The organism is Arsukibacterium sp. UBA5043, from assembly GCA_002415085.1.
Classification (GTDB): domain Bacteria; phylum Pseudomonadota; class Gammaproteobacteria; order Enterobacterales; family Alteromonadaceae; genus Alishewanella.
Map to the genome: position 1 here is coordinate 1 of DIBV01000017.1, position 57,671 is coordinate 57,671.

Sequence of the window (57,671 nt, forward strand, 5' to 3'; positions counted from 1 at the left end):
TACTTTTTATGGGTAAGAACAATTTCAAGGACGAATAGTGAAGCATTTAGTTTTAGTTTTTTTATTTCTGGTTATTAGCTGTACCAGTTTAAAAGATGTTGGTGAAAGCAGCCAAAATTCTGAAGCTACTGTTGGAATAGAAGATGGACAACTGATCTATAAAGGTGAAATAACTGAAACCTCAAATAATGTGATTTTTTCATTGTTTAGGGCGGCTGAACTCAAGCCAAACCGACTGCTTATTTCCAGCCAAGGCGGTGAGATTGGTGCGGGAATGGATTTGGGGCAGTGGGTCAAAGATAATGATTTGGATGTTGAAATCATAAGAGTATGCGCTTCTTCTTGTGCCAACTATGTATTACCAGCTGCCAATACTAAGTACTTAAGAAAAGACTCGGTTCTGATTTGGCATGGTAGCGCCTGGCAGACCAATTGGCATGTTGATAAAGAGCACCGCGTATCTTTCAATTCATACATTACTTTAATGCGTCAGAGAGAAACTGAATTTTACGCAGATATCACAGTCGACAACCTAATAACTACTTACGGCCAGTCTGAGTTTGATTTTTTGGACTTTGCCCTGAGCTTGTTAGGCAAAGGAACTGTTGGTTACGATTACTCTTTAGCCGATATGGAGAAGCTTGGGCTAGTGAATATCGTACTCATAGACGGTGAATGGAATTGGAGAACGCATAGGCCTGACAAAGCAAATTTGGTAAAACGTATAAAGCTCGACAATGATTTTAAGTTCGAGCTTCGTAGATTTGAAATATAACAAGAAAATTTTATTGCCAGTAATAGTCGCGAGCCGTAACGTCAACCCGCTGCGCGGCGTTTCATGCTAAAACGCTACGGCTTAGCCCTGCCCTATTCAGATCTTTAAAGGAGGAGACATGCTTAATGAATTAAAAAACTGGTGGAATTCTGTACCAAAAGCCCAGAAAACGGGGCTGATAGTGCTGGCGGCATTTTTTGTGGCAGTGCTTATCTTCAGCTTTGGGATAACTATTGGCTCATCCCTTGGCAAAGTTATCTGAAGTCGTTGTACTTTGGAACAATACATCGAAGCACGACGTAAGATATCCGGCTGACAAAAAAGTAGCCAGCATCAATACTGCCGGGCTTCTTTGGCTAAGCATCAGGTAAGAAATTATAATGCATGTTAAAAATATTGTAGAAAGAATAACCACTGATTTTGAAGGGGTAATACCAAAATCAAGCTGGGGTGAAACAGCCCTGTTTTATAATCGCGACAAGCTTTTACCCAATGGCGTTTATTTTTGCACTATAAAACAGAAAAACGGCGAGAATGATACCGCCTCTGCGCTGGATCGTGAGGACGTATATAGGCTTAGTATTGGCATTGGAGCGCAACGTTACGAACAACTATTCGGCAGCAAACCGAAAAGGCCAGCTAAAAGTGGAATAATTGCTACCGGGCACGATTTCACTGCTTTGGATGTACTAATGCCACATCCGGTTTATGGCTGGATGGCCTGGGTTCAGGTGCTAAACCCAAGTAAAGCAACATTTGAAAGCCTTGTACCACTAATAGCCGAAGCGCATTCAAATGCTGTCATCAAATTTAACAAGAAAAATGCAAAGATTTAGCTGCAGCCCATTTATCATTGCGTTGTCAAGGCTTGGCCCTCCCCCATCCCGTTTCAATTAGTTAAATCAATAACTTCCCTCTATGAACTTTCTAACTGCAAATTGCGCGGATTAAATCGCGCAATTTGCAGCAATAACATATCTAACAACAATAAAACGCTTGATATACATTAAGGTTAAATAATAAACTCAGGCAACAAAAAATTCAAAGGGAAATCTGGCAGCAACGTGCGGCTATTGATGATTTAAATAATTTTTTAAATGTTTCTCAAGGTGAATAGATATGACTAAAGGAATACTATCGCATGATAAATATCATCAAGGGAAGAAGTTAATTCGATTCACTCACACGCCGGTTCCTTGCTCATTATGACGACGCTAGGGTCGACGTTCACACTTAACTTTACACAGTTGGAATAACTATATGCTAAGGCTATCAATACTTATTTATCAGAGATCATACCTATACTGATTGCGCCACAAGTACAGCTAACGAAACAGTGACGTTCATTCAAGCTTGGGTTTTAGCGACAGCTTGTTATTTACAATTGGATTGTATTTAATGGCTTATAAGTTGCTCGGCTGTGTGGCGGGCGTTAAATTATCAAGCGACTGCGCGAGAAACGTTATTTTCAGGACTTTAAGGATTAATTTATGGGCTTTGGTGGGATAAGTATTTGGCATTTATTCATCGTTTTGGCACTACCGCTACTCCATGTAGTCATTTCGAGCCGGTCATACGGTGGTGCTAAGTTTGGTTGGTCGCTAGCGGTTGTATTTTTTCCATTACTTGGATACATCATTTTTTTGATAGTGACTCAGCCGGCAAAAAAGGTTGAACAGAGTTAATTGACTTAACTAGGGCTGTCAGCAATGCCCCCATTGGTTACTGAACCTCAATTTCAACCTCAATTTCAACCTCAATTTCGCTGCGCAGTTGTGTGGTCGCTGCGGTGTGTTTTACATGTCATCAGAGATTTTAGATTAATGTCAAACGTCTTAAAGGTGGTTAAGTTGCAGAACGCTAAATCGGAATTCAAAATGCTGGTTGTTTTGGTATTTTGTTTTGTTGCAATGTCATTTTTTGCAACAGGTTTTATGTATGCTCAAGCTTCAGAAATTAGCATTCTGATTAAGCTTCTGGCAATTGTGGGCGCGGTTAATATTGCTATGATGCTATACATACTTAAAAAATTCAGTGCTTTAGTAAAAACATAACAAGGCGATATTGTCGCCACTTTCGTGGCTGGAACCGATTACGCTGCACTCCAGCCGCCCCCAAGTTTCATTGTATGTAAGGGTACTTATGCGTAAATTTCTGGTTGTATTTTTTTTAATTGCTCCTTTTACTGGTGCGTCTCAAATTGATGCTTGTGACGAGGCCGATTCGGCGTTTATTCACGCTAACATCAAAAAAAGTCAAAACGCCATATCTTATGTGCCTTTTGAACTAGCTGAAAAATTTGAAGGTATTTGCGACATTAAAAACATAGAAATGATGGATGGGCTGGAATATCTTCTATACAAAAATACGGAAACAGGCTCTTATTTCATAGGGTTATACAACGGATTAGATGGTAGTAACCAATTGCATGGGCCTTTTATCAAATAAGCTGTATAAAACAGAAAAAGAAATCCGAAGGCTTGCCGCGCAACTGCTTTGCTTTTAATGGCCAGGAACAGGAGATCATCAACACTTGTTCAAGTGTTAAATAAGGAGAATGTTTTGAGTGATGACAATAAAAAAACTGGATTAACCAAACATAATCAATCTATGATTGGAGCTGGCATAGCAATAGGTGTTGCTGTAGGAGTGGCTATTGGTAATGCAATAGATAATTTAGGTGCAGGTATCGCAATCGGCATTGCTATTGGGGCTGCGATTGGTGCAGGATTACAGCAAAAGAAAACGCCTGACCAAGATAAAAATAAAGAAAAAGATAAGTCTGAGTAAAATCGCAACCAAACCCTGGAACAGCGAACAAGCAAGCCCCTGCAATACAAGGGCTTGCTTCAGTATTAACTTACCGCCAACAGCATTGACTGCGCTGCATCAATATAAGCATTAACATCATCGTTGCTACCTTTTACTTTCAGTCTGTGAGCATAAGCCAGTCGGGCACTCATAACAAACCAGAACAGCGCGCTGACAAAACCAACTATGCGCCATAATGTCGATTTTGCCCACTTTAAGGCAAACGTAATAGATAACACGTAAAGTACGAAACCAGCCAGTTTAGAAGAGGCCCAGCCGTTATAGAAGGGATATAACTGCAGTGGATTAATGCTTATCAGATAAATAGCCGTGGCAATGAACAGGGTATATAAGATATGCGGGCCAATTTTCAGCAGTTTGTTATTTACCTTATCAGAGCCTTTAATCGTTAAGGCAAAATTGATCAGAAAAAACACTAGCGTCAGCGCAATTAGGGTTAAGTGGGTATGCTTTATAATCATGTACATGGTGTGTTTCCCCTGAGGTTATTATTTTCACTTATTTTTACAGGGGCTAATATATCGTTTTTTATGCCCGGGCGACAGCCGCTTTGTATGGGTATCTGGCTGCTTTTTATATCATTAATGACAACACTACAGATATGAAACAGAGTACTTAAAGGTGGGAATATAGAAACCGCAGTGTGTTAACGTTGACTGATACAAAAAGGCCATCCGTCAGGATGGCCTTTGACTAACAACAGATGAATTTTAATAGCGGCCAGCCATCAGTGGCAAACCTGCTATTGCTGAACCAGGCATTAGCTACTAATCTACTAGCGCTTTGCAATAATGTAGACAGCGTGGATGATGCCCGGGATATACCCTAAAAGCGTTAGTAGGATGTTAATCCAGAATTGGGCCCCAATGCCAACTTGCAAAAACACACCAAGTGGCGGTAGCAATATCGCAATAATGATTCTAAGAATATCCATATTGTCTCCGTGTTAACGTAGCAGGAAAGTTGTGACCAGCGGCACAAAAATTTTGTACTGATCACTGGCAACGCTATCTGGAATAAATTTCTGAAGCGCCATCCAGACGAGCTTGCAGCGCTGATTCATTTCGAACGAAGGTATATTGATTGTTCCAGTCACCACGGGGCTTTTCGCCAACAATAATATGTTGCACATCAAGATCAGGCGCGTTGATGACTATTCTGTCTGATATACGAACGGTTTGCCCTTCCAGGGGTTCATTCGTGCTGTTGAGATGAGATACGACTATTAACCTGCGATCCTTAGCATACACCTTTTCAATATCCAGCTCTTGCATATTGCCTTTAATTTCAGCCTCTACGACAATTGATCGTTTGGACTTTTTGCCCTGCTCATCAGGCATGTTCAAATCCATATAAGGCACTTCGACTTCTTCTTCTTCCATTACTACTACCACTTTGGGCACGGTAATGGTTTCAGTTGTGGTGCCGATATCAACACTGGCCCAGTCTACATCGTATTCGGGTAACCGCCCGGAATCCGCACTAACGTCGACATCAACACTGGGTAACTCGCCAGACTGCGTTTTCTCCACTTCACAACCAGAAAGGGCTAATACCGCAACTGCTGCGGCAGCTAATTTGAATTTCATAACAACTCCTTTTTATCTGTCAGTTGATCAAAGATATTCCCAACATTCAGAATCCCATGCGAGGTTCATAAATGCCTTTGCTACAACAGGGAGCAAGAAATAAACCAACATTTATTTGATTTAACTTTCAATATGTTGAGCAATGATTGGAATAACTAATGTAGAGAAAAGATGAAATATTTTCACATGGTAATGAAGATTACACTAAGTAGCTGTATCGCGGGTTTGGCGGGCAGCGGATTTATCCGCTGCCCGGGATAGTAATTTACTATCGTTACTAATTCTGGTGTCCTAGCACGTTTTTTTCGCTTTTCTTAGTCGCTTTAGCCGCTTTCTTTTCTTTTGCGGTTAGCAACGGTTTCTTTTTTACGTCTTTTTTACTGTCCTGGCCTTTGCTCATTATAATCACCTGTATTTGAAATAAGCTGTATGTAAGGGCCCGCGGCGCCTTACATTTAGCAGTATGGCCCTTATTGCCCAAAGCGCAATAGCAGCCCTTGAATGCTGACAAACTTACCCTATGTTTAATAGATGAGCGTGTTAAAACAACCCGGAGGAGAACAGAAAATGAAGCCCTACCCCCTGAAAAATGTCGTGGTTATCTTATTGGCTACTCTGCTGTTTAGTTGTGCCACTAAAGAGAAATCAGGCACTGTCGTTGGCTCTACCACCGGCGCCGCAGCTGGTGCAATATTAGACGATGGCGGCGCTGGCGGCGTCTTGCTTGGCGCGGTGCTTGGTGGCCTTATTGGCCGTGACGCCGGTGAGGAACTGGACCAGCGCGACAGACGAAATATTAACCAGGCACTGGAATATAATCCGACCGGCCGCTCGTCGAGCTGGCAAAATCCGGATAACGGCAGAAATTACCAGCTGACGCCAACAGAAACCTTTCAGAGCAATAACCGGCCTTGTCGCGACTTCAGAATGGATATTGATGGCCAGCGGGACGATGTGCGCGGTACCGCCTGCCGACGTTCAGATGGCAGCTGGGAAATAATTGATCGCAGCTCCTATTAGAACGAGACTTCTAACAGCGCTCGTGCTGCAGCCCCGGCAATGCCGGGGCTGGTATTTCAGAAATAGCTGGGGATTTGGCTGCTCAGGACATTACTTTATTTCAATCAGCACCTCATTGCGGCGCAGCATGGGCAAGGTCATCGGTCCGTTGTAACCTGCCTCTATTGGTTCGCTAATAGCCGTGTAGCCGTTCGCATTAATCCAGTCTGTTAAAATATCGCGGTGTTTTGCAACGTTGCTTCTGCTAAGCGTGCCACTGAAAGTAATAGCGGCTACTTTGTAATTTTTCAGCTCGGAAACCTTAACATCCGGATCGGTTGGCCTGGGTGTGGTTTGCAGGGCAAACTCTTTGGGCATCACAAATGACATCATCGCCCCGCCCGCCCTGTTGTCCATAAAAACCGGCGCGGTCATGGCAATTTCAGTGCCTTGATTGTTATTTTCAGCCTGCTCTTTCTCACCCATAAATACCGGTGCGGTCATTGATATTTCAGTTGCACCTTCATTCTCACCGCTGATATAGCGGAATAATTTACGAAAGGCACTGTTGCGCCCCCCGCCAGACATTTCAGCTGACACCAGTACCATAGCGTCATAATTACGCACTTCAATTTTTTGTTCCGGCTCGGCTTTCAACAGCGTGTAAGGCGCAGTTTCAACATTACTCTGACCAAATACCGAGCAGCCTGCTAACAATAATGACGCAATAACAGAGAGTAAAAATTTCACGGTACATCCTTAACTTGGTCAATGATAAGGCTTATACGGGGAATATGGCTGGGTGGACTAACTTATTGCTGCTGGCTTATTGCTGCTAACAACTCATGGTTCGACATTAGCACTATGAAAAGATAGACTTTCGCCCTGTTATATTTCTAACGTAATACATATAAGAATGTCGCAAACTCAGACTTTAATATTGGCCATTGGCGTGTTTCAGGGCTTGCTGTTATTCACACTTTTAATAAGTGATAAGCGGGTTAACTACGCCAGTAAATTACTGGGTTTACAATGCCTGTTAATAGCAACCAGCTTTGTGTTACCGCTAATTGTTTCCGCCGGAGAAAGCCAATTTGCCTGGATGATTGGCTTGCTGGTATTTTTACCCGCCTGTTATGGCGCGCTTACTTACTTGTATTGCCGAACAGCAATCACCGGCTCGGCACTTAAACACCGCGATATGTTACATCTATTGCCATTGGTACTCTGCTATCTGCTCAATTATGACCTGCTATTTTCGGCTGAAAAGGCACTAAACTTTGTTACAACGGCTGAAACCACTCTTTTAAAACATAACCTGACAAAAGTTGTGTTCTACGGTCAGGCCATAGTTTATGCCGCATTATTAATTAGCATGGTCAGTCGCTACCAGGCTAAAGCTAAACAAACATTATCGTCTTATAACCCGGATATATTCAGCTGGCTATGGAGCCTGACTATCTTCATGGTGGCAATATGGGTTTTAAAGGTGTTGTTCTATTTTATCAGCCCGGCGCCTGTGATAAATATTGTGGCCGATTGTCTGCTGGTGATCTTGATTTATTTTGTTGCTATTGTGCAGTGGCGCAACCCTGGCCTGTTTCATATTCAGCAACTTGCAAAACAACGGCAGCAGCCGAAACTTAAACCGTCCTCTAATGGCTTATTAGAGCAAGATATGCGTTCAGACATTTTTCAAATGGTACAAGACCAGGTCAAACAACAGGCTTTGTATCGGGATAGTCAACTCACCTTGGTCGCCCTTGCACAACATGTTGGGGTCAGCGTCCATCATTTGTCGGAGACGTTAAATCAGTACGGTGGCAAGAACTTTAATCAATTTATTAACGAGTATCGGGTGGCAGAAGTGTGTGCGCAACTCGACCATAACAGTGAACGAACATTACTTGATCTGGCGCTGGATGCAGGTTTTGCTTCAAAAAGCAGTTTCAATGCCATCTTTAAAAAGCACACCGGGCAAAGCCCAAGCCAGTATCGAAGCCAGCCACCTGCCACTGCTGTTTCAACTAAGTTTTGAGTTAGTTTTAAACGCGTCCAGCTTGAAATATACCAGAATAGACGTCTAATCTTATAAATCCGGACGCCCCCGTCCCGCTTCCCTGTTTAAATTGAGCCATCGATAACAGATGGAACCTAACTATGTTAAAAACACTTTCGAAATGGCTTATTGGTCTGGTAATTTGCGCAGCAATTTTTGTCTCGGCATATCTGGTTTGGTTTAAACAGGGCGTCAATTTTATTTATGGCGCTCATACCGCCGAGGTCGATCATACCGTTTTTGCTACAGCGGTTGAGCTGACAGCAATTACCAATGTCAATGTCCTGTCGCCGGACGGGCAAGCGATGCTTGCTGGCAGGACAGTAGTGATAAATGACGGCAAGATTATTTCAGTTACTGTCGGTGGCACTGCACCTGCAGATGCCAAGGTTATTAATGGCCATGGTAAATATCTTATTCCCGGCCTGGTCGATTCACACGCCCATCTTCTGCAAAGCCCTAATGATCTGTTGCTTTACGTCGCCAACGGTGTCACCCATATACGTGATCTGGGGGGGCCGGCAGAACGATTGCAATTACGTGATGAAATTGAGCAAGGTCGCACCGGCCCACGGCTATTTGTTTCATCACCGGCGATAGATTCAATGGGCCTGCTAGAGGGCGCTTTTTGGGAATTAATCACCTTCCACAAAAACACCCACGATGCAGAGCACGCCAAAAGAATGGTTAAAAAGTTTGCAGAGCAAGGTTACGATGCCATTAAAATCTATCACCTTGATATGCCAAGCTACCGCGCTGTAAACGAACTGGCTGCCGAACTCGGTGTGCCGACAACCGGACATTTCCCGTTGGCATTTGAGCTATCAGAACTTGCCGTAACACAGCAAACAGAAGTTGGCCATCTTGAGGAAATTGTCCGGGTACTGATCCGTGAATTTGGCTCTATCAATGACCAAGGCCGCGATGCATTCTATGCCCACGTAACAGAGCGCAGCAATGACATTATCGATGATCTGCTGGCGAACGACATTACCGTCAACTCAGTACTGTGGTTTATGGAAAGTATCCATGACCAATTCAGTAATCTTGAACTGGCCTTATCGGAAGTGGCTATTGAATACGCCAACCCTGGTATTGTTGAAGGCACCAAAGACTCTGAAGAATTTAAAGTCGGCTGGTTACCCGGTTACAACCAATTCGAGGCCACCAGTACACCGTCAGAAGAAATCTATAATAAGAATGATATTTTCTGGCAAGCCCGGGAGAAAGCACATCACATTCTGTTAAAAGCAATGGTCAGCCGTGGCGTTAATATCGTCGCCGGCACAGACGCTGGCGCAAATTTAGTCGTACCCGGCTTTTCAATCCATGATGAACTAACATCACTTAATATGGCTGGCATGAGCCCAGCCCAAACACTCGCTACTGCCACTAAGAACCCGGCTGAGTTGATGAAGAGCAATGCCGGAATTATTGCAGTAGGTCGACGTGCCGATCTGGTTTTGCTCAGCAAGAACCCACTGAGCGATATCAACAACACCCGGGCAATCGACACCGTGATCCTGAATGGCCGGGTATATGGCCGCACGCAGCTTGATGCTATGCTGGAAGCTGTTAAGGACGCCAATGCGAGTAGTCGAAAGATCAGCATCGACCAGTATCTGTAGTCGATATTGCAAGCTCAGCGTGCCGCGATAGACTGACATTTCATTGCGGCACCTGCCAGCCCTGCTCCAGCTTCGCTTTGCACACCGGGTTGCCCTCTGCCACCAATGACTCGGCAAAAAACCATTCCTTAAATACTTGCCACTCGTCATTAATCGGGCTTAGGCAGCGGCCATTGGCCTGACTGGCAAACACCTCTTCTGTGCATTGCGGGGTATCAGGTAACTTGCCGCGGTAGGCATAAGCATACACCACCTGGCAGTGATTACTGACATAAGTACGAAACACCACCAACCAGCCTTGCTGATAACGCACCAGGCTAAAACTTGGGATCTGATGCTCAACTGCCGTGGCAATTATCTCAGGTGCCTCTGCCTGCTCCAGTAAAGCCAGCTCGCCGTCCACACGCTGGCGGATCTGGATTTTTTCACCGCGGCGCCAGGCAAAACCATCATATTCAGTGGTATCAGCCGCTGCTGTCAGTGCATTTAGGCCGTCCAGATCACGGCTGACTTGCTGACGGATAGTCCGCTCAATCTGCTGTGCTTCAGTTAACGTTTGCATATTATCGCAAGCGGTTAACAGCAACCCAGTTGTAGCAATCATTAATAATCTAAACACCATTTGCACCTTTGTCAGACGAATTGACCTTGTTTATCTTCTCGCCAAGCGTTAAGCCTGCCCAACAGGCAGCCAGCCAGAGTATCAGCGATACTGCAACATACGCGAATGCCTGCGCTGTCTGACCGGCCTGCAATAATTGCATAAACTCCAGACTGAACAGGGAAAAGGTAGTAAACCCCGCACAAACGCCACTTAGCATAAATTGTTTTTGCCAGGCAGATACCGGCCAGCGGCCATTTTCGCCGGTCAGGCTGACATAACAGCCAATCCAGAACGAGCCAACCATATTAACCAGCAAGGTGGTGACAGGCAGATCCGCGGCCTGGGTCAGCAGTAATAATGAGCAGCCAAACCGCAGCATGGCGCCCAGTGCACTGCCAAGGCCCACTGCTGCATATAAACCCGGTTTTACCATATCAGATTACCCAGCTTAAAACCGACCAATACCAGGCTTAAACACAAGCCAAATGATAAACCAATATTCAGCAGAACCTGACGGTAATGATGACTTTGCCACAAGATAAGGGTTTGCAGGCTGAATGACGATACCGTACTGTAACTGCCCAGCAAACCGCCAGCAATAACCTGCCCCCAGCCAGTATATGCAGGAAAGACCGCCAGCCAGGCGGCCAGCAACCCCATCATCAGCGCCGCACTGCTGTTTACCAGCAAGGTACCAAGCGGAAACTGCACGCCCCATCTTCTGGCAATGACATTGGCTATAGCAAAACGCAGCATGCCGCCGACTGCTGCGGCTAATGCCAGCGCGACTAATAATAATGCGGTATGGATTTGTAGGCTCAACAGTTCTGTTTAATCATATAAGATGGCCAATGCTGCTGACACTAGCGGCGTGACTTTCCACTGTCAAGCGATCTACGGTCTGGTAATTTGCGGTCAAGCAATTTACAGCCCAAAAGGCGCTGGCGGATTTTAATGTCACACTCTGTTTAGTCACTCTGAGTGTTCATTAGTAATAACAACTGGTTGCGTTGCCCCTCCTTATCCTGCGCATCAAATGGCAACACAATATCATCTTTACCGTTGCCGGTAAGATCAGCAACCATTACTTTGCGGGCATCACGAGGCAGCGGCAGTTTTACCCGCTCAGAGCGGCGACTGAATAACCGTTCGGGTTCAGGGCTGTAAAATCTCAGCTCGTCACCGCCCTCACCAACAATCAGGCTTTGCTGGTCGCTGCCGTCCAGATCAGCCAGCTCGAATAACGGCATATCGTAGCGCAGGTTGCTGATACTGACATCGATAACCGCATTCTGCTGAAAATCGGCTTTGCTGTTGTACTGGCGCTGGCCATTTAACAGGTAAAAGTCGATATCCAGGTTAGCACTGCCTCTGAGCAATACCCGCACTATCGTACCCACCCCAAAATGGGTGCTGGAAATATAAAAGTCTTTGCGGCCATCAGCGTTAAAATCGTCGATCATCACGGCAATTGGCGAGGTATCAGTCGTTATCTGAGTTTCGGGTTCAGCATTGAACTGCAAACCGGTGACAGATTGTTTGCCAAAATGCACCCGAAAGCTGTTGGTACGCTCCAGCGCATCGGCCAGTTGCTCGCGATTAACGACAATATCGGCAATACCATCGCCGTCAATATCAGTAATATCCCGCACACTGTCGATATTCTGACCGGTGTAGCTGCGTCCGGCGTCGTTACGCTGGTCAGCTTGCTGTTCAGTCGACAATGCCACCGGCCAGTTCTGAGTAACCGGCTCGGTGTTAAATGCGCCGTCCGCTAACTGATAAAACACCTGAAATTTGCCGCCGGCAATAAATACCAGATCACGCCGGCCGTCTAAATCAACATCAGCAATATAATAGCGCCTGGGTTCATAGCTCGGGCTGTCGCGCCAACTGGTCACCAGCGCATCAATGTTCAGTGAATATTGCTTAAAGCTACCATCGGCTTGCTGCCGGAATAAATGACTGTGATTAAAATCCGGTATCAAAAAATCGGCGCGCTCACTACCAAGTTGCAGCACAAACTCGCTGCTGCGCAAGCGGTTTTTATCTAAAACCCGGTACAGTGACGAACTGCTGATTAACGGCTCAGTCTGGCCAGCTTGCGGGTAATAGACGCTAATCCCATCCAGGGTTAAAAAAACCAGAGCCTGCCGGCTAACGGGCCCATTTTGCGCTCTGTCAGTTTCAATTAGCCTGGCCTGGCTGAAATACTGGGCATTGGCAGGAATAGCAACGGGTTGGACGTTAAAATCGCCGGCTAAATTTACCAGACTTAACCAGCGCTCAAACTGGCTGAAGCCCGACACCGCCAGTAGTTTTGCATCTTCCAGATGCACCATACTGCCATTGGCCGGATGGCCAAGCTCAATGGTAACTTTATCAAACTGCATGGCCATCGCCGAGCCGCTGATACAGGCTAATAATAAAAACCGATACATAAGTAACGCCATCCCTGAATAATGCGTATGAGTGGTTGTGGCCGCTATATTAGCGGAAAAGGTAAGGTAAGCAATATCATACAGGAAAAGTGAACGCCTGGATCAAGCCTTGGGGTAGCGTTTACAACACGGTTTGCTTTAAGCGATTAACTTCGCCCGACGCTAGCATTAACTGCCACTGCTGTTGTAACTGCAAGTACATAGCGTTATCGATTGATTTACGGCTAAAAGCGAAATAAACCGGGTTGTTATGAATCACAAAAAGTTTACGGTATGCGTGTTGTAAATCATTCTGCTCGAGTAGCTCGTCGACAGTAGCCTCGTCCTCCAGTGAGGCCATTACCCGGCCCGACACCAACATGGCCAGTTTTTGCTGGTTGCCGGCAGCAGCAAAAATCCGGGGTATTAACGCCGGGTTGTCTTGCAATAATTGCTGCCACAGTGGGCCATAATAAGCGCCATCAGCCACCGAGATTGCACCGTCTAACTCAACCAACTGTTGTAAGCTTTTGACAGAATCAGGCACCCGCTCTGAGGCAACCACAACCATTCGCTCAATATGGTGCGGGCCGACAAAATAGCTGTAACTGGCACGCTCGTCAGTCTCAGACATGCCTACCATAATATCCAGCTGGCCGTCCTCGAGCATTTTCATTGCCCTACCGGCAGGTAAATCAACAAGCTGCAAAGTACAATTTATTTTGCTCACCAGCGTGTTTAACAGCGCATAATACTGCTGCGAAACCTGCGTATTGTTAAACGAGCCCGCAGCAGCATGCTGCTGTTCAGATTCAACCCGAACTGTTAGCTTGCATAATGAAACTGGCTCAGCCAGGGTGACAGGGCTGATTAACAGCAGCACAGCGAATAATATTACAAATAACTTCATATGCGGAATTAACAACCCTTACCACGTCCGAATTGCCGACACTATATCCCTGCTGCTGTATCGCATCAAGCGACACTGCCGGAGATGCGGCAATTATTAGTCAATACCAGCAACCAATAGTTGATATTTTATCAGCCGGGCGATTTTCTGGCAGCAGCAAGCATACCTTTACATTTTGTCAGGCCGGCGCAGCGCGGTACCAAGCACCAATGCAAAGCAAGTCAGCACAAATACTTTGTTAACAAACCAGTTGGTCCGCCAGATGCTCCACTCGGGATCGGCCAGAAAACGGCCGAGCAGCGTGCAGATAATGGCAATTTCAATTACCGCCATGCCAATGGCCAGTGCCCGGGTATAGGGCGGGCGGGCCAACAGCGCCCAGCCCAGCCAGATATGGGCAAGTGGCCAGAAATCCCAGTAAACATAGCGCATCAAAGATTCGTCATACACCAGCGCATAGGCCATCGGAAACAGATATTTTATAAACAGCGTCCAGACGGCAAGGATAAATAGCAAATGGGCCAGAAAAACAAGCCAGCTACTGGAAGAATGTTGGTTAGGCTGACCCCGTGGCATAGTGATGTCCTGCAAGACACAGCATTTTAGTATTACACCGGACTGCTTGTGCATGTTAAACATCAAGCATAGGTAAAATGTTTGCGCTGTTCCAATACCTCGTAATAAAAAGGCCAGCGGGATGCTGGCCTTGATAACGCAGTTATTGCTTAGCGGGCATGATTTTAACGCGCGTTTGTGCTTTCAAAAATTTTATCGGCTGAGGCGGCAACAAAACCGCTGTAAAGCATGCCGCAGCTTAACGGGTAGCGGCGGGCAAATTCATAGAAGCAGCTGGGAATAGTGGCAACGGTGTCGCTGAACTGCACCGGATGCAGGTCAGCCAGGGTGGATGACTGCTCCAGGTACACCTCAGGCGTGCCTTTAATTTCGCCACCGGACGTATTCAGTAAAAAGCCGGCTTGTTTCAGCTCAGTATTTACCTGCTGTAAGCTGTCAAAGCTGGCCAGCTCGTTGACGCTGACGGTAAAATGGTTAGCCCGGTAACCCCAGGCGGCAACCCAGGCGGCGTATTCACTCTCAGCCAGCAGCTTTTCATAGGTAGCCTGGCTTACCTGCCAGTGAGCACCGCTGTATAAAAAGTTATCCGCCGTTACGGCCTCTTCTGGTATTTGCGCAACCAGTTCGGTAATGGTGTCACGTAAAAAGGCCGAGCATTTATCTAACAGTAATTCCGAGATAAACACTTTAGGCTGATTGCGATCCGGGTGCTCAAAATGTTTGGCGTACAGCTTTTTCGCTTCAAAGTGATACTCACCGCACTCTTCATAACCTAAGGCTAAAAAATGAGCCGCCAGTTTATTCAGGCTTACTTTATCAAGGTTAAAGGTACGCAGCGCTATATGGTCGTTTATTACATCATCCTGTTGTGATGAACCCAGCAGCTGGTGCACTTTTTTGGCCGACGGTGTTACCGCTACATAGTCTTGCCATAAGTTGGCGAACAGGGCATTTACATCAGTGTGCATATCTACTCCGGTTTAGGTCTGATCACAAAATTTTTTAAAGTTAAAGTTAAGGTTATTCAGTTTAATTATTGGCGCGCATTATATCAAAAAGGCGGCGACTCAGGCCTGATCCAAATTAATAAATCGTGCCATAGCGCCATCGCTTAGCTGCAGCACTGCTGCAAGCGCCGGGCTGATAATTAACGTCTGGCTTTGTTCATCAAAGCGCGCCGCTTTGCCGAAACTGGCCCTAAAATCCTGTACAGCGGTATTGGCAACGGCCAGGGTATATTCGCCGTGCGCCTGCTGCTCACTCTCTGCCACCTTCACCGGCACTTTGCGGCTGGCAGCCACCGATTTAATCTGACTAAGCGGCGCTTCAACGGTGGGGCCGGCATCAAATAAATCAATGTAACCTCGATGGCTGAAGCCTTCTTTTTCCAGCATCCGCAATGCAGGCTTAGTGTTTTCATGCACCTGACCAATAACCTGCTGGGCTGCTTCGGGCAATAAACCGACATAAATGGGATGGCGTGGCATCAGCTCAGCAATAAAGGCTTTTTTACCGACACCAATCAACTGGTCGGCCTTGGGGAAATCGATTGTTAAAAACAGCTTCTGCAGCCAGTTCCAAAACGGCGGCTGACCGTCTTTATCCGCAGCACCGCGCATTTCCGCAATAACTTTGCTGGCAAAGCGTTGTGGGTGCTCGGCCATAAATAAAAACCGCACCTTGGATAAAAACCGCCCGGCATGGTTGCGGCGGTAGCTTTCACGCAAAAACAAGGTGCAAATCTCTGAGCTGCCGGTGTAATCGTTACACAGAGTCAGGGTTGTCAGCTGATTCATTACGTTCAGCTCAGCACTGTGATGAATAACCGTGTTTTGCTGAAAATGATACAACGGGGTTTGCAGGCCTACGGCCGCTTCGATACCGGTAGTACCGACAATTTCACCGGTACTGGTGTCTTCGAGCACAAACAAGTATCCCTGATCACCAGGCGTTGTTACGTTAGCATTAAAACTTTTTTCAGCGTGCGCAATTTTTTGAGTCAAGCGGCCATCGTGCATCGGTAGTGACGTAAAGCCATGACCAGATTCAATAGCAATTTGTTTTAACGCCGTAAAATCAGCTGAAGTAATAGGCCTGATAACCAGCATAATTAAGCCTGCTTTGCTGGAGTTGCGGCTACAACCTGAGCAATCGCCTGCTCAAAGCGTGCCATGCCAGCAATAATATCGGCATCGGGAATAACGAGTGACGGCGCAAAACGTACCACATTCATCCCGGCCACCAGGGTCATTACCCCGTGCTCAGCACCGGCCAGCATAATATCGCGGGCTTTACCGGCATAATCAGCATTTAACACCGCACCAATTAATAAGCCCATGCCGCGAACTTCGCTAAACACCTGGTATTTTTCATTAATTCGCTGTAATTCCTGCTTAAACAGCTCTGCTTTGTGTTTAACGCCGCTAAGTACCGCCGGGGTATTAACGGTATCCACTGCCGCCAGTGCCACGGCACAGGCTAGTGGGTTGCCGCCATAGGTAGAACCATGAGTGCCCACCACTAAGTGTTTGGCTATTTCGGTGGTGGTTAACATGGCACCAATTGGAAAGCCGCCACCGAGCGCTTTCGCTGTAGTTAAGATATCCGGGGTAACGCCATAAGCCATATAAGCATAAAGCTCGCCGGTACGGCCAACGCCGGTTTGCACTTCATCAAAAATCAGCAAGGCATTGTGTTTATCACACAGTTCGCGCACGCCTTTAATAAACTCATTAGTGGCTGGCACGACACCGCCCTCGCCCTGCATCGGCTCGACCATTACCGCACAGGTATTGGCATTGATTAATGCTTTTAAGCTGTCCAGATCATTAAATTCAGCGTGGGCAATGCCCTCAGGCTTGGGACCGAAACCATCAGAATACGCTGGCTGACCACCGACGGTGACGGTAAAGAAGGTACGGCCGTGAAAGCCCTGCTTAAACGAGATGATCTGATCTTTATGCTCGCCATATTTGTCTTTAGCATAACGGCGGGCCAGCTTCAATGCCGCCTCATTCGCTTCGGCGCCAGAGTTGGCAAAGTAAACTTTTTCGGCAAAAGTATGCTCAACCAATGCTTTGGCCAGCAACAGCGCCGGCTCGTTGGTTAATACGTTTGATAAATGCCACAGTTTGTCGGCCTGATCTTTTAAGGCAGACACTAAGGCCGGATGACAATGGCCCAGACAATTAACCGCAATACCACCGGCAAAATCGATGTATTCTTTGCCAGCCTGATCCCAAAGCTTAGAACCCTGGCCTTTTACCGGGATTATTTGGGCCGGTGCATAATTAGGTACCATTACGTCATCAAACAAACTTCTGCTTACTACCATTTTTTTAACCTCTGTCAGTTAAGGCCCCGTTATTGTCATTCATTGGTTGGGGCTGAAACGATGCCACTATTATATTGGCGGGCTTAAGCAATGTGCAGTATCATTATTGACAATTTAGCAGGTAAATATTTCATTTTAACGGAGTGATTTAGCAAAATGTCAAACAGTAGCATTACCAGGGAAGATGAAAAACTGTTAGCTGTGCTTCAACACAACGCCCGGGCCAGTATTTCCGACCTGGCCCGCCAGCTTAGCTTGTCACGTTCTACGGTACAAACCCGCTTGCAAAAACTGGAATTAAGTGGGGTAATTAAGGGCTATACCGTTGAATATGGCGACGAATATCTGGCAACGTTGGTGGCAGCACATGTCAGCATTAAAGTGCGGCAAAAGCTGACTGCGCGCACCAATATTGAATTAAAACAACTGCCTCAGGTCGCCGCATTGTATGCTATCAGCGGTGAGTACGATTTAATTGCCATTGTGCAGGCACAAAATACTGAACAGCTAAGCCATATACTGGACGATATCGGCAATCTGGAAGGGGTGGAACGCACTACCTCGTCGGTGATCCTGGAAACCAAGTTTAAACGTTAAGGAAGCAAGATTATGGCACCGCGCCAACATCAGGTCAGCCTGCGAGAAGCTTTTTTTTACTGGCTGAAACTGGGTTTTATCAGCTTTGGCGGCCCGGCAGGCCAGCTGGGGATGATGCATCAGGAGTTAGTAGAGAAGCGACGCTGGATTTCAGAACAGCGCTTTTTGCATGCGTTAAATTACACCATGCTGCTCCCCGGACCCGAGGCACAGCAACTGGCGACCTATATTGGTTGGTTATTGCATGGTACACGTGGCGCCTTTATTGCGGGCATACTATTTATTTTGCCCTCGTTTTTTATGTTGTCTGCGCTTGGCTGGCTGTATCTGGCACATGGTGACATGGCAGTGGTGCAAGGCGTGTTGTATGGCATTAAACCGGCGGTTACTGCTATCGTTTTATTTGCGGCCTGGCGTCTGGCCAAAAAAACTCTGCATACGCCTGCGCTGCAAGCATTAGCGTTGTTAGCTTTGATCAGTATCGCCGGGCTTAACCTGGCCTTCCCGCTGATTATATTTGCTGCTGCACTGGCCGGTTTAGTTTTGATGAAGTGGTTTCCAATGCAGCTAAAGGTTCCGGTGGTACAAGCCACACCTTGTAGTGATAGCACGCCAGCAGCTGCGATAATAAATGATCAGAGTGCCGTATCTGCTGCGCAACGTTTTAGTTGGCGCAAGCTGCTAATTGCAGTGAGCATCGGCATAATTATCTGGTTAGCCGCAATTGGTTTGCTCGCCGCCTGTTATGGCTGGCACAGCACTCAGACCCAACTGGCCTGGTTTTTCAGCAAAGCCGCCCTGCTGACCTTTGGCGGTGCTTATGCGGTATTACCCTATGTTTATCAGGCGGCAGTAGAGCAATATCAGTGGTTAACAACACTACAAATGATAGATGGCCTGGCACTGGGTGAAAGTACGCCGGGGCCGCTGATTATGGTGGTCGCCTTTGTTGGTTTTGTGGCCGGCTGGAGTCAGCAACTGTTTGGCACCGACAATCTGTGGCAAGCTGGCATAATGGCTGCGGCTATTGTCACTTTTTTTACTTTTTTACCCTCTTTCCTGTTTATTATTGCTGGCGCACCACTTGTGGAAGCCAGCCGCAAGCACGCCACCTTTACCGGACCGTTGACAGCAGTAACCGCCGCCGTAGTAGGCGTAATTGTCAATTTAGCATTGTTTTTCGGCTATTACGTGTTGTGGCCAACTGGCTTTAGCGGTCAGTTTGACTTCATAGCATTGCTACTGACAGTGATAGCGGCAAGTGCACTGTTTAAATTTGGGCAAAGTATTCTGCGGGTGCTGGCCGGGTGTGCCATTGCGGGTATGCTGCTTAGCGTGCTCTAAGCAACATGCCCAATTTGAGTCGTCTCTGTTAGCACGGCCGTTTTACTGTCGTAGTAACGTAACCGTTGGCGGCCGCTGCTGTTGCCACAGCACCGGTGTGGCTTTCAGGTAGTTTATCATCGCCAGAGCTGCCACTTTGCAATCATTGCCCGGTATTTTACACGGCAAGCCCGCAGTATTTTGATAATGCGGCATAAATGCATTCTGGCCACTGCTGTCGGTTTTTACGCCAACCCGGTTTAGCGGATATATCGCCAATTGTTGCTGCTCAATAATTAAGTCAATTCGATCGGTACGGTGTTGCTGCACCTGTTGCAACCGGTGCCAGCCATCGTTGCCATTGGCTAAATAATTGGTGGTAGCGAGGCTGTATTGTGTATCAGGCTCAATATCCTGCCAACGCTCACCATTAAGCCATTGCAACTGCTCAAGCACTGCGTTGCCAGCAGAGTTTTCCTGCGCGACATAACGCAGATGACTGCCATACGGGAACTTCCCGGCATGTGCCCCTTCTGGCAGGGTGGCACTGATCACCTGCTGCAACAACTCGCGCAGTTCCTGACCAGTTACCGTCAGTATGCTTAGCGGAGTGTCAAAGGGTAATACTTCTAAGCGGATATGGCCCTCAAAAATGGCTCCTGCATTCAGGTTGGCGCGGATATTACCGGCACCGATAAGGGTAAAATCAACCTGGCGACCGGTTTTCGCCCGCACCGCCGGTTGATTTAACCAATAGTGCATCGCATCGGTAACATGGCCAGCCAGTGCTGAACCATGATGATCGCTACCATCAGCTCCCGGCAACCGGACATGGTTTATGGTTTGCTCGGTAACACTGATTTGCTCACCATAGGCCTTTTTTACTGCCGGCAGGTAGACATCATTTAATACCTGACGAATTTCCGGATCCTCAGCAGTAATCGCCGTACGAGCCAGCTGATTAATATAACTTTCGGTTTTAGCCTGCGCATCTTCAGCTATTCGGCTGTCTTCTGTGCGCAACGCCAGCTGAAAGTAATCCCGGCTGGCCAGTAAGGTATTTTCACCGTCGCACTGGCGCAACCGGCCAGCTTTATCAAATTGCAGCGTGGCCGCGCCCACTGTCTGGGCAAACTGGCCGGCCTGAACAATGCATGTCTGGCCAGCGCCATCCGGATTAGCGATAAGCTCAGCATAAGGCGGCTGTTGCCCCAGATACCAGTGTCTGAAATCACCCAGCAAACTATGAGAATGGCCGCCGACAATCACATCAATCCCATTAACCTGCTGCGCCAGGGTTAAATCGCGCTGATGCCCCAGGTGGGTTAAAGCAATAATATGGTTAATCCCCTGCGTCTGCAGATAATCCACTGTTGCCTGAGCTGAAGCCACTTCTGCAGCAAATACCAGCTCGCCGGTAGCCGGCACCATGCTTCGCATATCTGCCAGCGCTAAGCCAAATACCGCCACCACAGGTTTTCCGCCAGCTTCGCTGAAACCACCAACAGGGGTAAGCTCGGTACCATCAACCACAAATAACTGGTAGCTTTTTAAATTACTGACTGTTGCTAACACTGGCTCAGGCCGGGTATCAACATTGGCTGCCAGTAGCGGAAAATTAATACTCGCTGCAAAATCAGCCAGCTTGGCCAGGCCGATATCAAATTCATGATTGCCCAGTGCCATCGCATCCAGGCCCATCCGGTTTAAAATATCGATATTGATTTTTTGCTCAAACAGCTCGAAGTATGCACTGCCTTTAAACGCATCACCGCCATGTAAAAACAGCGATGCAATACCGTTCTCTGCGGCCTGTCGTTGTAATGCCTGTGCTTTGGTTAACAGTCGCGGATGCCCCCCAATAAACGTATACAGAGGCTCACCATCCGGCCCCTGTACTTTGGCTGGAGTGGCATCAAATTGAGAGTGCGTGTCGTTGATATGGATAATACTTAGTGTTAACGGCTTATCGTGCGACGTGGCACAGGCTGCCAGCAATGTAATGGAGAGAAACAATAGAAAATATTGTCGCATAACGTAATCCTTAATAATTTAATTGAACGCTATTTTTAATTGCAGTAACAAGGAGCCTGGCGGCTATTTTGAGTATTGTAATCAGGAAAAATGACCGGTACTTTCCTGACAGGCGACCTGACTCCGGCCTTGCTGTTTTGCCCGGTATAACGCACGATCAGCCCGCTCAAATAAACTATGAAATGAATCATCAGCGCTTAATACAGCAACCCCAAAACTCGCTGACACCGGCATATTATTCGTCAACTCAATCTGACTTAATCGGGTAATAATGCGCTGGCCAATAGTAACCACAACGTCTTGCTCAGTATCGGGTAAAACAACGACAAATTCATCGCCACCATAGCGACCTATCACATCGGTTGGTCTGAGCATCTGCTGTGCTGCCTGACAGGCCAGTTGTAACACCAAATCACCAATACTATGTCCCAGCTGATCATTTATTTTTTTAAAATGATCGATATCAAACACCATCATACAAAGTGGCTGGCCCTGCAGCTGGCTGCGCGCAATTTCTTGTTTAGCCCGTTGTTGCACATGCTCACGCGAGGCTACATTGGTCAGACTATCGGTCGAGACAACCAAGCGCAATTGAGAATTAGCCGTCATTAGCGCTGGCACTGTCAAGCCAAATAACGCATTGGCCGCAATCACGTTAATAGCAAACTGATACACCATAACATGGTCCATTAATCCCAATAGATTGACCAGTAATGCGATAAGAAAACTGCTCAGTGCCAGACTCAAAACGGTGATAAACGGTGTTTCGGTGCAGGCGATCCACATATGCGGGATCACCAGAAAAAAGATAGCAAATGCACTTTCTGACGAACCACTATACCAGGCGATCAGCATAGCAAAAATCAGCATCAGCAAGGTCAGGCCTAATTTATATTTAAATTGGCCTGATGCCAGCTTTGAGTGAGAACCTATTACTTTATGAAGATCAAATTTCGTCTGTGGAAACACATTTAGCAAAATACTGGCAAACAGTGGCGCAATAACCACGACCCCTGCCATATCACCTATCCAGAACGGCAACCAGGTTGTTGCAATATCCGCTGCCGGCATTAAACCAGTAACCACCAGAGAGGTCAGCACGGTAACCGTGGCCAGTAACGAACAACATACCGCCAGCACCAGAAAGCTGACGACAAAAAGGGGCAAATTATATTGTGACACAGTGCTGAGTTTTCGAAGCGTCACAGCACCCAAATAGTAGGGAAAAATGTGGGCAAAACCAAATAACAAACCAGCTTCCGTCAGTTGCCGGGAGCTCATGTCAATATCGTACTGCAAGGCAGTCCAGAACGTAATCACAACGGCCGCGATTAAGATAGCAGGTATTGCCCTGACACCTGCCACCAGCATTGCTGCACACGTCAGGCCCGCAACAGGGAACCATACCGAGGCATGCGGCGCATATTCAACCAATAAGCCCAAAGCCCAAACCGCCAACCACAACAATAGCAGCAAAGCACTGCGCCAGGGCAATGATGTTCTGATTTTATTAACAAAATTCATTGCGGCTACTACCTACAGCGCTGTTATCGGCAAGCCTTTTGTTACACCTGTGCAGTTTCACAAGGCCGCGCTGATTTTCTCAGCCAAGGCTTTGATTTTATCCATATCGCCTTGCTCGCTGCCATGGCGCTTCAAGTTAGACAAATGGGTCGGTATTAAATGAAAATGAAGGTGAGGCACGCTCTGACCAGCCGCACTGCCGTTGAGCTGCATCAGGATCACACCATCCACGCCCAAGGTCGATTTTAATGCTGATACGACTTTCTGCACTGTGGTCATAGTATGGATCAGCTGGTCAGCGGGTATATCTAAGATAGTTTCAGCTGCAAATTTGGGGATAACTAAAGTATGCCCCTCTGCCTGGGGCATAATATCCATAAATGCCAGGGTATGCTCATCCTCAAACACTTTAAAGCAAGGGATGTCGCCACGTAAAATTTTGGCGAAGATGTTATCGTTATCGTAGTTCATAACATAATCCTTTCGACACACTATACCGGATTATGCCAGTAACCTATTTTACTGCAAGTACTGAGCGTGAAAACGAAGGTGCTGTTCAATAAAGCTGGCAATAAAATAGTAGCTGTGATCGTAACCCTGTTGCAGCCGGATCTGCACCCTGGCACCACTTTGCTCTGCCACCACGGTCAATGTGTCCGTTCGCAGTTGCTCGGGATAAAAGTTATCGGCAGTGCCCTGATCAACCAGGATGGGTATGGCTTTCTGAGTTTTCTGTAACAGCATTGAGGCATCATAATGGGCCCATTGGCTTTGATCATCGCCTAAATAAGCACTAAAAGCCTTTATGCCCCAGGGGCTGCTAACCGGGTTACAAATTGGTGAAAAAGCCGATATTGATCGGTAGCGCTCAGGGTTTCGTAAGCCAATAACCAGTGCACCATGGCCGCCCATGGAATGACCACTGATAGCGCGCACAGCTGAAACTGGCAGTTCGGCTTCAACCAGTGCCGGCAGCTCACTGACAATATAATCATACATTTGGTAGTGTTTGGAGAAAGGCTTTTGGGTGGCATTAACGTAAAACCCGGCGCCTAAACCAAAATCGTACGCACCTTCATCGTCATCCGGCACACCCTCGCCCCGCGGGCTGGTATCCGGAATAATCAGGGCTATACCCAGCTCGGCAGCCACCCGCTGGGCACCGGCTTTACTGGAAAAGTTTTCATCGGTGCAGGTGAGCCCCGATAGCCAGTATAGCGCCGGTACCTTATTTTCCTGCGCCTGCGGTGGCAGAAATACCGAGAACTGCATTTCACAGTGGGTTACCGCTGACTGGTGGGTAAACCGGATTTGTTTTCCGCCAAAGCAAAGTTGTTCGCTAACCTTGGTTAAAGCTGAAATTGTCATAAATTGTTCCTTAACTGATGACGACCAGAGAGGATTAGAACCCCGTTCTGGTTGCCACAGAGTGTCTGAGCGCGCAAGCGCGAGCGAGTTGCTGTGGCAAGCCAGGGCGGGCGTTGTAATCTGTCCTACTAAAGATCAAATTAAAAATGAATAACCGTCCGGATCGACTTACCTTCATGCATTAAATCAAAGGCTTCGTTAATCCGCTCCAATGGCATCGTGTGGGTAATAAAAGTATCCAGCTCAAATTCGCCATTTAAATAACGCTCAACGTAATCCGGCAATTCGCTGCGCCCTTTTACCCCGCCAAACGCTGTGCCGCGCCATACCCGGCCGGTTACCAGCTGAAACGGCCGGGTTGAAATTTCCTGCCCGGCCCCCGCCACACCAATAATCACCGACTCACCCCAGCCTTTATGACAGCATTCCAGCGCCGAGCGCATCACATTAACATTACCAATACACTCAAACGAAAAATCGACCCCGCCATCTGTCATCTCAACGATCACTTCCTGAATGGGTTTATCAAATTTTTTCGGGTTAACCACATCCGTGGCGCCCAGTTTTTTGGCAATATCAAACTTATCTTCGTTAATATCAATAGCAATAATCCGGCTGGCTTTAGCCATCACTGCGCCTATAATCGCTGATAAGCCAATTCCCCCCAGACCAAATACGGCAACCGTGTCGCCCTCTTTAACCTTCGCGGTATTCATTACCGCGCCCATACCGGTGGTCACACCACAACCAAGCAGACAGACTTTTTCAAGTGGCGCTTCTTTATTGATTTTTGCCAGTGAAATTTCAGGCAGTACCGTGTATTCAGAAAAAGTAGAGGTGCCCATATAGTGGTAAATCGGCTTACCGTCTTTCGAGAAGCGAGTCGTGCCATCTGGCATTAAGCCTTTACCCTGGGTGGCCCGGATCGCCTGGCATAAGTTGGTTTTGCCTGATAAACAGAACTTACATTTACCGCATTCCGGGGTATACAGCGGAATAACATGATCGCCAACCGCTACTGATGTTACGCCCTCGCCCACAGCTTCAACTATACCGCCGCCTTCATGGCCTAAAATAGCCGGAAAAATACCTTCAGGGTCTTCGCCCGACAAGGTAAAAGCGTCAGTATGACAAACGCCAGTAGCAACAATTTTTACCAGCACTTCGCCTTTTTGCGGTGGCATTAAATCCACTTCTTCAATCGATAATGGCTGGCCTGGGCCCCAGGCAACAGCGGCACGGGTTTTAATCATCTTCATACGGCGTCCTTAATTAGTACTGAAAATTTATTAACGGTTATAACTATAACGCGTTTTCTATTATTTCCATATCGCTGTTAATGAGACTAAACTGCAAATTAGTTTTGTATATTTACAACAATGCGAATCAAAGGCTGCGGTTAGAACCCCGATTTGGTCACCACAGAGTGTCTGAGTGAGCGCGCAAGCGTGAGCGAGTTGCTGTGGTGAGCCAAGGCGGGCGTTGTAACGCAAGCAGCCTGGATCACATACTCCAGGGAAAAAATGAAACATTGGACAGGTATTAGTGAATTTGTTGCAGTGGCCGAACACCACAGCTTCACCCGAGCGGCAAAACAGTTGGGTATTTCGGTGGCGCAGGTTAGCCGTAATATCGCCGAGCTGGAGCAGCAATTGGCCATTAAGCTGCTGTACCGCTCGACCCGTAGCGTTAGCTTAACGGAAGAAGGCCTGTTGTATTTACAGCATTGTCGTCATTTAGTAAGTGGCCTGGAAGAGGCGAACCGTACCCTGGCAAATTTAAAGGCCACGCCTCGCGGTTTAATAAAACTGACCGCGCCGGTATTTTATGGTGAAACCCGGATTGCGCCGCTGCTTCATAATTTTTTGAAGCAATATCCTGATACCGAGCTGGATTTACAGCTAACCAATAACAAACTTGATTTAGTACAAGGCGGCTTTGATTTAGCTATCCGGCTGGGCACGCTGGAAAGTTCCAGCCTGATCGCCCGTAAGCTGGCTAACCGTACCCAGTATGTGGTGGCCTCACCGGCTTATCTGGCAAAGTATGGTACGCCAAAAAATATTACTGAGCTGGCACAGCACCAATGCCTGATTGGCACCGTAAGTCAGTGGCGCTTTACCGAGCATGGCAAAAGCGTGCAGTTTAAACCACAGGGCCGGATTATCTGCAACAGCGGTGTGGCGTTACTCGATGCCGCATTAAAAGGTTTAGGTTTGGTGCAACTACCTGATTACTACCTGCTGGATAAACTGCACACAGGCGAACTGGTAGCCGTGCTAAACACGCTGCGCCAACCCGATGATGGTATTTGGGCTATCTATCCACAAAATCGCCATTTATCCGCCAAAGTTCGGATCCTGGTCGATTATTTGGCAGGTTGTCTTGCTGGTTGAAGCTAGGCAAGCGCTATTCGCCAGGTAGCACTTACCCCAGGCGAATAGCTCACTGGTTAGTAGCCAATACCAGCACGTTCAACATTTTTCCATTCCTCTTTACTTAACCGGCCGTCCCGGTCAGTATCATACTGACTGAACATACCGTCCATCATTTCAGCTTTCGACAACCGACTATCCCGATCTCGGTCAAAATCAGCCATATTGCTTCCGAAGCGGCTGCTGCTGAATTCATTTTCATCAAGCATACCATCGCGGTTACGATCAAATTGCATAAAATGCCGATCGGCAACATGTTGTTGAAAATCAGATTTTGTTACGTAACCATCGCGGTCACGATCGATATCATCGAAGCCTGTTTTATTCGCTAAAACTGCTGCGCTACTTAATGATATTGTTAATGCCAGTACAGAAGTGATATGTTTTTTCATGTCATTTCTCCAGGAGTTGGTTATAAAATCCGCTGCGCCATCGCAGCTGTCCAACCAAACGCAACTGCTGTACCAAGAATGGATTCTCTGATGAATTTCTGTAAGTTTTTGATTTAAATAAATCATTATTTTTACTAAATATTAACTGAAAATGAACAAAGAAAGTTACCGGTAATATTTGCAGTGATAACGTAAAAATTACTACGCGAGTTGGTAACTGCTAACAGCTGTGTTAGCGTTTAGGGTTACTATTAATTACACCGCAATTAACAGGAGCCTGAACCATGACAACTCTGAAAATTGACTTAGTTTCTGATATTGCCTGTCCCTGGTGTGCCATTGGCTACGCCCGGTTGCAGCAGGCGCTCGGCTCATTGCCTGAGCTGGATACTGAGCTAGAATGGCACGCTTTTGAACTGAACCCGGACAAAAATGCCCTCCAGGAACCTATTTTGCCGGCGCTAAGCCGCAAATATGGCCGTTCAGAGCAAGAAATGCGCGAGACGCAGGCCAATATGATGAATATTGCCGCTGAGCTTGGCCTTAATTTCACAAAAATGCAGCAGCGTTTTACCTGTAATACCTTCGATGCCCACCGGTTGGTAAAGTGGGCAGCCACTGCAAATAAAGCGACAGAGATGAAACTGGCTTTGTTTGATGCCTATTTTGGCGAGGCGAAAGATGTGTCTGACGTAGCCGTATTAACAAAGTGTGCCGAAAAAGCCGGGCTGGATAAAGCAGAAGCCTGCCGTATTCTGGCAAGCGATGACTATGCCAATGATGTCAGTGAAGATATTGCTAACTATCAGCAGGCTGGTATTTCATCGGTACCTGCGTTTATTATTAATCAGAAATATCTGATTTCCGGCGCACAGGAACCGGCGCAACTGGCGCAGGCGCTGCAACAGATCGCCAGCGAAAGTCAGTAAAGGTGTTAAACCGCTGGCGCTAAACGCACTACTGCATCGATTCAACTAACAGCGCTACGCCCTGGCCGCCGCCAATACACATGGTGACCAGACCATAACGGCCCTGGATCCGTTTCAGCTCGGCTAACAATTTAATAATCAGTATTGAACCGGTAGCGCCCACCGGATGGCCCAGCGCTATAGCGCCGCCATTGGGGTTTACTTTGGCGTTGTCAAAACCAAGCGTCTGGCTTACCGCTAAGGCCTGAGCCGCAAAGGCTTCGTTTGACTCAATCACATCCAAATCGGCAACCGTTAAGCCGGTTTGCGCCAAAACCTGCTGCACGGCAGGTATTGGCCCCAGCCCCATAACCCCAGGCTCTACCCCGGCAAAAGCATAGCCAAGCAGCCGGGCTTGTGGCTTGAGGCCACGTTTTTCAGCTTCAAACCGGCTGGTTAGCAACATGGCAGCCGCACCGTCATTTAAGCCAGATGCGTTACCCGGTGTCACCAGGCCATTGGCTTGAAACGCTGGTTTTAGTTTGGCTAAGCTATCCAGAGTCGTGTCGGCGCGAATATGCTCATCCTGCTGAAACAACTCTTCATTGCGCCCTACTTTTACCTTCAGTGGCACAATTTGCTCAGTAAAGTAGCCCTGTTGCTGCGCATGCGCCGCCCGCTGCTGGCTTTGCAGCGCAAAGGCATCTAAGTCAGCGCGGCTAAAACCATATTGGGCTGCAACGGTTTCGGCAGTAATCCCCATATGGCCGCTGCCAAACGGGTCGGTTAAAATACCCAGGGTTAAATCGGTTACATTGGCATGGCCCATCCGCAAACCACGCCGGACGTTTGGCAGCAAATAAGCACCGTTACTCATACTCTCGGCACCACCGGCCAGCGCCAGTTTACTGTGGCCCAGTTGAATCATTTGCGCAGCCGATATTATCGCCTGCACCCCAGAGCCACATAAACGGTTAACATTAAATGCAGCACTGCTTGCTGACATGCCGCTTTTTAGTGCGATATGCCGCGCCAGATAGACGTCTGCCGGGCTCGTAGTAATAATATGACCAAATACCGCATGGTCGACATCTGTTGGCGAAACACCCACACGGTTTAGCGCCTCTGTCGCAGCCGCCGTACCAAGGTCTGCCGGGCTTAGCCCGGCTAAACTGCCACCAAAACTGCCAATCGCGGTGCGGACACCGGACAAAATCACGACATCAGATAAATTCATGCTGGCTACCTCTATTTTGTTAGCAACGGTCTTTTCGCTTTCGGCAGACTTTGAACAATCAGCTGATAGGAGTTTTCAATCTGGCGTTTTATTTCGTTATCTGGCACGCTACCGTCCAGTAACACAGTGTTCCAGTGCTGTTTATTCATATGGTAACCGGGGCTGATGGCAGGAAAAATGTCGCGCAGCATCAGCGCTTCGGCAGGGTCGCATTTCAGGTTTACCCGGGCGACACCGTCCTGTTCACTTAAAATGGCGAATATTTTGCCGGTTTTATAAACATAAAATATCCGGACCAAACGGGAAGTCCTCAACGCTTTGCAGTTGCATCAGGCAGTGATCACGGCATTGTTGAAAATCGAACATTCGATGCTACTCCATTGCTGGTGCAGCAGGAGTCGGAATGCTCTAAGCTGACCGTCTACGCCCCGGATGGGCGTAGAGGAGCCCCCAAGGAAGGGTTTACGGCGTGTCAGCGTGAGTAAACCGGCTTCTGCCGTAACCGCAGCTTTGAATAACTACGGTCACTTTCTATTACTTAGTGTACTTCTCCAGCCAGGCAAATACTTCGTTATACCAGCGCACCCGGTTATCTTTGTTTAAGATCCAGTGGTTTTCATCCGGGAAAATAACCAGACGCGAATCAATACCTTTGCGCTGCAGGGTGGTAAAAGCCCCTAAGCCCTGGGCATAAGGTACCCGGTAGTCTTTTAAGCCGTGAATAACCAGCATTGGTGTTTGCCATTTATCGGCATAAGCTGCCGGGTTAAATTTCTGATAGTCTGAATCTGCAGCCCAGGCCGGGCCACCTAAGTCGTACTCCGGGAACCACAACTCTTCGGTGCTGCCATAAAAGCTGGGCATATCGTATAAGCCGGCATGGTTAACCAGACATTTAAAGCCGGTTGGCCAGTTACCGGCAATCCAGTTCATCATATAGCCACCATAAGAAGCACCAAGCGCGCAGGCGCGATCACCGTCAATCCAGGGCTGGGCGTTAACGATATATTCAAACCCTTTTTTCAGATCTTCTAACGGCTTTCCACCCCAATCGCGGCTGATAGCATCAGTAAAGGCCTGGCCGTAGCCGGTAGAGCCATGAAAATCAACCATCACTACCGCATAACCCTTAGCGGCATACATCTGGGCGTTCCAACGCTCGTTAAACATGTTACCAAAGCTGCCCTGTGGCCCACCGTGCACTAAAAACGCCATCGGATATTTTTTGCTGGCATCAAAATTCCACGGTTTTACCAGATAGCCATAGACGGTGGTATCGTTGGCACCTTTAAAACTGAACTGCTCGTAATCACCAAACTGCACCTGCTCACGCCATTTGGCATTGACATCGGTAAGCTGGGTTAACTGACTGCCATCAGTGCTCAGTTGAAATACTTCTGTTGGCATATCCAGCCGGTGATTTGTAAACACCAACTTGTCACTGGCAACCTGCAAGTTGCCGGCATAGCCATTGCTGTATACCTTACGTACGTCACCAAAGCTGGTGTTAATGGCAAAAATACTGTACTGGCCAAGGTCTTGCGCTGTTACATAAATTGTACGGTTATCACTACCAAACTGATAATCACTGACCGAGCGATCAAACTCTGCCGCCAGCTCTTTACGCTGCCCGGTCACCATATCCAGTAACATTAAACCAAAACGGTCGGCTTCCGCCCCCGGCTTACTCATGGCCAGGTAAGCCATAAAACGACCATCCGCAGAAAACTTGGGCTTGGCATCCCAGGCTTTGTTGTCAGCTGTTAAGTTAACTTTTTCGCCGCCAGCAACGGCCACCTGAAAAATATCATAGTTAGTATGCCAGGCCTGCTCCTTACCCGGCGCTTTGGCGCTGAACACTAAATGCTGGTTATCAGGGGTAAACGCCACCTGATCCATGCCAGCAATATCAGTATCCCAGTCGCTAATCAGGTTTTTGGCATCGGTCACCATGCCATCGGCAGCATTTTCATTGATCGTGGCGACATGCAACTGGCTGCGATATGGCGTACGCCAGTGATCCCAGTGCCGTACCATCAGACTGTCGTAGGCCAGCGCACTGTCTTTACGCTCTTGCTCAGCAGCCTTGGCATCAACCGTGCATTTAAGCGTGCTACAGCCCGGTAATACCGCCAGTGACAGTGCCAGCGTTTTGCCGTCGGCAGATACTATAAAACCTTCAACCGGCAAGGGTAAGTCTGTTACCTGGAGTGCTTCGCCACCTTTTAGTGGCATGCGCCATACCTGATTACTGCCACTGCGATTGGCAATAAAATACAAGGCCTGGCCATCCTGGCTAAAAGCCAGTGCCCGCTCGCTGGCGTCGGTTTGGGTTAAACGCTGCGCAGAACTGTTTTGGCTGAGGTCTTTTAAGTAAATGTCACTGCTGGTGTCTGCCGGGGCAAAACCGCCGTTGCTCTGACTATAAGCCAGAAAGCGGCCATCGTTTGATAAACTCATCGCTGAAATTTTATTAAACTGGTTCAGATGCTCTACCGTTAATGGCTCTTTCGCGGTCACTGGCGCCGCCAGTGGTGCTGCCGCTAACGCGCTTAGCAGCATCAGTGAGTATTTCATGTTCGCTCCCCTTCAGGATGATTAAAATCAAAGCAAAGCGCCGGTATACACCAGCGCTTTAATATCGTTATTATTTTGCTTTTAGTTTGGCGTCCAGCTCGGCAATATTGGCTTTCCAGATCGCAGGGCCCTGTTTATGCACGTTATTGCCATTGGAGTCTACCGCCACCGTTACCGGCATATCTTCCACGTCAAACTCATAAATGGCTTCCATTCCCAGATCAGCAAAAGCCACTACCCGGGATTTCTTAATGGCTTTTGATACCAGATAAGCGGCGCCTCCCACGGCCATTAAATACACCGCTTTGTGTTTTTTGATACTCTCTACGGTTAAATCACCGCGCTCAGACTTACCGATCATGCCAAGCAAACCGGTTTGCGATAACATCATTTCGGTAAACTTATCCATCCGGGTGGCTGTCGTTGGGCCGGCCGGGCCAACCACTTCATCGCGCACGGCATCTACCGGACCGACGTAATAAATAAAGCGGTTTTTAAGGTCGACCCCTTCAGGCATGCCTTCACCTTTATTCAGCATATCAGCAATGCGTTTATGCGCCGCATCGCGTCCGGTTAGCATTTTGCCGCTTAATAACACGGTTTCGCCGGCCTGCCAGCTTTGGACATCATCAGGCGTTACCGTATTAAGGTTAACCCGCCGCACCTTACTGCCAAGCTCCCAGGTTACCTCTGGCCAGTCTTCCAGTTTAGGCGGTTTAATATCGGCCGGGCCACTGCCATCTAAATGAAAATGTAAATGACGGGTCGCCGCACAGTTCGGGATCATCACTACCGGTAAGCTGGCAGCATGCGTGGGCACGCTGTTAATTTTGACATCAACTACCGTGGTTAAGCCACCTAAACCCTGGGCGCCAATGCCCAGTTTGTTTACTTTTTCATACAGCTCCAGGCGCAGTTTTTCATCGGCAGTTTCAGCGCCCTTTGCAATAAGCTCCTGAATATCTACCGGCTCCATCAGCGCTTCTTTGGCCAGCACGGCGGCTTTTTCCGCCGTGCCGCCAATACCGATACCCAGCATACCTGGCGGACACCAGCCGGCACCCATTTTTGGTAAGGTTTCCAGTACCCAGTCAACAATAGAATCTGACGGGTTTAACATGGCCATTTTAGTTTTATTTTCTGAGCCGCCGCCTTTGGCGGCAATCATCACTTCAACATGATGACCCGCTACTAAATCAATATGCACCACGGATGGCGTATTGTCTTTGGTATTTTTACGCCCGCCGGCAGGGTCGGCCACAATAGAGGCCCGCAGCGGGTTGTCGGGGTTTAAATAGGCACGACGGGTACCTTCGTCGACCATCTGTTGCACGGTAAGGTCGGTTTTATCCCATTTCACGTCCATACCTATTTTGACAAAACAGGTAACAATACCGGTATCCTGACAAATCGGCCGGTGGCCCTCGGCCGACATGCGCGAGTTAATCAGAATTTGAGCAATGGCATCTTTAGCGGCTTTGTTTTGCTCTTTATGGTAAGCCTGCTCCAGCGCCTGGATAAAATCCAGCGGATGATAATACGAGATATACTGCAACGCATCTTCAATGCTCTCGATAAAGTCTTGTTGGCGAATTACCGTCATGCTTACTTTTCCTCTCATGCCATTAGTGGCTTAATCATTAACTATTGTAACCTGTGCTGGTATGATAGCGCGCATCGAAAACAGCGGCTAGCCATTCTATGCAGCAGTATTTAATTGCGCAAACCATTCCATACGCCGGGTCAGCAGACCTGACTGCCATTTTCAGCCATTTTGCCGACCAACCGTGGGCGATGTTGCTCGACTCTGCTGCCAGTGACCATCCAAACAGCCGTTACCAGATCATGGTTATGCAGCCACTGGCCACCCTGACTGCAACCAATGGCGTCACCACCTTGCGCGATGAACAGGGCAGCCACGATTACACGCAAGACCCTTTTACCGTATTGGACTGTGCACTAAAACGGTATTTCCCTGAGCCAGTGAACGGCGAGTTGCCCTTTACCGGCGGTGCTCTGGGGTACTTTGGCTACGATTTAGGCCGTTATCTGGAAAAGCTGCCCGAGCTAAGCAAGCATGATATTGCGCTACCTGATATGGCAGTGGGTCTCTATAGCTGGACATTAATATTAGACAAACAGCAACAACAGCTTTGGTGCGTTGACTATCATGGCGATGCGCAGGCCCGCTGGCAATTAATCCAGCACCAGTTGTCTCAGAAACTGGCCGCAACCCCCTTCAAGCTAACCAGTACCTGGCAAGCGAACATCAGTCAGGCACAATATAACGAGCGATTTGCGCAAATTCAGCAGCACTTATTAAATGGCAACTGCTACCAGATTAATCTGGCCCAGCGTTTTTCTGCCCGTTATCAGGGCGACGAGTGGCAAGCCTATCTGGCACTTCGGGAAGCTAATGCCGCGCCATTTTCGGCGTTTATCAGGCTGGAACAGGGCGCGGTACTCAGTATTTCGCCCGAACGCTTTTTACAGTTAAAAAATCGTCAGGTAGAAACCAAGCCCATTAAAGGCACCCGTCCCCGCCACAGTAACCTGCAGCTCGATCAGCAAGCCGCTGCAGAGCTACAGCAAGCGGAAAAAGATCGGGCAGAAAACGTGATGATTGTTGATTTACTGCGTAATGACCTTGGCAAAGTATGCCGGGTCGGTAGTGTTAAGGTGCCAGCGTTATTTGCCATAGAAAGCTTCCCGGCGGTGCATCATTTGGTTAGTACTGTTACCGGCGAGTTAGCCGCACAGTACAATGCCTGTGATTTGCTGCGTGGTGCTTTTCCCGGCGGCTCAATTACCGGTGCACCGAAAGTAGCCGCCATGCAAATTATTGAACAGCTCGAGCCACACCGCCGCTCAGTGTATTGCGGTGCTATTGGCTATATAAACAATAACGGCGACATGGACAGTAATATCGCTATTCGTACCCTGGTGTGCAGTGAAGGGGTAGTTCATTGCTGGGCGGGCGGCGGCATTGTTGCCGACTCACAAGCAGACAGTGAATATCAGGAAACCCTGGATAAGGTAAATAAAATATTGCCGGTACTCGTTAACGTCAACACTACAGCTGATAACGCCGATGCTGGCTGAGCACTTTTGCAGCCGCTTTGTGTTAACCCGTAATTCATTAGCGGCGGGTCAACCTTTACCTGTGCAAAAAGGCCCGGTGCCTCTGGCCGATGGTGTCCCTGCCACCCCGCAGCATGCGGCCGTACTGGTACCCATTGTCGATTATGGCAATCAACTAAAAGTACTCTTCACCCAACGCGCTTTGCACCTGCGTCATCACCCGGGGCAAATTAGTTTTCCCGGTGGCAGGATTGAACCCGGGGAGACCAGCTGCTCGGCCGCCCTGCGCGAAGCTGAAGAAGAAATAGGCCTGGCACAAACTGAAGTGAGCTTATTGGGCCGCTTACCCGCACAAGATACTACCACTGGTTTTATTATCGAGCCATGGGTAGGTATTATTAGCCCGCAACGGGGTTTTCAGCTGCAGGTATCGGAAGTGGCAGCAGTATTTGAGGTACCCCTTAGTCACTTTTTACCCCGGCAAAACCGCCATCAGCTCTCGCTGACCCTGCGCGGTAAAACCCGGGATCTGCATTTTATGCCGTATCAGGATAAGTTTATCTGGGGCGCTACCGCGGCCATTATGCATCAGCTATGTTTGCAATTGGCGTAATGTAAATTTAGGTTGACAATTAAACTGCTTACAACCACAAATATAAAATATATCGGATTAACTGAGTCGAACCGGTTTGCTCACGCCAACACGCCGTGAATCCATCCCTGGGGGCTCGTTTACGCCCATCCGGGGCTTCAACGGTTGGCTTACAGCAAACCGATTCTGGTCCGAACGATTTATGCCCCGAACAAATTAACAACAAGCTGTAATAACACCCGACCAGTTACCACCCGGCTTACAGTAGTGGCCCGCTTCCGTTACAATAGCCGCAATTTCATCAAATAAACGAATAGACACCTACTATGATTATCAGTGCTTTTGACATGTTTAGTATTGGCATTGGCCCCTCCAGTTCGCACACTGTTGGCCCGATGCGCGCCGCCAAAAAATTTACCGATAACCTCAGCGAAGCCTCGCTGCTGGAGAACGTGGCCAGTGTCAAAGTCGAGTTGTACGGCTCATTGGGCCAAACCGGTATTGGTCATGGCACCGGCAAGGCGGTGATCCTCGGTCTATCAGGTTATTTGCCAGAAACTATCGATCCGGACACCATTGATGGCCTGTTAAAACAGGTGCACGACAGTCAACGATTGCAGCTGGCGCAAAGCCAGAGCGTTAAATTTCCGCGTGACGGCGCCATTATGTTTCACCGGCGTAAAACGTTAAAAGAACACTCTAATGGCATGGAGCTGGTGGCTTTTGACAGCAACAAAACTGAGTTATTGCGCGAAGTGTATTTTTCGATTGGCGGTGGCTTTATTGTTAAGGCCGAAGAGTTTGCCAAAGAAAAAGAAGCCGCCAGTCAGTTTGCAGCCGATAATCCGCCGCCGTACCCCTTTGAATCGGGTACTGAGCTGTTGGCGCTTTGCAAAGAGCATGGTTTATCGGTGTCGGGCTTAATGCTTGAAAATGAAAAAGTATTACGCAGCCCGGTAAAAATTGAGAGTGAGCTGAATAATATCTGGCTTACTATGCGTGCCTGTATTGACCGTGGTATTAAAACCGAGGGCATTTTACCGGGTGGCTTAAAAGTAAAACGGCGCGCACCAGCACTGTATAAACGTCTTATCAGTGAAAAAAGCAGCGATCCGTTGCAGGTAATGGACTGGGTCAACCTGTTTGCGCTGGCGGTTAACGAAGAAAACGCTGCCGGCGGCCGGGTCGTTACCGCGCCCACTAACGGCGCTGCTGGCATCATTCCAGCCGTGCTGATGTACTTTGATAAGTTTATTCAGCCGGTCAGCCCGGAAATTGCTACCCGTTATCTGCTAACGGCGGCCGCTATTGGTATTTTATATAAGAAAAATGCTTCTATTTCCGGCGCTGAAGTCGGTTGTCAGGGTGAAGTGGGCGTGGCGTGCTCTATGGCAGCCGCCGCCTTAACTGAAATTCAGGGCGGTACGCCACTGCACGTGGAAAACGCCGCTGAAATTGGTATGGAGCATAACTTAGGCTTAACCTGCGATCCGGTGGGCGGTTTGGTGCAAGTACCCTGTATTGAACGCAACGCCATGGGTTCAATTAAAGCGATTAATGCCTCACGACTGGCGCTGCGTGGTAGCGGCGATCAGAAAGTGTCACTGGATAAAGTGATTAAAACCATGTGGGACACCGGTCGCGATATGCAAACCAAGTATAAGGAAACCTCACGCGGTGGCCTGGCAGTCAATATTATTGAATGCTAATGACGTCATGAGTAACCAGGGTTAGTCAGCTTCGGTTGCCAGCAGCGGATCGTCAGGTTCGCTCTGGCTTACTGCATTATTCTGATAATCGGCAACAATCTTTTCAGCCTGCTCGCTATCTTCGTCCTGCACCAGAATAGTGGCAATACCCAGCGGCGCAACGTCCCCCACTGCGCCTTGCAGGTAATGCCCTCCCACGTGAGCTTCTATGCCATAGGAGCGCAGCATACCGGCGACAATATGCGCTTCTAAAATATCATTAGCGTTGAAAATAATTTTCATACTTTCCTTATACCGGCGTTATAAACAGAGACAGTATGCCGAGCAGCCTTAAACATACAACAGCCAGGCTACCGTGCTTGCTGCTACACAATAAAACAACATCGGCGCCAGTGTATAGCGAATAATATCGCCCTCTCTACCCTGCAAATTTACCACACTTGCTGCGGCGACCACATTAACCACGCAAATCATATTGCCAGCATTGGCTCCCAGCATTTGCAACGCTAAGGTAAGGGAAAAAGGTAAACCCGCTTCTGTAGCCATTGCCTGCTGAAAACTGCCAAACATCAAGTTCGAAAAGGTGGCAGAGCCAGCAATAAATGAGCCCAGCGCACCGACAAATGGCGCAATCCACAACCAGCTTTGGGCTAAATATTGAGCCGCTTCGCTGGCCAGTGCGATAGGCATGGCAGGCAAGCCTGCGGCATTAACGTCTGATTGCAGAAAAATTCTGACCATGGGTACAGCTCCGGCCAGGGCAATGGCGGAGGGTAACAGCATCTGAGCACTGTGCCGGCAAGCTGTTATTAACAGCGGAGTTGAGCCACGCAGTAAAAAACAGCTGCCAATAGCCACCAGCACAAATAAAGTGCCCGGTAAATAAAGCGGACTGACGCTAACACTAAGCCCGGTGCCAAAAATATCAGGCCACTGCCATGCCATTTGTTGTAAGTAATGTTTAAAGGGTAAGCCAGGGATCCGGCTGATTATCAGCAGCACAGCGATTAACGCGTAAGGTAACCAGGCGCGACCAAGCGACATGCCATGCGAAATGACTACTGGCAGCGGCATATCTGATTTACCAAGGCTTAAATCTGGCTGCACCGGCAGGGTTTGCGGATCGGTGCTGGTAGGATCACCTAGCCATGGCCTGGCCGGTAGCAATATGTTGTAACGGGCGGCGGTACAAATAAGTACTAAGCCAATTAGCGCGCCAAGTATTGACGGGAATTCGGGTCCCAGCAATAGTGCCACCAAATACGCAGGTACGGTAAACGCCAGGCCACTTAGCAGCGCAAAAGGCGCAATAGCAAAACCATCGCGCCAGCTGCGCCTGACACTAAAAAACCGGGTTAACATTACCACCATGATCAGTGGTAACCAGGACGCAACGGCAATATCGATGCTGATGGCCGTTAAGGCAATTTGCAGCACCGCATCGTGAGTTATACCTGGCACACCCTGAGCAATACCGACCAGCACCGGCGTACCAACCGCACCAAAAGACACTGCACTGGAATCGGCGACCAGCGCCAGTACCACGGCAGCAATGGGGCTAAAGCCCAGGGCAACTAAAAGGGGGGCTGCAATAGCAGCCGGTGTACCGAAGCCGGCAGCGCCTTCTAAAAAACTGCCAAACAACCAGGCGATAATGATTAGCTGCACCCGTTTGTCAGGGGATATAGCAGCAAATCCGCTTTTAATGACCCCGATAGCACCCGTTTGTTTTAACACGTTCAGTAATAATATGGCGCCAAATACTATCCATAAAATAGTACTGGCAATAACCAGCCCTTCGGCCACCGCAGCAGCCAGTTGCACCGGGGGCACTTGCCACACCAGATAGGCCAGTACCGCGCATACCACTAAGCTTAGCGGCATCGCCCGGCTGGCAGGCATTCGCAGCAACACCAGTAACATAAAAACACTTAACAGCGGCATTGCCGCTGTTAACCATAGCAGTGCATCCATCCGCTTAAGCTACTGCCTCCTGTGTGGGTTACGCCGTGCTTAAAAACCGCTATCAGTTACCGGTGAATGGCTCGGATCCTTTGCTTCATCCTCAGTAGTAACTTGGGCTGCATGTTTACCGGCAAACAACGTTATTATCAGTAGCACGATTAAACCCAACAGTGGAATAATCAACAACAGTGCCCACCCGCGACTGAACTCTAAATCGACTAAGCGGCGGCAAATCGCCGCAGCAATCGGCAATGTCATCGCGATTAAATAGGACAATGCGATAACGCCCATAGGTAATATTCCTGTACGGGCAACAATACCATCGACAATAAGCAACACCAGCAACAGCGCAATATGAACCCAGAAAAACTGCCAGAACTCGCGCCGGCTATCGGGCTGGTTAAAGTTAGCATAGCTGCGAATAGCCCGGCCAAAACTGCTGATAGCTTGTGGCACGACTTTCTTAGTGTCCTCTAAAATAACATACAGCGCCGGGATCAGTACCAAAGTAATGACCGTCGCGAACAGAATACCGAATGCCAGTGATACCGCCATCGGCACTACAATTTTCGCCTGTAAGCTCCGTTCCAGCACAATGGGCGCCAAACCGACAAAGGTGGTCAGCGAGGTTAATAAAATGGCCCGAAAACGCTGGGTACCAGCTTCTACTACCGCCTGTTTAATGGCCATGCCCTGCTCCCGTGCCCGGTTAACAAAGTCCACCATAATCAGGCTGTCATTGACTACTACCCCCGCTAATGCCACTAAACCAAAGATCGACATAATGCTCAGGCTCAGCCCAAGTAACATATGGCCCACCACAGCACCAATTAAGCCAAAGGGGATCACGCTCATAATAATTAATGGCTGACTGTAAGATTTAAGCGGCACCGCCATTAACGCGTAAATGGCAAAAAGCGCTAACACTGCCGCTTTCATTAAATCAACCTGGGCATCAATTTCATCCTGGCTGGCACCATCCAATGACCCGGTGACGCCAAGGTATTTTTGCTCCAGCTCTTTGATCACTTTATTTTGTACTTCACGAACGACTTTGGCTGGCTCAATCAGGGTTTTATCGGCTGCCGCGCTAATGGTCACCGCCCGCTCACCATTCACCCGGTTAATGGCGCTGAAGCTCGGTTGCATGGTATAGCTGGCTACCCGGGAAAATGGTACTTCGCCACCGTTAGCCGTGCGAATGCGCATGTTTTCCAAATCACCAATTGAACGACGCTCATCCTGCGGGTAACGCACCATCACTTTAATTTCTTCGCCATTACGCTGCAGGCGCTGAGCCTCCGCCCCGTAAAAGCCATAGCGTACCTGCCGGGCTAAATCGGCCAGGCTAATGCCCAGTAACTCGGCCTCTGGTTTTAATGCCAATACAATTTCATCATTGCCGCCAAGTAAGTTGTCCTCAATATCAAATACCCCGGCATACTCGGCCAATCTGGCTTTTAACTCTTCAGTTGCCAGTTGCAGGTTTTGTAAGTTGGTACCGCGCAATTGCAGCGCAATATCAGCGCCACCACCGCCCATCGGCGAGCTGTTAATTTTAAATGTTTTCAAACCCGGGATTTCCGGTATCTGCTCCCGCCAGCGCTTGGCAATCTCAAAGCCATCAATTTCGCGGTCTTCACTTTTTTCAAGCTCGACCACCAGCTGACCTGCGGTATCGCTGTTTAAAAATACCAGCCGGTGCTTAATCACATCTTCATTAAATTCACGCCCAAGTTCGGTGTTGGCACGCAGTAAGGCTTTTTCAATTTCCTGCATCGCCAGCACGGTCGCCTCATTCGACGCGCCCTCTTCCATTTGGACGTTAGCCTGAATAAAGTCACTAGGAATATTCGGGAAAAATACCCAACGGACAAAACCACCTTGCAGCACACCAATCATTAAAATCATCAAGGCAAAAAAGCACGCCATCGTCAGATAACGCAGCTGAATACACCGCTCAATAAAAGGTTTGTACGTATTGTGAATAAAGCGATACAGTACACGGGATACCGCTTCGCGAACCCGCTTTAAGGTATTACTACCAAACCGGCCTAAAGCGTAAACACCACCTTTATCCGGATCCCACGGTTTAGTATCCATATTGGCAATGTGAGTAGGTAAAATAAGTTTTGATTCAATAATAGAAAACACCAGACACAGCACCACCACCCAGGCAATGGATTCCCATATCGCTGACTGACCGCCGCCAACCATTAACATCGGTACAAAGGCCGCAATAGTCGTTAACACGCCAAAAGTGGCCGGCATGGCAACTTTTTGGGCCCCGGCAATCACCGCTGCAGTCGATTTACCGCGCTTTTCTATCTCGGTGTAGGCGCTTTCACCGATTATAATCGCATCATCCACCACTATCCCCAGCACCAGAATAAAGCCAAACAAGCTGATCATATTAATAGAGACATCAAACATCGGTAATGGCAGCATCGCCAGTGCGCCAAGGAAACAGACCGGAATACCCACCATCACCCAGAAGGCCACCCGAAACTCCAAGAATAAGGTTAGCGCCAGCAGCACCAGAATTACCCCGGTCAGCAAGTTGCCGGTCATTAGATCTAACCGGCCTTGCAGGTAATAACTGGAGTCACCCCAGTAATCCAGCTGCACGCTGGGCGGCAAACTGGCTTTTTTATCTTTAACATATTGTTTAACGGTATCAGCAATTTGCAGCGTATCGTCTTCACCTACGGCATCAATCCGGATCGACACACTGTTTTTACCGTCAAAGGTTGCCAAGCGGCTGCGTTCAATAAAACCATCATTAACGTTGGCAATTTCGCCTAAGGTAAGCCGGCTGCCATCGGCAAATTTCAGCAGTACAATATTGTCAAAGTCAGCCTGATTATAGGCCTGGCCTTTGGTGCGCAGTAAAATATTACCGCTTTCAGAGCGGATTGCACCACCGGGTAAATCTACCGAACTGGCCCGGATCGCGGCCACAACCTGATCCAGCGTTAAGCCATATTCTTTTAATTTAAGCTCCGGGACCTCAACGGCTACTTCGTAGTCGCGCGCGGCGACCACATCAACTTTACTCACCCCAGGCTGCTTTTTAATTTCATCCCGGATATCTTTAGCCAGCTCTTTTAAGGTGCGCTCTGGTGCATCGCCATACAACGATAACCACATAACATTACTTTGAAAACGCACCCGATATACCACTGGCCGTTCAGTTTGTTCTGGCAAGGAAGAAATAGAACCAACCTGGGTTTTTATCTCATCCATGACTTCCTGCACTTTAAAATTCGAGTCAATTTCAGCCCGAATTGTTGCCAGGCCTTCGACGGCAGTAGAGCGAATGCGTTTAATACCATTTACTGCGCGCAGGCTCTCCTCGACTTTATCAATAACCCCGGATTCCACTTCTTGTGGTGCAGCGCCAAGGTAAGCCACCCGGATGTTAACCACTTCCAATTCAATTTCTGGAAAAGCCTGCTTTTTTATCGTAAAAACAGCCGCAATACCGGCTACTAAAATAATCGCCATCAGCAAATTTGCTGCGACGCTATTGCGGGCGAACCAGGCAATAATACCTTTATTGGTATCCATGTTACTGGCCCTCTGCTTGCTTCACCGCCGCTGCTGCATCGGCCAGTTGCGTAGGTTGTTCGGCATGGTCTTCTACGGTATTGTCGCCGGCTATCCGCACCATAGTGCCAGCCAGCGGGTTAGAAATGGCAGATAACACCAGTTGATCACTGCTTTGCAGTCCATTGGTAATGTACGCCGCCTCTGCTGTAGCCCGGTCTACCGTGACCTGACGAAATTGCAAGGTGTTATCATTATCTACTACCAGCACCTTATTGCCTGGTAATAGTAAATGACGGGCAACCTTAACCACCTGCTCGGCCTGAGTGCCAGTGATGGTTGCAGCAACAAAGCGGCCAAAATTCAAAACTGGTTGTGTTTGATTACGGCGCTGATAAGGATCCGCTACCTCAGCGACCACATAAATTACCCGGCTGCGCTCATCCAGGATCCCTTCTGTGCGAACAAGTTTTGCCGGCCACTGCACTTGCTGTCCGGCAATGGTGCTGCTAAGCATAACCTGGTTATTATCAGACGTTATCGTGTCGGACTCACCGGCACCTGGCATAGTTAGAAATGCCATATCAGTATCAGTCAAAGGTAAGCGAATTTCAGCAATGTCAGTGCCGACAATTGAACCCAGCGCGGTGCCCCGACTGATAAATTGGCCAAGGTTCGCGGCCCGTGTCCGCACCATGCCATCATAAGGGGCGCGGATTTCAGTGCGGGCCAAATCACGATTCGCCCGCTCCACTTCAGCCTCGGCCGACTGCACACTGGCTAACGCACTGGCCAGTTGTGGCTGGCGCAAGCCCAACGCAGGCGCGTTACCATCGGTAAAGGATCGCCATTCTTCCTCAGCAACTTTTACCCGGGCTTTTTCTTCAGCCAGCATCGCCTGCGCATTAGCCAACGCTGCCTGGGCTGCTTTAACGTTGGTGAGATAGTCACTTTTTTCAACCTGTACCAGCAAGTCGCCCTTTTTAAAAAAACCACCGGCAACAAACTCTTCTGCTACCGCCACTACCCGGCCATTCACTTCTGAAATCAGGCTGGTTTCAAGCTTGGGTGTTACCATGCCCTGAGAGCTGATTTGATAAACGATGTTATCAGGCGAAATAGCCCCAGTATTGACCAAAATAGCCGGTCGGGTTTCCTCACTTTTCTGAGGAGGCTGACGCATCTTGCCTAAACCCACTGCGGCCATAATAGCGACTACAACAACCACTACCGGAAGAATTACTTTTACAAAAAAAGAAGACATGACTTACCTACCCGTCAATTTTAACTGCGTACATCATAAGCGCTATGGCGACAATTGTATGCCAGCGACTGTTAATGATTGTATCCTGATAGCGCGGCATTAAGTTATGCTAACGCCAAAAACAGATGGATCCAAAACCGTGTCACTTTGCGCCAGGCCTGTAATAACGCGGCCATCTGCGGGACTGTGGGCCCCGGACCGGGTTAACATTACGCTTAACGGGCGACCAGGCGCCTGACCCTTCGTAATATTTTGTTACAAACCACAAAAATTAAAACAGTTGTTTAAGTGGCAGTTATAACCCTACAACTTAAAGTTATTTGCCGATTGCCCCACGCTGATTTATGGTAAGCACGGTGATCAGGCTGGTCATTTTTAAGTCATATATCGCAGGTAGTATTTTTGCCAGTATTCACTATCGCAGCAGCATTATGCTTACGCAGACTGCCAATGCAGTTAGATTGAGGGAAGCAACATGAGTATCACCAAACACTATTTAAAAACCAAACCAGTGTGTAAAGTCACGTTTAAAATTAGTGCTGAGCAATTAGCCGGAGCCGAGACTGTTGCCCTGCTTGGTGAGTTTAATGATTGGGATCCGGCAGCATTACCCATGAAAAAAAGTAAAAAAGGTGATTTTAGTGCCAGCGTAACCCTGAATAACGATCAGGAATACCAGTTTCGCTATCTGGTTAACGGCGGTACCTGGTTAAACGATGACGCGGCAGACGCTTATCTACCGTCACCGTTATCTTATGATCATAATTCAGTCATTCGGTTATAGCTCTGATATTACCAGGTGCCGGCACTGTTGTGCTTGCACCTGGTACTCACTTAGCAGGTTTAACAGCGCTCCAGTATCAGACAGCCAACCGAGTAACCCGCACCAAAGGAACACAGCACGGCTTTATCACCCTTATTTAAACCCGTTTTATGCTTATGAAACGCTATGATTGAACCGGCAGAGGCAGTATTTGCATAACTGTCCAGTACCAGTGGTGCTTCTTCTGGCAACGGGTCTCGTCCCAGAATTTTCTTCGCCGCAAAAATATTCATATTAATATTTGCCTGATGCAGCCACAGCCGTTTTAGCTGATCCGGGCTGATATTAAGCGTTGCCATTTCATTCTGAATAACGTCGGCAACAATAGGCAATAATTCTTTAAAAACCTTTCGACCCTGTTGTTTGAAAAACGGAACTTTAGGATCGGGTTCAGCAAAACAATGTTCAGTGTAGCCAATATCACAGCGGATATTATTCGAAAAACTGGTTTGCAGCCGCATTCCTAAAATAGCAAATGCCTGCTCTGACGTGCAGCTGCTTTGTGCTTCAATAATGGTGGCGGTACATACATCACCAAAAATAAAATGGCTGTCACGATTTTTATAATCCACCTGAGGTGAGGCAAACTCGGGGTTAACCACTAACACGACTTTCGCTGTCCCCCCGCGAATGGCATTGGCAGCGTTGCTAATGGCAAAGGTGGCAGAGGAACAGGCAACATTCATATCAAACGCATAACCGGCAACGCCCAGAATATGCTGCAGCTCGATAGAAAGTGCCGGATAGGGCCGCTGCATATTGGATGCCGCACAGATTATAAGGTCAATGTCTGCGGCCGTTTTATTGGCCTGCAGCATAGCTTCCCGGGCAGCAGCTACAGCCATCTCAACCATTTCTGGCGGGGTATTTTCATCACGCTTCTCAAATACCGGGTGCATTATCTTTGGCTCAAGAATGCCATCTTTATACAACACGTGCCGCGACTTTATGCCTGAGGCTTTTTCAATAAACTCACTGCTGGAGTATTCCAACGCCTGATGTTGTCCGGTACTGATTTCTGCAGCATGCTGCCGATTGTGTAAATCAACATATTGGTTATAGCTGGCAACCAGCTCTTCATTACTGATGGTCGCGGTTGGCGTAAATAGCCCTGAACCACTGATTACAATATTTTGCATTACTTTACACCTTGTCTGGTTGCGACGATCTTATTATCTGATTAAAACACGGCCAGGCCTGAATTGCCGGCATTTCCATTGTACTATGAGTCGATTATGAATGCTGCGCCCGGAGTACTGTGGCCCGGCTTGTTGCCTAGTATAACGAAAATTATCGTCGGCGTTTAGTGGTACAGCAACTGGCTGACGCTTGCCTGATTTAGCAAGTTATTCCACAACACGCTACGCTTTTACAGTACCATACCCTGCTTGTATGCCTGCTTGTTAAGGTGAGATCCAGTATCGACGGTGTACACTATGCTTTGGTCTGCGGCATAATAGCAGGTAATTACTGACGACAAACCTCCCCTATCAGGGGTGTTTCTTCTGTTTATCGGGGAATAAGATCATCCGCATGTCGCTATCTAGAATGCTAATTTATGTTTTTTTCCTGGTCAGTGGCAGTAGCTTTGCGCAAACTAAACTGCAAATTGAAGGGCTGAAGGGTGAGCTGGAGAAAAACGTCAACGTTTTTTTAGCAAAATATGATGCTACTGAGATCTCCGGTTCCTTGCGCTTTCAGTTGAGCCTGCAACAAGATATTGAGACAGCCTTACAAGCACTGGGCTACTACCAGAGCGAAGTTGAATTTACGTTGTCGGAAGGCGCTGGCAAAGCCACCTTAACCGTTGCTATCACCCCGGGCGAACCGGTCAAAATTAACATATCGGATATTGTTCTGATCGGCGATGCGACTGACGATCCACAGTTTAACGCGGTGCTAAGAAGTCAGGCGCCAGAAGTCGGTGATACGTTGCACCATGGGAAATATGAAAGTCTGAAAAGTGAATTGCTCAGTCTGGCTCTGCGTAAAGGTTACTTTGATGCCACGTTTAGCCGTAGCCGGCTGGAAGTCATTCCTGAGCTTAGTCAGGCAAATATTCATCTGCACTTTGACAGTGGCAAGCGTTATAAATTTGGCGAAGTCACCTATAGCGGACAGCAAATTCGTGATAAATGGATGCAATCGCTAATCCCATTTGAACCCGGCCAGCCCTATCTCGCCAGTGAGCTGGGAGAATTTAATCAAATACTTGCCAATACCAACTGGTTTTCCGCTATCGCCATTGAAGGTGCTACTGAACAAATAGACGATTACACCTTACCGATTATAGTTAAACTGGAACCGCGGCTGCGTAACAGCGTTGAAACGGGGATTGGTTATTCGCAAGAGGTGGGGCCGCGCCTGAAATTAAGTTGGTTTAAACCCTGGCTTAATGACCGTGGTCACAGTTTAAATGCCGACCTTATTTTATCCGGCGAAGAACAAAATATTGAAGCACGCTATAAAATGCCGTTAGCGGACTCTCCCAGTGATTTTTATCAATTTCAATACGGGGTTGGCGTTAAAGAATATAGCCGCCAGGATAATGTTCGTACCAAAGTGTCTAATCTGGCTGCAGAACGCCACTGGTTACTCGAAAGCGATTGGTATCGGATTGCGTCAGTTCGTTGGCTTTATGAAGAAGCAACCGAGTTTGAACAAACCACAACCAGCAATATCCTGATGCCTGGCATTCGTTTTAACCGTTTACGCCAGTCTGGTGGCCAGATGCCACGATCGGCAGACAGATTATTATTTAACGTTGAAGTATCTGATAAGCGTTGGGGCTCAGGTGCAAACTTTGTCAGAGTGCGTGGTCGTGCCGGATGGATTGGCAGTGTGGGTAATAGTCATCGCTTTGTAACCAGGGCTGATGCCGGGGCGGTGATAGGCGCCGCAATTGAAGACTTACCGCCTTCACTGCGTTTCTTTGCCGGGGGAGACAATAATCTGCGTGGTTATGGTTATGAATCGTTACCACTGCAAGATGAAAGCACTGATGTTGTCGGTGGCCGTTATATGGCAACGGCTTCTGTTGAGTATCAATACCGGGTTCGTGGCAACTGGTGGCTCGCTGGATTTTTCGATTACGGCAGTGCCTGGCAAGACAAACCGGAATTTAAGCGTGGTGTTGGTTTAGGGGTTCGCTGGGCCTCACCAGTTGGCCCGGTGCGGCTCGACTTCGGTTATGGTCTGGATAGCGGTGAGCGTAAAGCATTCAAGATCCATTTCGCCCTGGGCCCTGAGTTATGAGACCTGACCGATGAAGCCTGCAATTCATAAAACCCTGAAATGGCTAAACTGGACGCTGATCCTGCCGCTGCTGGTCGTGGTGTTGCTGCTGGCAATACTGCTCTACACGCCTGTTGGCCTTAAGCTGGGGCTGTGGCTCAGTGACAAATATGTGCCGCAGTTATCGGTTGCCGGCCACACCGGTAGCTTGCTTGGCGGTATGCAACTTAACAACCTCAGCTGGCACAACGAGGGGGTTAGATTCCAACTCGAACAGTTGCAACTGGATATAAATAACAACTGCTTTTTCCAACTTAAGCTCTGTGTTTCAGAATTAACGCTCAGCAAGGGCTCGCTGAAGCTTGGCGAAAATACGTTTCGTTTTAACCGGTTTAATACCTCGGCCGAAGCCTGGGGTCGGGAGTTGCAGTTCAATGACAGTCAACTGCAACAATTGCAAATTGACCTGGTACCGGCCAGTGAACCATCAGCTGAACCCTTTCAGTATCAGCCGCCAACACTTAGCGACCTTACGCTACCGCTGGCCGTTTATGTCAATCGCTTCAACCTGACTGATGCCAGCATCATTCAGGCCGGGCAAACCACAGCACTGCCTGATGTTAATTTCAGTGTGCAAGCACGTGAACAGAATATCCGCCTGCTCGACTTACAAGCCCGCCACCCGCTTGCCAGCCTGAGTGCCACCGCCGATATTACCCTGCAAGGCAGCTACCCTCTGCAAGCGCAGCTAAGTACGGTACTCAACCAGGCGCCACTGGCAGGACAGCAACTGAATGTCAGTCTCAGTGGTACTCTGGCTGATTTGGCAGTCAGTGCCCGCACCACAGGAAAAATAGAGGCAAAAGCCGACGCGCAATTAGCGTTACTCACGGCAGGGCTGCCGCTGAGTGTTAATTTAGACTATGAGGCATTTAACTGGCCACTTGACAACAGCGACGCCTGGCAACTTCGCCGCGGCAACCTGACCGCAAGCGGAGACCTGCAACAACTGCAATTTGGCGTGAACGCCGGGGTATCGCACAGCACCGTGCCCGCGGCAGAACTTAACGCTACAGGCCAGTATCTGCTAGCGGACTCTGTGTTACTGATTGATACTGCAAAGGTGGCCGTGCTGGATGGCGCCGTTAGCGGTAATGCCCGGATTGAACTGGCCGACACCCTGCGCTGGCAGGCAGAGCTAAACCTTACCAGTATTCAACCTGGTTCATTCTGGCCAGAATTCAGTGGTCAGATTAATGGCAAACTGGCAAATACAGGAACCTTTAGGCAGGATGGCAGTTGGCAAACTGAATTAAACCAACTGGCTATCAACGGGCAATTGCGAGATGAAACAATTAATATTCAGGGTAAACTGGCTGCCAGTTATCGTCAGCCAGTTGACCGTTATCAAATCGACAGCGAACAGCTAATCCTGCAACATGGCGATAACCGCATTACCCTCTCTGGCTCACTGGCAGAACAATGGCAGCTGGATGCCCGGATTACGGTACCTGACTTAAGCAGCAGTCTGCCGATGGCTAATGGTATCATTAATGCTGATGTAACTCTGCGCGGAGCGCAGCGCCAGCCGCAAATAGCGGCAACGATTACCGCCAGTGAATTGCGTTACGCTGGTCATTCGCTGCAGCAATTGGCAGTTGATGTGCAGTTGCAGGTACAACAAAACCAGCAAATAATGACCAGCCTTGACCTTACCGCCAGCGATGGCAAGCTAAATGGTTTTCAGATTGACAAGCTTTCGTTAACCGGCTCAGGCGACGAAGCCCAGCACCAGCTGAACCTCGACTTGCTATCGACCCAGGCAGATGTTTCATTCAGGCTTAGTGGTCAGCTAACGGACCGCAAGCGCTGGCAGGGTCAGCTAAGCGATGCTACGGTAGGCACTCCGATTGGTGCCTGGCGATTGCAAGATGCCATCGACTTACGTTATCTGCTGCAACAGCAGCAACTGAACATTAGCCAGCATTGCTGGCAACACGATCCTGGCACGCTCTGCTTAACGGAAAATGCCAGCCTCAGTGCTGAAAATTTAGCCGCAAAAATTGAAATACAACAATTAAATCTGGCTAGTCTCAATCCGCTGATGCCGCTGGCAGTAAATTTAACAGGTGAGTTAAATGCCCGCGCCAGTGCCAACTGGCAACCCGGCCAGCAGCCCCGGTTTGAGTTATCGGTGCAAAGTAACCGTGGTGCCCTGACCGAGCAAACCTCGCCCCCTATTGCTTTGAGCTGGCAACAATTAACGCTGAGCAGTCGGTTAGAAAACGACCAGCTGAGTGCCAGTCTGCAAGCCACGTTAAATGAGCAAGCCGGCTTAACGGCCAGGCTCAATATTGCGGATATCAGCAGCAGCAACCGACCACTGAGCGGCAGCTTGCAATTAACCGAATTTACCCTGGAATTTCTGCAGCCGCTGTTGGACGAATACAGTGAGTTAGCCGGGGTGATCAGCGCTGATATCGCGGCTGATGGCAGTGTAGAAAACCCGCTGCTGTCCGGACAACTTGCCCTGAATAAATTGCGGGTAAAAGGCAAACTGGCACCCACCGATATTAATAACGGCAGCCTGAGGGTCGCATTTAAAGGCGCTAATGCCGATTTGCAAGGTGACATTGCCACACCTCAGGGAGATCTGACGTTGGCAGGTAAGGCTGACTGGCAACAATTGGACAATTGGCAAGCCCTTCTGGGAGTTAAAGGCGATCCACTTAGTGTTCAGATTGAACAAGGCAAACTGCAGGTTAAGCCAGATCTTGAGATCAGCGCCAACCCACAACGCATTAAACTTACCGGTAACGTTGCCATCCCAAGCGCTCAGCTAAGTATTGATGAATTGCCACAAAATGCGGTGGGCTTATCCAGTGATACCGTCATCCTTAACGCTGAAGGCCAGCCTGTTAAGGAACAACAAGCCATGGCAACACCGATTGTCGCAGATATCAGGTTGCAGCTGGGAGACAAGGTTCAGCTGGCTGCGTTTGGCCTGGAAACCTTATTGCGGGGTAATCTGCAGGTCAGACAGCAAAACGGCAGACAAACCATCAATGGTGAAGTAAGGCTGGTTGACGGCACTTTTCGTTCTTATGGCCAGGATTTGTTAATCCGTAGCGGTAAAATGACGTTCAATGGCCCGCCAGATCAACCCTACTTAAATGTAGAAGCCATCCGTAACCCCGCCAATATGGAAGATAACGTAGTGGCAGGTATCCGGGTTATTGGCCCGGCAGACCGGCCGCAAATCACTATTTTTTCAGAGCCTGCCATGCCCCAGGCCAATGCCCTGTCCTACTTGCTGGTCGGCCGTGATCTGGATAGTGAATCGGGCAGTGCCGCCAATGCGGTTACCACCAGCCTTATCGGTATGAGCATTGCTTCAAGCGGTAGCCTGGTCGGAGAAATAGGCGAAGCGTTTGGCGTAAGTGATTTAACCCTCGATACGGCAGGTTCGGGTGACAACTCTCAGGTAACCGTTAGCGGCTACTTAACCCGTGATTTACAGGTTAAATATGGTATCGGTATTTTTGAGCCCATTGGCGAGTTCACCCTACGATACCGCTTAATGCAAAGTTTATATCTGGAAGCGGTATCCGGGCTTGATAAAGCGGTAGACCTGTTATACCGCTTTGAATTTGATTAGCCATGCTGTCATGGCTGGCAGCAGGTCTGGCTTATTCCGGTTTGCGCAGTAAAAGATGCGTATAGCGTCCCAACGAAGCATAAGGTTCTTGCTGGTTATATAACAGCTCCAGCGCCAACACCTGCTGGAAATGGCTTTGTTGCTGAGTACGATCCCGTAGATAATCATGAAAACAACGCACGCCGGTTTTACTGATCAGGGAGAAGCCGGCTTGCTGATACCATTGCTCAACCTTTAGCGGTTCCAGTGGGTTTTGCGGGCTGAGCTGCACTTTCTTTTTAACCTTAAAATCGGCTGTCACATAATCGAAGTTACCATATAAAATATTACTGAAGCGCATTGCATCTTTGTTGTAGTACATCAGCGACAATGTGCCCCCCGGCGCAACCAGCTGCCAAAGTTGATTTAACGCCAACTCTGGTTCAGCCAGCCACTCCAGCATGGCATGGCATAGTACCAGCGGGTATTGCTGCGGGGCCTCATGGCTTAACGCCGCCAGGCTTTGCTGGCTAAAACGCAGCAGAGCATCAGCACCGGAAACTTCCAAGCCCTGTGCGGTCGCAGCCTCTGCTGCCATCGCCAGCATTTCTGCCGAAATATCCGTTAGTGTTACCTGATGTCCCCTGGCCGCCAACGCCAGACCCAGCTGGCCCTGACCAGCGCCAACGTCAAGCACTTGACAAGGGCTCTGCAGCACCGTTAGCTGACTTAAGTCCCGCAGCAACACCTGTTGACGGATCTCGCCCTTACTACTCTGGTAGATATTGCGCTGAAACTTGGCGGCCATGCCGTCAAAGCTACGATCGGTATTTTTGTTCATGCCGGATTGTCGATATCAATAAACTGCACATCCAGCGCATAGTTGGCGCTAAGGTATTCGCCCAGCGCCTTAATGCCGTAGCGCTCGGTCGCATGGTGACCCGCAGCAATAAAGTGAATATTCAGCTCCCGTGATACATGAATAGTTTGCTCAGACACTTCACCACTGATAAACAAATCAGCGCCAGCAGCGGCTGCCTGCTCGATATAGCCCTGGCCACCGCCGGTACACCAGGCCAGTTTTCGTACCCGTTTATCCGAGCAGGCATTGTGAGCCAGCACTTGCCGTCCCAGTTGCTTCTGCAATAATTCCGCTACCTGCGTCAGGCTCTGTGGCTCGGCAAATTCACCCTGCATCAAGACACCAACCGGCTCTACTGTTGATAGAGAAGTGATCTTGGTCGCCTGCATCAGTTTGCCAAGCTGAACATTATTGCCAAGCTGTGGATGAATATCTAATGGTAAATGGTAGGCAAACAAGTTGATGTCATTGGCCAATAACGCCTGCAGGCGATTTTTTTTCATGCCGGTAATAACCGGCGCTTCATTTTTCCAGAAATAGCCGTGATGAACCAAAATGGCATCAGCCTGCACTGCTATCGCGACATCTATCAGGGCCTGACTGGCGGTTACCCCGGTAACAATACGGTTAATTTGCGGCTTACCTTCCACCTGTAAGCCGTTTGGACAATAATCACGTACCCGCTCAGTTTGCAGTAGTTCTGCCAGCAGGCTGACCAGTTGTTGGCGTTGCAACATAAAAACTCCGGTTTGTAATATCCGCTAATGGCACTATTGTACTGAAAAACAGCTAAAAAGCAGGCAGATTTGTCTATTACCTGCATTTTGATGTATAAATAGCGGGCAACGATTAATTTTCACGCACAGGTACCCTAAGCATGACAAAATTGGATAAAGATCAGGTAATCGCTGATTTTACTGCAGCTTATAAAGCTGAATTTGGTAAAGCGCCAGAACTGGAGCAAAAACCAGGCTGGTTCAGTGTTGATGGTGGTAAAAATATTCGTCTGGCTGAGCTGGCAGAACTAGCGGAAAGCTACGGTAAAGGCGGCAACACCAAAAAGGCTGCGTCCACCACGGCTAAAGCAGATAAAAAACCTGCTAAGCCAGCGGCAAAATCAGCAGCCAAGCCCGCAGCAAAAAGCAAAGCTAAAACAGCAACGCCGGCAAATACCACGCCGGGCGCAGCTGCTGCGTTTTGGGCGGAAAAAATTAACGATAGCAAGCAACGGCCACCTCGTGGTTCGCGTTAATTGCCGTGTTTAAGTAATAACGGCAGGTTATTCGTTATCTGAAACTGGCGCAATTTGCGCCAGTTTACTTTTCGCTTCGATCCACTGCCCCATATATTTAGTACTGCGATAAGCATGATGTCGCAGCATCAGGCCAGTAAAATTCATTTGCCGTTGTTGCGTTAAGCCTCCCCGTATCTGCTCAAGCTGCTGCCAGACCCGCGCAGCCTGCTCCGGGCCAAACCGTTCAGCCACAATGCTATAGCCCTGCTGCTGTGCTTGTTGCCAGCGCAGTTTATCCTGATATAGCGCCACCGCCGCGTCGGCAATTGCACTGCTATCGTTGGCGATAGCGCCGCTCCAGCCCGAGTCGACATTCATGCCTTCGGCGCCAATATCGGTGGTGATACTGGGTGTACCCTGGCACATCGCTTCCAACAATTTACCTTTTAAACCGGCACCAAACGCCAGTGGTGCCAAACAAAGCCTGGCCTGACGCATTACTTCAGCACTATCAGCCACCCAGCCTTTAACTAAAAAACCCTGTTTCGGGTTATGCAATGCCGTGGCTTTTGGCGGAGGATAGGCACCGTAAATATGCAGTTCAGCGTCAGGTAGCTGTTTTCGGATCTGCGGCCAGATCTGCTGTTTTAACCAGAGTACCGCCTGCCAGTTGGGAGCATGGCGAAAATTGCCGATGGCAATAAAATGCTGCCTCTGATCAAACCCAGGGCGGTTAGTTGCGGGGAGTTTATCTAACCAGAACGGGCAATAGCACAGTAGCTCAGCCGGCACGCCATAATGCTGCTGTAGCAACTGCATTTCCGTTTCAGAAATAACCAGAGTTAAATCACAGCGATAAATGGCTGCGATTTCCCTGAGCGCCAGATCAGAATTAAGCGCCGGCGCATCAACCGGCAGCTGCTTAATATGGCAAAGTTGTCTGGCCTGGCGCAGGGCATGGCAATCTTCCATATCAAGAATGCGCATTGCGCTGGGGCATGCCTGCTCTACCCGCCAGCCAAATTGCTCTTCCAGCATAAAACGGTCAAAAAGCACCGCTTGCGGATTTTGCGCTGTTAACCAGCTATCAAAACTATCGCAGTTTAATTTAACCTGCTGCTCAGCGACGCCAAGCTCAGCCAACAGAAAACGATGCGGACTGAGCTCAGCCGGGCTGGCAAACTGCACCTGCCAGCCCTGACTTAAATACAGTTTGATCAGGCTGAGCATGCGGCTGCCAGCAGCAGAAGAATTAGGTTCGGGCCAGACGTAACCCAGAACAATAAGTAATGGCATAAGATGTGCTTTGCTGTACAGGCGTTGCTCAAAAAGCGCAGTGTACCGCCGTAGCGGCGAAATACCAATGCTTTTACCGATACCCGGCTGGTTGTTGTTTACCTGAAGCAGGTTGTTGTTAAGATACGCATCTGAATTCAGCTTTTTAACTAATTAATCCGGTACTCACTATGACCAGTTTAAGCCGCTACACCCTGCTGGAAGAACAGCTGCACGCGCTAAGTCACGCCGTCGGTGCCGTGCTGGGCCTGATTGGCCTCGGGCTTATGCTACGTCTGAGTTTACTGTTTGGTGATAACTGGCAGCTGGCCAGCGCGCTGATTTATGGCAGCAGTATCATTCTGCTGTACAGTAGCTCGGCGCTTTATCACAGCATTCACAACCCGCTGCTAAAATACCGGCTGCGCCAGCTGGATCACGCGGCAATTTTTATTCTGATTGCCGGCACCTATACGCCGTTCACTCTGATAAGCCTGCGCGGAGACTGGGGCCTGACGTTATTTGCTGTAATCTGGCTTATTGCCATAGCCGGCGTGATATTGGAGCTGGCTACCGGCCTGAAATATAAAAAGCTATCCCTGGCGCTCTATCTGGGAATGGGCTGGATAGTCGTAGTTGCAATTAAACCGATGCTGACCCACGTGCCTGCGCCGGCGATGTGGCTGTTACTGGCCGGCGGCCTGGCCTATTCTGGCGGGGTGCTGTTTTACATCTGGCGCAGCCTGTACCTGCATCATATGATCTGGCACTTATTCGTGCTGGCCGGCAGTATATTGCACTTTTTAGCCGTATATTGGTATGTGATGCCGCATGCCTAGCAAAATTTGTTAATGGCACTATAAAAAAGGGCTGCTGACGCAGCCCTGCAACAACCTTTGCGGTTGTATGTTATCGCTTAGTACTGGTAGCTGTACGTTACACCACTAAAGGCGCTGTAGGCACGGATACCCACATGCCAGGTACCGGCTTGTGGGTTGTTAATAGTGCAAACTTCGTTATTGCCATTTAAGTAGGGGCGACAGGTATAGGCACTGGTGCTTGGCTGACTACCATACCGGACATACAAATCAGCATCACCGCTACCACCGGAGATCTGGAAAGTAAGCTGGGAGACACCTGAGGGGATCTGGTAACTACCACGTAACCATTGACCGGTTGAAGCCGACAGATTCGGGAAGGTTGCGCCACCGCCCGGAGGTGTACCGCCACCGCCGCCGCTGCCATCACAGCCATTATTGGTAATAAAGTCATCCGCCGCTTTGGCCTGGACAATACCGAAACCGTACGAGTTATCACGACCCGCTGCACCGCGGTCCTGTGCCGTCACATTCAACACATTACGAATTTGAGCAGCGCTACACGAAGGATGGTTGCTCCATACCAGGGCGGCGACTCCGGCCACGTGTGGTGAGGCCATCGAGGTGCCGCTAATGCTATTGTAGCCGCCATTGCGCCAGGTTGAACTGACATTAACGCCAGGGCCGGCAATTTCTACCTGCGAGTTGCGCTGTGAAAAGTTGGCCAGATTACGGTTTGAATCTACCGCTGCAACCGAAACAACGCCATTATATGAGGCAGGATAAGACAAACTGGTATTACCGGCATTACCTGCCGCGGCCACCAGCAACATACCGCCATTATAGAAATTGGTCATGGCATTGTTTTCAGTCTGGTTTGATGAACCACCGCCCAGACTCATATTCACCACTTTAGCACCGGCATCTTTACACGACTGGATTGCCTGCACCAGGTTAGAAGCAAAGGTCCAGTTTCCGGAGTCGTTAAAAATCTTAACGATGTGCACTCCGGCCTGCCCGGAACCGATAGTCCCTACGACACCTGAATTATTATCCAGTGCCACCATGGTGCCCGCAACATGGGTACCATGACCATTGCCATCTGAATACCAGTTGCCATGACCCGAAAAGGCAAAACCCGTTACGCCTGAGCTTTGTAAATCTTCGTGGCCTGAAGTATAGCCAGTATCAATTACACATACTTTAATGTTACCGGCACTGCCATCACTTACCTGGTTTGCTTGCACCATAGTAATACCGTAAGGCGTCGATTGCGCCATCGGGCTGATTACGTCCATCAGATAGCGTTTGGCGTCCTCTTCCACGTATTCCACATTTGGGTTTGCCTGCAGTGCTTTTAGCTGCTTAGCCGTTAACTTCGCCACACTGGCATTGGCTGATTTTAAGTGCATCAGAGCATCAACCCGATGACCACGTAATACCGTTTCGGCCTGCTGGGTTGAAAATTCATTCTGGCCATTGCCATTACTCATTACTGCGGCGGTCG

General features: G+C 48.7%; 54 protein-coding genes (1 of these 54 running past the window's edge). 21 read left to right on the forward strand and 33 right to left on the reverse strand.

Annotated features, from left to right (window positions below; genetic code table 11):
• The first annotated feature begins 37 nt into the window (after positions 1–37).
• The 6 genes from B2Q61_RS13945 to B2Q61_RS13970 all read left to right on the forward strand — a co-directional run bounded on the left by B2Q61_RS13945 (position 38) and on the right by B2Q61_RS13970 (position 3,565).
• Complete coding sequence (locus B2Q61_RS13945; protein ID WP_290616812.1) at positions 38–775, forward strand: hypothetical protein; 738 nt, start codon at positions 38–40, stop codon at positions 773–775.
• 118 nt (positions 776–893) lie between these two features.
• Positions 894–1,037, forward strand: coding sequence for a hypothetical protein (locus B2Q61_RS13950; RefSeq protein ID WP_290616814.1), 144 nt, complete (start codon positions 894–896; stop codon positions 1,035–1,037).
• A 118-nt stretch (positions 1,038–1,155) separates the two neighbouring features.
• Positions 1,156–1,611 carry a DUF6194 family protein gene (locus B2Q61_RS13955; RefSeq protein ID WP_290616816.1) on the forward strand — a complete coding sequence of 152 codons (456 nt, stop codon included), beginning with the start codon at positions 1,156–1,158 and terminating at the stop codon, positions 1,609–1,611.
• Between the two features lie 1,014 nt (positions 1,612–2,625).
• The gene (locus B2Q61_RS13960; RefSeq protein ID WP_290616818.1) at positions 2,626–2,829 is read left to right on the forward strand and encodes a hypothetical protein; all 204 of its coding nucleotides are present in this window, start codon (positions 2,626–2,628) and stop codon (positions 2,827–2,829) included.
• Positions 2,830–2,917: 88 nt separating this feature from the next.
• The gene (locus tag B2Q61_RS13965) at positions 2,918–3,223 is read left to right on the forward strand and encodes a hypothetical protein (protein ID WP_290616820.1); all 306 of its coding nucleotides are present in this window, start codon (positions 2,918–2,920) and stop codon (positions 3,221–3,223) included.
• 114 nt (positions 3,224–3,337) lie between these two features.
• Positions 3,338–3,565: a hypothetical protein gene (locus tag B2Q61_RS13970; protein ID WP_290616822.1), complete on the forward strand. Its 228-nt coding sequence runs from the start codon at positions 3,338–3,340 to the stop codon at positions 3,563–3,565.
• 65 nt (positions 3,566–3,630) lie between these two features.
• Here the strand turns inward: B2Q61_RS13970 and B2Q61_RS13975 are convergent, their stop codons facing one another.
• The 4 genes from B2Q61_RS13975 to B2Q61_RS13990 all read right to left on the reverse strand — a co-directional run bounded on the left by B2Q61_RS13975 (position 3,631) and on the right by B2Q61_RS13990 (position 5,596).
• The gene (locus B2Q61_RS13975; RefSeq protein WP_290616824.1) at positions 3,631–4,074 is read right to left on the reverse strand and encodes a SirB2 family protein; all 444 of its coding nucleotides are present in this window, start codon (positions 4,072–4,074) and stop codon (positions 3,631–3,633) included.
• Between the two features lie 308 nt (positions 4,075–4,382).
• Positions 4,383–4,541, reverse strand: a complete 159-nt coding sequence (locus tag B2Q61_RS13980; RefSeq protein WP_290616826.1) for a YqaE/Pmp3 family membrane protein — start codon at positions 4,539–4,541, stop codon at positions 4,383–4,385.
• A gap of 73 nt (positions 4,542–4,614) precedes the next feature.
• A complete protein-coding gene (locus B2Q61_RS13985; RefSeq protein ID WP_290616828.1) occupies positions 4,615–5,196 on the reverse strand; it encodes a hypothetical protein in 582 nt (193 codons plus the stop codon).
• Between the two features lie 277 nt (positions 5,197–5,473).
• Positions 5,474–5,596 carry a hypothetical protein gene (locus B2Q61_RS13990; protein WP_290616830.1) on the reverse strand — a complete coding sequence of 41 codons (123 nt, stop codon included), beginning with the start codon at positions 5,594–5,596 and terminating at the stop codon, positions 5,474–5,476.
• A gap of 167 nt (positions 5,597–5,763) precedes the next feature.
• On the opposite strand from B2Q61_RS13990, the gene B2Q61_RS13995 reads away from it, so the two are divergent.
• Complete coding sequence (locus tag B2Q61_RS13995) at positions 5,764–6,216, forward strand: RT0821/Lpp0805 family surface protein (RefSeq protein ID WP_290616832.1); 453 nt, start codon at positions 5,764–5,766, stop codon at positions 6,214–6,216.
• Positions 6,217–6,306: 90 nt separating this feature from the next.
• On the opposite strand, the gene B2Q61_RS14000 is transcribed toward B2Q61_RS13995, so the two are convergent.
• Complete coding sequence (locus tag B2Q61_RS14000) at positions 6,307–6,945, reverse strand: SOUL family heme-binding protein (RefSeq protein ID WP_290616834.1); 639 nt, start codon at positions 6,943–6,945, stop codon at positions 6,307–6,309.
• A gap of 166 nt (positions 6,946–7,111) precedes the next feature.
• Here B2Q61_RS14000 and B2Q61_RS14005 point away from each other — a divergent pair, with 166 nt between their 5' ends.
• Positions 7,112–8,233 carry a helix-turn-helix domain-containing protein gene (locus tag B2Q61_RS14005; RefSeq protein WP_290616836.1) on the forward strand — a complete coding sequence of 374 codons (1,122 nt, stop codon included), beginning with the start codon at positions 7,112–7,114 and terminating at the stop codon, positions 8,231–8,233.
• 122 nt (positions 8,234–8,355) lie between these two features.
• Positions 8,356–9,882, forward strand: a complete 1,527-nt coding sequence (locus B2Q61_RS14010) for an amidohydrolase family protein (RefSeq protein WP_290616838.1) — start codon at positions 8,356–8,358, stop codon at positions 9,880–9,882.
• Between the two features lie 40 nt (positions 9,883–9,922).
• Here B2Q61_RS14010 and B2Q61_RS14015 read toward each other — a convergent pair whose 3' ends face one another.
• From B2Q61_RS14015 to B2Q61_RS14055, 9 genes are all read right to left on the reverse strand, one after another.
• A complete protein-coding gene (locus tag B2Q61_RS14015) occupies positions 9,923–10,444 on the reverse strand; it encodes a hypothetical protein (RefSeq protein ID WP_290616840.1) in 522 nt (173 codons plus the stop codon).
• Between the two features lie 49 nt (positions 10,445–10,493).
• Complete coding sequence (locus B2Q61_RS14020) at positions 10,494–10,919, reverse strand: fluoride efflux transporter FluC (protein ID WP_290616842.1); 426 nt, start codon at positions 10,917–10,919, stop codon at positions 10,494–10,496.
• Positions 10,913–11,308: a fluoride efflux transporter FluC gene (locus tag B2Q61_RS14025; RefSeq protein WP_290616845.1), complete on the reverse strand. Its 396-nt coding sequence runs from the start codon at positions 11,306–11,308 to the stop codon at positions 10,913–10,915. Before B2Q61_RS14025 ends, B2Q61_RS14020 begins: the two co-directional genes overlap by 7 nt.
• A gap of 146 nt (positions 11,309–11,454) precedes the next feature.
• Positions 11,455–12,927 carry an FG-GAP repeat domain-containing protein gene (locus B2Q61_RS14030; protein WP_290616847.1) on the reverse strand — a complete coding sequence of 491 codons (1,473 nt, stop codon included), beginning with the start codon at positions 12,925–12,927 and terminating at the stop codon, positions 11,455–11,457.
• Positions 12,928–13,048: 121 nt separating this feature from the next.
• Positions 13,049–13,816: a substrate-binding periplasmic protein gene (locus B2Q61_RS14035; protein ID WP_290616849.1), complete on the reverse strand. Its 768-nt coding sequence runs from the start codon at positions 13,814–13,816 to the stop codon at positions 13,049–13,051.
• A gap of 168 nt (positions 13,817–13,984) precedes the next feature.
• Positions 13,985–14,392, reverse strand: coding sequence for a hypothetical protein (locus B2Q61_RS14040; protein WP_290616851.1), 408 nt, complete (start codon positions 14,390–14,392; stop codon positions 13,985–13,987).
• Positions 14,393–14,556: 164 nt separating this feature from the next.
• Positions 14,557–15,360, reverse strand: a complete 804-nt coding sequence (locus B2Q61_RS14045) for a DUF1338 domain-containing protein (protein WP_290616852.1) — start codon at positions 15,358–15,360, stop codon at positions 14,557–14,559.
• A gap of 99 nt (positions 15,361–15,459) precedes the next feature.
• Complete coding sequence (astA, locus tag B2Q61_RS14050) at positions 15,460–16,500, reverse strand: arginine N-succinyltransferase (RefSeq protein ID WP_290616853.1); 1,041 nt, start codon at positions 16,498–16,500, stop codon at positions 15,460–15,462.
• 2 nt (positions 16,501–16,502) lie between these two features.
• Positions 16,503–17,726 carry an aspartate aminotransferase family protein gene (locus tag B2Q61_RS14055; RefSeq protein ID WP_290616854.1) on the reverse strand — a complete coding sequence of 408 codons (1,224 nt, stop codon included), beginning with the start codon at positions 17,724–17,726 and terminating at the stop codon, positions 16,503–16,505.
• 156 nt (positions 17,727–17,882) lie between these two features.
• Between B2Q61_RS14055 and B2Q61_RS14060 the strand changes: the two genes are divergently transcribed.
• Complete coding sequence (locus B2Q61_RS14060; RefSeq protein WP_290616855.1) at positions 17,883–18,323, forward strand: Lrp/AsnC family transcriptional regulator; 441 nt, start codon at positions 17,883–17,885, stop codon at positions 18,321–18,323.
• A gap of 12 nt (positions 18,324–18,335) precedes the next feature.
• On the forward strand, positions 18,336–19,667 hold the full coding sequence (gene chrA, locus B2Q61_RS14065) for a chromate efflux transporter (RefSeq protein WP_290616856.1): 1,332 nt from the start codon (positions 18,336–18,338) through the stop codon (positions 19,665–19,667).
• Between the two features lie 42 nt (positions 19,668–19,709).
• Here the strand turns inward: chrA and B2Q61_RS14070 are convergent, their stop codons facing one another.
• From B2Q61_RS14070 to B2Q61_RS14090, 5 genes are all read right to left on the reverse strand, one after another.
• Positions 19,710–21,680 (reverse strand): bifunctional metallophosphatase/5'-nucleotidase, encoded by a 1,971-nt coding sequence (locus B2Q61_RS14070; protein WP_290616857.1) that lies wholly within the window; start codon positions 21,678–21,680, stop codon positions 19,710–19,712.
• A gap of 81 nt (positions 21,681–21,761) precedes the next feature.
• Positions 21,762–23,204: a sensor domain-containing diguanylate cyclase gene (locus B2Q61_RS14075; RefSeq protein WP_290616858.1), complete on the reverse strand. Its 1,443-nt coding sequence runs from the start codon at positions 23,202–23,204 to the stop codon at positions 21,762–21,764.
• A gap of 57 nt (positions 23,205–23,261) precedes the next feature.
• Positions 23,262–23,675, reverse strand: a complete 414-nt coding sequence (locus tag B2Q61_RS14080) for an HIT family protein (protein WP_290616859.1) — start codon at positions 23,673–23,675, stop codon at positions 23,262–23,264.
• Between the two features lie 48 nt (positions 23,676–23,723).
• Positions 23,724–24,572 carry an S-formylglutathione hydrolase gene (gene fghA / locus B2Q61_RS14085; RefSeq protein WP_290616861.1) on the reverse strand — a complete coding sequence of 283 codons (849 nt, stop codon included), beginning with the start codon at positions 24,570–24,572 and terminating at the stop codon, positions 23,724–23,726.
• 140 nt (positions 24,573–24,712) lie between these two features.
• Positions 24,713–25,825 carry an S-(hydroxymethyl)glutathione dehydrogenase/class III alcohol dehydrogenase gene (locus B2Q61_RS14090; RefSeq protein ID WP_290618104.1) on the reverse strand — a complete coding sequence of 371 codons (1,113 nt, stop codon included), beginning with the start codon at positions 25,823–25,825 and terminating at the stop codon, positions 24,713–24,715.
• Positions 25,826–26,095: 270 nt separating this feature from the next.
• Here B2Q61_RS14090 and B2Q61_RS14095 point away from each other — a divergent pair, with 270 nt between their 5' ends.
• Entirely contained in the window at positions 26,096–26,968 is an 873-nt protein-coding gene (locus tag B2Q61_RS14095; RefSeq protein ID WP_290616863.1) for a LysR substrate-binding domain-containing protein, read from the forward strand.
• A gap of 56 nt (positions 26,969–27,024) precedes the next feature.
• On the opposite strand, the gene B2Q61_RS14100 is transcribed toward B2Q61_RS14095, so the two are convergent.
• A complete protein-coding gene (locus B2Q61_RS14100) occupies positions 27,025–27,399 on the reverse strand; it encodes an EF-hand domain-containing protein (RefSeq protein ID WP_290616865.1) in 375 nt (124 codons plus the stop codon).
• A 284-nt stretch (positions 27,400–27,683) separates the two neighbouring features.
• Between B2Q61_RS14100 and B2Q61_RS14105 the strand changes: the two genes are divergently transcribed.
• Positions 27,684–28,328 carry a DsbA family oxidoreductase gene (locus B2Q61_RS14105; RefSeq protein ID WP_290616867.1) on the forward strand — a complete coding sequence of 215 codons (645 nt, stop codon included), beginning with the start codon at positions 27,684–27,686 and terminating at the stop codon, positions 28,326–28,328.
• 28 nt (positions 28,329–28,356) lie between these two features.
• On the opposite strand, the gene bktB is transcribed toward B2Q61_RS14105, so the two are convergent.
• The 4 genes from bktB to B2Q61_RS14125 all read right to left on the reverse strand — a co-directional run bounded on the left by bktB (position 28,357) and on the right by B2Q61_RS14125 (position 33,724).
• Positions 28,357–29,544 carry a beta-ketothiolase BktB gene (gene bktB, locus B2Q61_RS14110; RefSeq protein ID WP_290616869.1) on the reverse strand — a complete coding sequence of 396 codons (1,188 nt, stop codon included), beginning with the start codon at positions 29,542–29,544 and terminating at the stop codon, positions 28,357–28,359.
• 11 nt (positions 29,545–29,555) lie between these two features.
• A complete protein-coding gene (locus tag B2Q61_RS14115; RefSeq protein WP_290616871.1) occupies positions 29,556–29,843 on the reverse strand; it encodes an MmcQ/YjbR family DNA-binding protein in 288 nt (95 codons plus the stop codon).
• A gap of 235 nt (positions 29,844–30,078) precedes the next feature.
• Positions 30,079–32,121, reverse strand: coding sequence for an alpha/beta hydrolase family protein (locus B2Q61_RS14120; RefSeq protein ID WP_290616873.1), 2,043 nt, complete (start codon positions 32,119–32,121; stop codon positions 30,079–30,081).
• Positions 32,122–32,191: 70 nt separating this feature from the next.
• Positions 32,192–33,724 (reverse strand): fumarate hydratase, encoded by a 1,533-nt coding sequence (locus B2Q61_RS14125; RefSeq protein ID WP_290616875.1) that lies wholly within the window; start codon positions 33,722–33,724, stop codon positions 32,192–32,194.
• 98 nt (positions 33,725–33,822) lie between these two features.
• Between B2Q61_RS14125 and pabB the strand changes: the two genes are divergently transcribed.
• The 3 genes from pabB (at position 33,823) to B2Q61_RS14140 (ending at position 37,503) form a co-directional block, all read left to right on the forward strand.
• Positions 33,823–35,223: an aminodeoxychorismate synthase component I gene (gene pabB, locus B2Q61_RS14130; RefSeq protein ID WP_290616877.1), complete on the forward strand. Its 1,401-nt coding sequence runs from the start codon at positions 33,823–33,825 to the stop codon at positions 35,221–35,223.
• Positions 35,213–35,815, forward strand: coding sequence for a CoA pyrophosphatase (locus B2Q61_RS14135; RefSeq protein WP_290616879.1), 603 nt, complete (start codon positions 35,213–35,215; stop codon positions 35,813–35,815). Before pabB ends, B2Q61_RS14135 begins: the two co-directional genes overlap by 11 nt.
• 305 nt (positions 35,816–36,120) lie before the next feature.
• Entirely contained in the window at positions 36,121–37,503 is a 1,383-nt protein-coding gene (locus B2Q61_RS14140) for an L-serine ammonia-lyase (protein WP_290616882.1), read from the forward strand.
• Between the two features lie 21 nt (positions 37,504–37,524).
• Here the strand turns inward: B2Q61_RS14140 and B2Q61_RS14145 are convergent, their stop codons facing one another.
• From B2Q61_RS14145 to B2Q61_RS14160, 4 genes are read right to left on the reverse strand one after another with little or no spacing between them, the layout of a single operon-like run.
• Positions 37,525–37,785 carry a DUF2007 domain-containing protein gene (locus tag B2Q61_RS14145; RefSeq protein WP_290616884.1) on the reverse strand — a complete coding sequence of 87 codons (261 nt, stop codon included), beginning with the start codon at positions 37,783–37,785 and terminating at the stop codon, positions 37,525–37,527.
• A gap of 48 nt (positions 37,786–37,833) precedes the next feature.
• Entirely contained in the window at positions 37,834–39,477 is a 1,644-nt protein-coding gene (locus B2Q61_RS14150) for an L-lactate permease (protein WP_290616886.1), read from the reverse strand.
• Positions 39,478–39,516: 39 nt separating this feature from the next.
• A complete protein-coding gene (locus B2Q61_RS14155; RefSeq protein ID WP_290616888.1) occupies positions 39,517–43,038 on the reverse strand; it encodes an efflux RND transporter permease subunit in 3,522 nt (1,173 codons plus the stop codon).
• A 1-nt stretch (position 43,039) separates the two neighbouring features.
• On the reverse strand, positions 43,040–44,281 hold the full coding sequence (locus B2Q61_RS14160) for an efflux RND transporter periplasmic adaptor subunit (RefSeq protein WP_290616890.1): 1,242 nt from the start codon (positions 44,279–44,281) through the stop codon (positions 43,040–43,042).
• 475 nt (positions 44,282–44,756) lie between these two features.
• On the opposite strand from B2Q61_RS14160, the gene B2Q61_RS14165 reads away from it, so the two are divergent.
• Positions 44,757–45,065: an isoamylase early set domain-containing protein gene (locus B2Q61_RS14165; protein WP_290616892.1), complete on the forward strand. Its 309-nt coding sequence runs from the start codon at positions 44,757–44,759 to the stop codon at positions 45,063–45,065.
• Positions 45,066–45,124: 59 nt separating this feature from the next.
• On the opposite strand, the gene B2Q61_RS14170 is transcribed toward B2Q61_RS14165, so the two are convergent.
• The gene (locus tag B2Q61_RS14170) at positions 45,125–46,243 is read right to left on the reverse strand and encodes a beta-ketoacyl-ACP synthase III (RefSeq protein ID WP_290616894.1); all 1,119 of its coding nucleotides are present in this window, start codon (positions 46,241–46,243) and stop codon (positions 45,125–45,127) included.
• A 394-nt stretch (positions 46,244–46,637) separates the two neighbouring features.
• Here B2Q61_RS14170 and B2Q61_RS14175 point away from each other — a divergent pair, with 394 nt between their 5' ends.
• Both B2Q61_RS14175 and B2Q61_RS14180 read left to right on the forward strand, forming a co-directional pair.
• Entirely contained in the window at positions 46,638–48,359 is a 1,722-nt protein-coding gene (locus tag B2Q61_RS14175; RefSeq protein WP_290616896.1) for an autotransporter assembly complex protein TamA, read from the forward strand.
• A 10-nt stretch (positions 48,360–48,369) separates the two neighbouring features.
• Positions 48,370–51,996, forward strand: a complete 3,627-nt coding sequence (locus B2Q61_RS14180) for a translocation/assembly module TamB domain-containing protein (RefSeq protein WP_290616898.1) — start codon at positions 48,370–48,372, stop codon at positions 51,994–51,996.
• Positions 51,997–52,027: 31 nt separating this feature from the next.
• On the opposite strand, the gene B2Q61_RS14185 is transcribed toward B2Q61_RS14180, so the two are convergent.
• Positions 52,028–52,816, reverse strand: coding sequence for a methyltransferase domain-containing protein (locus B2Q61_RS14185; RefSeq protein ID WP_290616900.1), 789 nt, complete (start codon positions 52,814–52,816; stop codon positions 52,028–52,030).
• Positions 52,813–53,574 carry a Nif3-like dinuclear metal center hexameric protein gene (locus B2Q61_RS14190; protein WP_349678769.1) on the reverse strand — a complete coding sequence of 254 codons (762 nt, stop codon included), beginning with the start codon at positions 53,572–53,574 and terminating at the stop codon, positions 52,813–52,815. The genes B2Q61_RS14185 and B2Q61_RS14190 overlap by 4 nt, the downstream gene beginning before the upstream one ends.
• A 140-nt stretch (positions 53,575–53,714) precedes the next feature.
• On the opposite strand from B2Q61_RS14190, the gene B2Q61_RS14195 reads away from it, so the two are divergent.
• On the forward strand, positions 53,715–54,089 hold the full coding sequence (locus B2Q61_RS14195) for a hypothetical protein (protein ID WP_290616902.1): 375 nt from the start codon (positions 53,715–53,717) through the stop codon (positions 54,087–54,089).
• A gap of 27 nt (positions 54,090–54,116) precedes the next feature.
• Here the strand turns inward: B2Q61_RS14195 and B2Q61_RS14200 are convergent, their stop codons facing one another.
• Positions 54,117–55,367 (reverse strand): glycosyltransferase, encoded by a 1,251-nt coding sequence (locus B2Q61_RS14200; protein WP_290616904.1) that lies wholly within the window; start codon positions 55,365–55,367, stop codon positions 54,117–54,119.
• Between the two features lie 170 nt (positions 55,368–55,537).
• Here B2Q61_RS14200 and trhA point away from each other — a divergent pair, with 170 nt between their 5' ends.
• The gene (gene trhA, locus B2Q61_RS14205; RefSeq protein WP_290616906.1) at positions 55,538–56,185 is read left to right on the forward strand and encodes a PAQR family membrane homeostasis protein TrhA; all 648 of its coding nucleotides are present in this window, start codon (positions 55,538–55,540) and stop codon (positions 56,183–56,185) included.
• Between the two features lie 77 nt (positions 56,186–56,262).
• On the opposite strand, the gene B2Q61_RS14210 is transcribed toward trhA, so the two are convergent.
• A protein-coding gene (locus B2Q61_RS14210; protein WP_290616908.1) for a S8 family serine peptidase crosses the window boundary here: on the reverse strand, positions 56,263–57,671 show its 3' portion. 133 nt of this gene lie beyond the right edge of the window; 1,409 of the gene's 1,542 nt are visible here — the last part of the coding sequence; its start codon lies off the right edge, out of view; its stop codon occupies positions 56,263–56,265.

What these genes read in the sequence shown, in the direction of transcription:
- B2Q61_RS13950 (WP_290616814.1), top strand. Translation starts at nt 894, where the DNA reads ATGCTTAATGAATTAAAAAACTGGTGGAATTCTGTACCAAAAGCCCAG.
- B2Q61_RS13955 (WP_290616816.1), top strand. Translation starts at nt 1,156, where the DNA reads ATGCATGTTAAAAATATTGTAGAAAGAATAACCACTGATTTTGAAGGG.
- B2Q61_RS13965 (WP_290616820.1), top strand. Translation starts at nt 2,918, where the DNA reads ATGCGTAAATTTCTGGTTGTATTTTTTTTAATTGCTCCTTTTACTGGT.
- B2Q61_RS13975 (WP_290616824.1), bottom strand. Translation starts at nt 4,074, where the DNA reads ATGTACATGATTATAAAGCATACCCACTTAACCCTAATTGCGCTGACG.
- B2Q61_RS13980 (WP_290616826.1), bottom strand. Translation starts at nt 4,541, where the DNA reads ATGGATATTCTTAGAATCATTATTGCGATATTGCTACCGCCACTTGGT.
- B2Q61_RS13985 (WP_290616828.1), bottom strand. Translation starts at nt 5,196, where the DNA reads ATGAAATTCAAATTAGCTGCCGCAGCAGTTGCGGTATTAGCCCTTTCT.
- B2Q61_RS13990 (WP_290616830.1), bottom strand. Translation starts at nt 5,596, where the DNA reads ATGAGCAAAGGCCAGGACAGTAAAAAAGACGTAAAAAAGAAACCGTTG.
- B2Q61_RS13995 (WP_290616832.1), top strand. Translation starts at nt 5,764, where the DNA reads ATGAAGCCCTACCCCCTGAAAAATGTCGTGGTTATCTTATTGGCTACT.
- B2Q61_RS14005 (WP_290616836.1), top strand. Translation starts at nt 7,112, where the DNA reads ATGTCGCAAACTCAGACTTTAATATTGGCCATTGGCGTGTTTCAGGGC.
- B2Q61_RS14010 (WP_290616838.1), top strand. Translation starts at nt 8,356, where the DNA reads ATGTTAAAAACACTTTCGAAATGGCTTATTGGTCTGGTAATTTGCGCA.
- B2Q61_RS14015 (WP_290616840.1), bottom strand. Translation starts at nt 10,444, where the DNA reads ATGCAAACGTTAACTGAAGCACAGCAGATTGAGCGGACTATCCGTCAG.
- B2Q61_RS14020 (WP_290616842.1), bottom strand. Translation starts at nt 10,919, where the DNA reads ATGGTAAAACCGGGTTTATATGCAGCAGTGGGCCTTGGCAGTGCACTG.
- B2Q61_RS14030 (WP_290616847.1), bottom strand. Translation starts at nt 12,927, where the DNA reads ATGTATCGGTTTTTATTATTAGCCTGTATCAGCGGCTCGGCGATGGCC.
- B2Q61_RS14035 (WP_290616849.1), bottom strand. Translation starts at nt 13,816, where the DNA reads ATGAAGTTATTTGTAATATTATTCGCTGTGCTGCTGTTAATCAGCCCT.
- B2Q61_RS14040 (WP_290616851.1), bottom strand. Translation starts at nt 14,392, where the DNA reads ATGCCACGGGGTCAGCCTAACCAACATTCTTCCAGTAGCTGGCTTGTT.
- B2Q61_RS14045 (WP_290616852.1), bottom strand. Translation starts at nt 15,360, where the DNA reads ATGCACACTGATGTAAATGCCCTGTTCGCCAACTTATGGCAAGACTAT.
- astA (WP_290616853.1), bottom strand. Translation starts at nt 16,500, where the DNA reads ATGCTGGTTATCAGGCCTATTACTTCAGCTGATTTTACGGCGTTAAAA.
- B2Q61_RS14055 (WP_290616854.1), bottom strand. Translation starts at nt 17,726, where the DNA reads ATGGTAGTAAGCAGAAGTTTGTTTGATGACGTAATGGTACCTAATTAT.
- B2Q61_RS14060 (WP_290616855.1), top strand. Translation starts at nt 17,883, where the DNA reads ATGTCAAACAGTAGCATTACCAGGGAAGATGAAAAACTGTTAGCTGTG.
- chrA (WP_290616856.1), top strand. Translation starts at nt 18,336, where the DNA reads ATGGCACCGCGCCAACATCAGGTCAGCCTGCGAGAAGCTTTTTTTTAC.
- B2Q61_RS14070 (WP_290616857.1), bottom strand. Translation starts at nt 21,680, where the DNA reads ATGCGACAATATTTTCTATTGTTTCTCTCCATTACATTGCTGGCAGCC.
- B2Q61_RS14075 (WP_290616858.1), bottom strand. Translation starts at nt 23,204, where the DNA reads ATGAATTTTGTTAATAAAATCAGAACATCATTGCCCTGGCGCAGTGCT.
- B2Q61_RS14080 (WP_290616859.1), bottom strand. Translation starts at nt 23,675, where the DNA reads ATGAACTACGATAACGATAACATCTTCGCCAAAATTTTACGTGGCGAC.
- fghA (WP_290616861.1), bottom strand. Translation starts at nt 24,572, where the DNA reads ATGACAATTTCAGCTTTAACCAAGGTTAGCGAACAACTTTGCTTTGGC.
- B2Q61_RS14090 (WP_290618104.1), bottom strand. Translation starts at nt 25,825, where the DNA reads ATGATTAAAACCCGTGCCGCTGTTGCCTGGGGCCCAGGCCAGCCATTA.
- B2Q61_RS14095 (WP_290616863.1), top strand. Translation starts at nt 26,096, where the DNA reads ATGAAACATTGGACAGGTATTAGTGAATTTGTTGCAGTGGCCGAACAC.
- B2Q61_RS14100 (WP_290616865.1), bottom strand. Translation starts at nt 27,399, where the DNA reads ATGAAAAAACATATCACTTCTGTACTGGCATTAACAATATCATTAAGT.
- B2Q61_RS14105 (WP_290616867.1), top strand. Translation starts at nt 27,684, where the DNA reads ATGACAACTCTGAAAATTGACTTAGTTTCTGATATTGCCTGTCCCTGG.
- bktB (WP_290616869.1), bottom strand. Translation starts at nt 29,544, where the DNA reads ATGAATTTATCTGATGTCGTGATTTTGTCCGGTGTCCGCACCGCGATT.
- B2Q61_RS14120 (WP_290616873.1), bottom strand. Translation starts at nt 32,121, where the DNA reads ATGAAATACTCACTGATGCTGCTAAGCGCGTTAGCGGCAGCACCACTG.
- B2Q61_RS14125 (WP_290616875.1), bottom strand. Translation starts at nt 33,724, where the DNA reads ATGACGGTAATTCGCCAACAAGACTTTATCGAGAGCATTGAAGATGCG.
- pabB (WP_290616877.1), top strand. Translation starts at nt 33,823, where the DNA reads ATGCAGCAGTATTTAATTGCGCAAACCATTCCATACGCCGGGTCAGCA.
- B2Q61_RS14135 (WP_290616879.1), top strand. Translation starts at nt 35,213, where the DNA reads ATGCTGGCTGAGCACTTTTGCAGCCGCTTTGTGTTAACCCGTAATTCA.
- B2Q61_RS14140 (WP_290616882.1), top strand. Translation starts at nt 36,121, where the DNA reads ATGATTATCAGTGCTTTTGACATGTTTAGTATTGGCATTGGCCCCTCC.
- B2Q61_RS14145 (WP_290616884.1), bottom strand. Translation starts at nt 37,785, where the DNA reads ATGAAAATTATTTTCAACGCTAATGATATTTTAGAAGCGCATATTGTC.
- B2Q61_RS14150 (WP_290616886.1), bottom strand. Translation starts at nt 39,477, where the DNA reads ATGGATGCACTGCTATGGTTAACAGCGGCAATGCCGCTGTTAAGTGTT.
- B2Q61_RS14155 (WP_290616888.1), bottom strand. Translation starts at nt 43,038, where the DNA reads ATGGATACCAATAAAGGTATTATTGCCTGGTTCGCCCGCAATAGCGTC.
- B2Q61_RS14160 (WP_290616890.1), bottom strand. Translation starts at nt 44,281, where the DNA reads ATGTCTTCTTTTTTTGTAAAAGTAATTCTTCCGGTAGTGGTTGTTGTA.
- B2Q61_RS14165 (WP_290616892.1), top strand. Translation starts at nt 44,757, where the DNA reads ATGAGTATCACCAAACACTATTTAAAAACCAAACCAGTGTGTAAAGTC.
- B2Q61_RS14170 (WP_290616894.1), bottom strand. Translation starts at nt 46,243, where the DNA reads ATGCAAAATATTGTAATCAGTGGTTCAGGGCTATTTACGCCAACCGCG.
- B2Q61_RS14175 (WP_290616896.1), top strand. Translation starts at nt 46,638, where the DNA reads ATGTCGCTATCTAGAATGCTAATTTATGTTTTTTTCCTGGTCAGTGGC.
- B2Q61_RS14180 (WP_290616898.1), top strand. Translation starts at nt 48,370, where the DNA reads ATGAAGCCTGCAATTCATAAAACCCTGAAATGGCTAAACTGGACGCTG.
- B2Q61_RS14185 (WP_290616900.1), bottom strand. Translation starts at nt 52,816, where the DNA reads ATGAACAAAAATACCGATCGTAGCTTTGACGGCATGGCCGCCAAGTTT.
- B2Q61_RS14190 (WP_349678769.1), bottom strand. Translation starts at nt 53,574, where the DNA reads ATGTTGCAACGCCAACAACTGGTCAGCCTGCTGGCAGAACTACTGCAA.
- B2Q61_RS14195 (WP_290616902.1), top strand. Translation starts at nt 53,715, where the DNA reads ATGACAAAATTGGATAAAGATCAGGTAATCGCTGATTTTACTGCAGCT.
- B2Q61_RS14200 (WP_290616904.1), bottom strand. Translation starts at nt 55,367, where the DNA reads ATGCCATTACTTATTGTTCTGGGTTACGTCTGGCCCGAACCTAATTCT.
- trhA (WP_290616906.1), top strand. Translation starts at nt 55,538, where the DNA reads ATGACCAGTTTAAGCCGCTACACCCTGCTGGAAGAACAGCTGCACGCG.